General features: G+C 29.6%; 52 protein-coding genes and 2 riboswitches (2 of these 54 only partly in view). Of the genes, 51 read left to right on the top strand and 1 reads right to left on the bottom strand.

Going from position 1 to position 57,671, the window contains the following annotated elements; translation table 11 throughout:
• The 17 genes from glmS to fabZ all read left to right on the top strand — a co-directional run.
• Nucleotides 1-830 carry the final stretch of a glutamine--fructose-6-phosphate transaminase (isomerizing) gene (glmS, locus tag KGF45_RS12890; protein WP_227827892.1) on the top strand. 1,003 nt of this gene lie to the left of the window's left edge, so 830 of the gene's 1,833 nt are visible here — the last part of the coding sequence; the start codon falls outside the window, past its left edge; it ends in the stop codon at nt 828-830.
• Between the two features lie 105 nt (nt 831-935).
• A complete protein-coding gene (locus tag KGF45_RS12885; protein WP_413841048.1) occupies nt 936-2,093 on the top strand; it encodes a (Fe-S)-binding protein in 1,158 nt (385 codons plus the stop codon).
• 28 nt (nt 2,094-2,121) lie between these two features.
• Entirely contained in the window at nt 2,122-2,718 is a 597-nt protein-coding gene (locus tag KGF45_RS12880) for a CDP-alcohol phosphatidyltransferase family protein (RefSeq protein WP_227827891.1), read from the top strand.
• Between the two features lie 23 nt (nt 2,719-2,741).
• Nucleotides 2,742-3,959: an ABC transporter substrate-binding protein gene (locus KGF45_RS12875; RefSeq protein WP_227839392.1), complete on the top strand. Its 1,218-nt coding sequence runs from the start codon at nt 2,742-2,744 to the stop codon at nt 3,957-3,959.
• Nucleotides 3,949-4,824, top strand: a complete 876-nt coding sequence (locus KGF45_RS12870; protein ID WP_227842688.1) for an ABC transporter permease subunit — start codon at nt 3,949-3,951, stop codon at nt 4,822-4,824. The genes KGF45_RS12875 and KGF45_RS12870 overlap by 11 nt, the downstream gene beginning before the upstream one ends.
• Before the next feature lie 8 nt (nt 4,825-4,832).
• Nucleotides 4,833-5,627, top strand: a complete 795-nt coding sequence (locus KGF45_RS12865) for an ABC transporter permease subunit (protein ID WP_227842687.1) — start codon at nt 4,833-4,835, stop codon at nt 5,625-5,627.
• 20 nt (nt 5,628-5,647) lie between these two features.
• Nucleotides 5,648-6,685, top strand: a complete 1,038-nt coding sequence (locus tag KGF45_RS12860) for an ABC transporter ATP-binding protein (RefSeq protein ID WP_227842686.1) — start codon at nt 5,648-5,650, stop codon at nt 6,683-6,685.
• A 135-nt stretch (nt 6,686-6,820) separates the two neighbouring features.
• The gene (locus KGF45_RS12855; RefSeq protein WP_227842685.1) at nt 6,821-7,561 is read left to right on the top strand and encodes a rhodanese-like domain-containing protein; all 741 of its coding nucleotides are present in this window, start codon (nt 6,821-6,823) and stop codon (nt 7,559-7,561) included.
• Between the two features lie 42 nt (nt 7,562-7,603).
• A complete protein-coding gene (locus KGF45_RS12850) occupies nt 7,604-8,389 on the top strand; it encodes a rhodanese-like domain-containing protein (protein ID WP_227842684.1) in 786 nt (261 codons plus the stop codon).
• A 185-nt stretch (nt 8,390-8,574) separates the two neighbouring features.
• Nucleotides 8,575-9,444 carry a 4Fe-4S binding protein gene (locus KGF45_RS12845; RefSeq protein ID WP_227839398.1) on the top strand — a complete coding sequence of 290 codons (870 nt, stop codon included), beginning with the start codon at nt 8,575-8,577 and terminating at the stop codon, nt 9,442-9,444.
• Between the two features lie 85 nt (nt 9,445-9,529).
• Nucleotides 9,530-10,267, top strand: a complete 738-nt coding sequence (locus KGF45_RS12840; RefSeq protein ID WP_227827883.1) for a YwmB family TATA-box binding protein — start codon at nt 9,530-9,532, stop codon at nt 10,265-10,267.
• 20 nt (nt 10,268-10,287) lie between these two features.
• Complete coding sequence (gene murA / locus KGF45_RS12835) at nt 10,288-11,541, top strand: UDP-N-acetylglucosamine 1-carboxyvinyltransferase (RefSeq protein ID WP_227827882.1); 1,254 nt, start codon at nt 10,288-10,290, stop codon at nt 11,539-11,541.
• 86 nt (nt 11,542-11,627) lie between these two features.
• Nucleotides 11,628-12,692 (top strand): stage II sporulation protein D, encoded by a 1,065-nt coding sequence (spoIID, locus tag KGF45_RS12830; protein WP_227842683.1) that lies wholly within the window; start codon nt 11,628-11,630, stop codon nt 12,690-12,692.
• A gap of 65 nt (nt 12,693-12,757) precedes the next feature.
• A complete protein-coding gene (locus tag KGF45_RS12825; RefSeq protein WP_227434544.1) occupies nt 12,758-13,426 on the top strand; it encodes a M23 family metallopeptidase in 669 nt (222 codons plus the stop codon).
• Nucleotides 13,427-13,523: 97 nt separating this feature from the next.
• Nucleotides 13,524-13,784, top strand: coding sequence for a sporulation transcriptional regulator SpoIIID (spoIIID, locus tag KGF45_RS12820; protein WP_044212029.1), 261 nt, complete (start codon nt 13,524-13,526; stop codon nt 13,782-13,784).
• Nucleotides 13,785-13,981: 197 nt separating this feature from the next.
• Complete coding sequence (locus KGF45_RS12815) at nt 13,982-15,001, top strand: rod shape-determining protein (protein WP_003425449.1); 1,020 nt, start codon at nt 13,982-13,984, stop codon at nt 14,999-15,001.
• A 15-nt stretch (nt 15,002-15,016) separates the two neighbouring features.
• A complete protein-coding gene (fabZ, locus tag KGF45_RS12810) occupies nt 15,017-15,445 on the top strand; it encodes a 3-hydroxyacyl-ACP dehydratase FabZ (RefSeq protein ID WP_227483562.1) in 429 nt (142 codons plus the stop codon).
• Between the two features lie 135 nt (nt 15,446-15,580).
• On the opposite strand, the gene yyaC is transcribed toward fabZ, so the two are convergent.
• A complete protein-coding gene (gene yyaC, locus KGF45_RS12805; protein WP_021382545.1) occupies nt 15,581-16,090 on the bottom strand; it encodes a spore protease YyaC in 510 nt (169 codons plus the stop codon).
• Nucleotides 16,091-16,278: 188 nt separating this feature from the next.
• A riboswitch (SAM riboswitch) is annotated at nt 16,279-16,382 on the top strand.
• Nucleotides 16,383-16,518: 136 nt separating this feature from the next.
• Between yyaC and metK the strand changes: the two genes are divergently transcribed.
• The 34 genes from metK to orr form a co-directional block, all read left to right on the top strand.
• Complete coding sequence (gene metK, locus KGF45_RS12800; protein ID WP_227827880.1) at nt 16,519-17,712, top strand: methionine adenosyltransferase; 1,194 nt, start codon at nt 16,519-16,521, stop codon at nt 17,710-17,712.
• A gap of 334 nt (nt 17,713-18,046) precedes the next feature.
• The gene (locus KGF45_RS12795; protein WP_227842682.1) at nt 18,047-19,144 is read left to right on the top strand and encodes a hypothetical protein; all 1,098 of its coding nucleotides are present in this window, start codon (nt 18,047-18,049) and stop codon (nt 19,142-19,144) included.
• Between the two features lie 271 nt (nt 19,145-19,415).
• Nucleotides 19,416-21,635 carry an ATP-dependent RecD-like DNA helicase gene (locus KGF45_RS12790; RefSeq protein ID WP_227842681.1) on the top strand — a complete coding sequence of 740 codons (2,220 nt, stop codon included), beginning with the start codon at nt 19,416-19,418 and terminating at the stop codon, nt 21,633-21,635.
• A 2-nt stretch (nt 21,636-21,637) separates the two neighbouring features.
• The gene (locus KGF45_RS12785; RefSeq protein WP_227827877.1) at nt 21,638-22,420 is read left to right on the top strand and encodes a ComF family protein; all 783 of its coding nucleotides are present in this window, start codon (nt 21,638-21,640) and stop codon (nt 22,418-22,420) included.
• Nucleotides 22,421-22,763: 343 nt separating this feature from the next.
• Nucleotides 22,764-24,668 (top strand): BglG family transcription antiterminator, encoded by a 1,905-nt coding sequence (locus KGF45_RS12780; RefSeq protein WP_227842680.1) that lies wholly within the window; start codon nt 22,764-22,766, stop codon nt 24,666-24,668.
• 139 nt (nt 24,669-24,807) lie between these two features.
• On the top strand, nt 24,808-25,116 hold the full coding sequence (locus KGF45_RS12775; protein WP_227483559.1) for a PTS lactose/cellobiose transporter subunit IIA: 309 nt from the start codon (nt 24,808-24,810) through the stop codon (nt 25,114-25,116).
• Between the two features lie 26 nt (nt 25,117-25,142).
• Nucleotides 25,143-25,469 carry a PTS sugar transporter subunit IIB gene (locus KGF45_RS12770; protein WP_227434553.1) on the top strand — a complete coding sequence of 109 codons (327 nt, stop codon included), beginning with the start codon at nt 25,143-25,145 and terminating at the stop codon, nt 25,467-25,469.
• 46 nt (nt 25,470-25,515) lie between these two features.
• Nucleotides 25,516-26,850, top strand: a complete 1,335-nt coding sequence (gene celB, locus KGF45_RS12765) for a PTS cellobiose transporter subunit IIC (RefSeq protein ID WP_227842679.1) — start codon at nt 25,516-25,518, stop codon at nt 26,848-26,850.
• Nucleotides 26,851-26,860: 10 nt separating this feature from the next.
• Complete coding sequence (locus KGF45_RS12760; protein WP_227827874.1) at nt 26,861-27,379, top strand: GrdB-related putative oxidoreductase; 519 nt, start codon at nt 26,861-26,863, stop codon at nt 27,377-27,379.
• Nucleotides 27,380-27,474: 95 nt separating this feature from the next.
• Nucleotides 27,475-28,434 carry a N(4)-(beta-N-acetylglucosaminyl)-L-asparaginase gene (locus KGF45_RS12755; RefSeq protein ID WP_227840007.1) on the top strand — a complete coding sequence of 320 codons (960 nt, stop codon included), beginning with the start codon at nt 27,475-27,477 and terminating at the stop codon, nt 28,432-28,434.
• Nucleotides 28,435-28,488: 54 nt separating this feature from the next.
• Nucleotides 28,489-29,541: a Sapep family Mn(2+)-dependent dipeptidase gene (locus KGF45_RS12750; RefSeq protein WP_227840006.1), complete on the top strand. Its 1,053-nt coding sequence runs from the start codon at nt 28,489-28,491 to the stop codon at nt 29,539-29,541.
• A gap of 2 nt (nt 29,542-29,543) precedes the next feature.
• Entirely contained in the window at nt 29,544-30,218 is a 675-nt protein-coding gene (locus tag KGF45_RS12745; protein ID WP_227842678.1) for a copper homeostasis protein CutC, read from the top strand.
• 556 nt (nt 30,219-30,774) lie between these two features.
• Nucleotides 30,775-31,326, top strand: a complete 552-nt coding sequence (gene hpf, locus KGF45_RS12740) for a ribosome hibernation-promoting factor, HPF/YfiA family (RefSeq protein ID WP_227827870.1) — start codon at nt 30,775-30,777, stop codon at nt 31,324-31,326.
• 131 nt (nt 31,327-31,457) lie between these two features.
• Nucleotides 31,458-34,133, top strand: coding sequence for a preprotein translocase subunit SecA (secA, locus tag KGF45_RS12735; protein ID WP_227827869.1), 2,676 nt, complete (start codon nt 31,458-31,460; stop codon nt 34,131-34,133).
• A gap of 14 nt (nt 34,134-34,147) precedes the next feature.
• Nucleotides 34,148-35,255, top strand: a protein-coding gene (prfB, locus tag KGF45_RS12730; RefSeq protein WP_227842677.1) for a peptide chain release factor 2 whose coding sequence is annotated in 2 segments (ribosomal slippage) — nt 34,148-34,222 and nt 34,224-35,255 — 1,107 coding nt in all. Because the reading frame shifts where the segments join, the coding sequence is not laid out codon by codon here.
• A 146-nt stretch (nt 35,256-35,401) separates the two neighbouring features.
• The gene (locus KGF45_RS12725; RefSeq protein WP_227842676.1) at nt 35,402-37,543 is read left to right on the top strand and encodes a Tex family protein; all 2,142 of its coding nucleotides are present in this window, start codon (nt 35,402-35,404) and stop codon (nt 37,541-37,543) included.
• A 147-nt stretch (nt 37,544-37,690) separates the two neighbouring features.
• On the top strand, nt 37,691-38,857 hold the full coding sequence (locus KGF45_RS12720; RefSeq protein WP_227827866.1) for an amidohydrolase: 1,167 nt from the start codon (nt 37,691-37,693) through the stop codon (nt 38,855-38,857).
• Nucleotides 38,858-38,916: 59 nt separating this feature from the next.
• Nucleotides 38,917-39,034, top strand: a riboswitch (FMN riboswitch).
• A gap of 124 nt (nt 39,035-39,158) precedes the next feature.
• A complete protein-coding gene (locus KGF45_RS12715) occupies nt 39,159-39,764 on the top strand; it encodes an ECF transporter S component (RefSeq protein WP_227827865.1) in 606 nt (201 codons plus the stop codon).
• A gap of 336 nt (nt 39,765-40,100) precedes the next feature.
• Nucleotides 40,101-41,141 carry a DUF4116 domain-containing protein gene (locus KGF45_RS12710; protein ID WP_227827864.1) on the top strand — a complete coding sequence of 347 codons (1,041 nt, stop codon included), beginning with the start codon at nt 40,101-40,103 and terminating at the stop codon, nt 41,139-41,141.
• 187 nt (nt 41,142-41,328) lie between these two features.
• Nucleotides 41,329-41,781 carry a tRNA (adenosine(37)-N6)-threonylcarbamoyltransferase complex ATPase subunit type 1 TsaE gene (gene tsaE, locus KGF45_RS12705; RefSeq protein ID WP_227842675.1) on the top strand — a complete coding sequence of 151 codons (453 nt, stop codon included), beginning with the start codon at nt 41,329-41,331 and terminating at the stop codon, nt 41,779-41,781.
• The gene (gene tsaB / locus KGF45_RS12700) at nt 41,781-42,497 is read left to right on the top strand and encodes a tRNA (adenosine(37)-N6)-threonylcarbamoyltransferase complex dimerization subunit type 1 TsaB (protein WP_227827862.1); all 717 of its coding nucleotides are present in this window, start codon (nt 41,781-41,783) and stop codon (nt 42,495-42,497) included. The genes tsaE and tsaB overlap by 1 nt, the downstream gene beginning before the upstream one ends.
• On the top strand, nt 42,487-42,963 hold the full coding sequence (rimI, locus tag KGF45_RS12695) for a ribosomal protein S18-alanine N-acetyltransferase (protein WP_227827861.1): 477 nt from the start codon (nt 42,487-42,489) through the stop codon (nt 42,961-42,963). Before tsaB ends, rimI begins: the two co-directional genes overlap by 11 nt.
• Nucleotides 42,964-42,968: 5 nt before the next feature.
• Nucleotides 42,969-43,985 (top strand): tRNA (adenosine(37)-N6)-threonylcarbamoyltransferase complex transferase subunit TsaD, encoded by a 1,017-nt coding sequence (gene tsaD, locus KGF45_RS12690; RefSeq protein ID WP_227827860.1) that lies wholly within the window; start codon nt 42,969-42,971, stop codon nt 43,983-43,985.
• Nucleotides 43,986-44,258: 273 nt separating this feature from the next.
• Nucleotides 44,259-46,967 (top strand): 4-hydroxyphenylacetate decarboxylase large subunit, encoded by a 2,709-nt coding sequence (gene hpdB, locus KGF45_RS12685; RefSeq protein ID WP_227827859.1) that lies wholly within the window; start codon nt 44,259-44,261, stop codon nt 46,965-46,967.
• Nucleotides 46,968-46,970: 3 nt separating this feature from the next.
• A complete protein-coding gene (hpdC, locus tag KGF45_RS12680; RefSeq protein ID WP_227827858.1) occupies nt 46,971-47,228 on the top strand; it encodes a 4-hydroxyphenylacetate decarboxylase small subunit in 258 nt (85 codons plus the stop codon).
• Nucleotides 47,221-48,171, top strand: coding sequence for a 4-hydroxyphenylacetate decarboxylase activase (gene hpdA, locus KGF45_RS12675; protein ID WP_227827857.1), 951 nt, complete (start codon nt 47,221-47,223; stop codon nt 48,169-48,171). The genes hpdC and hpdA overlap by 8 nt, the downstream gene beginning before the upstream one ends.
• A gap of 264 nt (nt 48,172-48,435) precedes the next feature.
• A complete protein-coding gene (locus KGF45_RS12670) occupies nt 48,436-49,809 on the top strand; it encodes a sigma 54-interacting transcriptional regulator (protein ID WP_227827856.1) in 1,374 nt (457 codons plus the stop codon).
• Between the two features lie 217 nt (nt 49,810-50,026).
• Nucleotides 50,027-51,094: a 2,4-diaminopentanoate dehydrogenase gene (gene ord, locus KGF45_RS12665; RefSeq protein WP_227827855.1), complete on the top strand. Its 1,068-nt coding sequence runs from the start codon at nt 50,027-50,029 to the stop codon at nt 51,092-51,094.
• Nucleotides 51,095-51,126: 32 nt separating this feature from the next.
• Nucleotides 51,127-51,435, top strand: a complete 309-nt coding sequence (gene ortA / locus KGF45_RS12660) for a 2-amino-4-oxopentanoate thiolase subunit OrtA (protein WP_227827854.1) — start codon at nt 51,127-51,129, stop codon at nt 51,433-51,435.
• Nucleotides 51,428-52,858 (top strand): 2-amino-4-oxopentanoate thiolase subunit OrtB, encoded by a 1,431-nt coding sequence (gene ortB / locus KGF45_RS12655; protein WP_227839989.1) that lies wholly within the window; start codon nt 51,428-51,430, stop codon nt 52,856-52,858. Before ortA ends, ortB begins: the two co-directional genes overlap by 8 nt.
• Before the next feature lie 77 nt (nt 52,859-52,935).
• Complete coding sequence (locus KGF45_RS12650; RefSeq protein WP_227827852.1) at nt 52,936-53,310, top strand: ornithine aminomutase subunit alpha; 375 nt, start codon at nt 52,936-52,938, stop codon at nt 53,308-53,310.
• Complete coding sequence (gene oraE / locus KGF45_RS12645) at nt 53,304-55,508, top strand: D-ornithine 4,5-aminomutase subunit OraE (protein WP_227827851.1); 2,205 nt, start codon at nt 53,304-53,306, stop codon at nt 55,506-55,508. The genes KGF45_RS12650 and oraE overlap by 7 nt, the downstream gene beginning before the upstream one ends.
• Nucleotides 55,508-56,917: a GlmL-related ornithine degradation protein gene (locus KGF45_RS12640; RefSeq protein WP_227842674.1), complete on the top strand. Its 1,410-nt coding sequence runs from the start codon at nt 55,508-55,510 to the stop codon at nt 56,915-56,917. Before oraE ends, KGF45_RS12640 begins: the two co-directional genes overlap by 1 nt.
• Nucleotides 56,902-57,671, top strand: the 5' portion of a protein-coding gene (orr, locus tag KGF45_RS12635) for an ornithine racemase Orr (RefSeq protein WP_227842673.1). 295 nt of this gene lie beyond the right edge of the window; only the first 770 of its 1,065 coding nucleotides appear in the window; its start codon is at nt 56,902-56,904; its stop codon lies beyond the right edge, outside the window. The genes KGF45_RS12640 and orr overlap by 16 nt, the downstream gene beginning before the upstream one ends.

The raw sequence follows: 57,671 nt of genomic DNA, 5'->3' as shown, positions 1-57,671 counted from the left end.
GTGACCCATTTGTAGATGAAAACTCATTAGTAATATTAGTTAGCCAATCTGGTGAAACAGCAGACACTTTAGCAGTATTAAGAGATTCAAAAGCTAAAGGAGCAAGAATACTTTCAATAACTAATGTTGTAGGTTCATCTATAGCAAGAGAATCAGATGATGTTTTCTATACTTGGGCAGGACCTGAAGTAGCAGTTGCATCAACTAAGGCATATACAACTCAAATAACTTCTTTATATATGATAGCTTTAGATTTTGCTATTAAAAAAGGAACAATAACTAGAGAATTTTATGATAGTATGATTTCTAAGATGAAAGAAATACCATCAAAAATACAAGAAATATTAGACAATGAGGAATATATAAAAGAAGTTGCTAAAACAGTTGTTAGCTCTGACCATGCTTTCTATTTAGGAAGAGGTATAGATTATAGTTTAGCAATGGAAGGTTCATTGAAATTAAAAGAAATATCATATATACATGCAGAAGCTTTTGCAGCAGGAGAATTAAAACATGGAACAATAGCATTAATAGAAAAAGGAACTCCTGTAATTGCTATAGCTACTCAAGAAAAATTATTTGAAAAAATGGTTTCTAATATGGAAGAAGTAAGAGCAAGAGGAGCTTATGTCGTAGCAATTGCTCAAAGTCATAATAAAGACGTTGAAAAAGCTGCTGAAAAAATAATATATATACCAAACTCAGATGATATTTTATCACCAATATTAGCAGTTGTACCAATGCAATTACTTGCTTATCATGTTTCTGTACTAAGAGGTTGCGATGTAGATAAGCCAAGAAACTTAGCTAAATCAGTAACAGTTGAATAAAAATATATTAAAAATTGCATAGATAATATCTATTAGAAAAAACTCATTCTATTTGTTATAATTTTATAGAATGAGTTTTTTATTATAGAAAAAAACTATTAATCAATCTGGAGGTGTATTTGTATAAAAGAAGTAAAGCTAAAACTAGAGACATTAAAAAAAATCGAAAAAAATAACGATGATTGTATAAATTGCAAAAAATGTTTTAAAGTATGCCCTATGATGAAAGAATTTGGAGATTCACCAAGAGAACTTATGATAGATATTTTACAAAATAAATCAATAAATAAAAATATGCCATATTCCTGTATGTTATGTGGAATATGCAAGGTAGAGTGTCCAAAAGATATAGATTTAAAAGAAATATTTTTTGATGTAAGGAAAGAAATATTCCATGATAATCAAAAAGAATTAAATGATATAGGATATAGAACAATAAAATTTCATCAAACTAATAGTTTCTCTCCATTATTCTCAAAACAATTTATTAAAAAAAACACTAAAAAGATTTTTTTCCCAGGATGTAGCCTTTCTAGCTATAGTAGTGACTTAGTATTAGAAACATATAAATATTTAGAAAATCATATAGAAAATATATCCTTAGCTTTTGAATGTTGTGGCAAGCCAACTTTAGCTATGGGAGATACAAATAAATTTGATGAATATTATTCTAAAATAGACAAGCTATTTAGAGAAAATGATATAGATGAGGTAATCGTAGCTTGTCCCAATTGTTTTAATACTATAAGAAATAATAGTGATATAAAAGTGATTTCAATATGGGAGGTGATAAAAGAATATGGGCTTCCAGAAAATCTAAAAAATCATTATGATGATTTAAATCAGGAATTTTTATTACATGACCCATGCCCTATAAGAAATGAGAATAATATACATGAGTCAGTCAGAGATATACTGGGTTTTATGGGAATAAAAATAATTGAATTTGAAAAAAATAGAGAAAACACAGAATGTTGTGGCTCTGGAGGTATGGTAAGGGTTACTAATAATGAAGTTGCTATAAACCAGACCAAAAATAGAGCAAATAATAAAAAAACAGATTATGTAATCTCATACTGTCAATCTTGTTGTGAGTCTATGTTAATGGCAGATAAAAAAGCACTACATGTATTAGATTTTATTTTTGATGTTGATGTTATAAACAAAAATAAATTAACCCAGAAAAAAACATCATCTATTAAAAAATGGAGCACAAGGTATAAAGGAATAGCATTAGCAAAGAAGATGAATATAGAAACTTAATAAATGCACATAAAAAGTATATAAGCTAATGAAAGGAAATGATATGTTAGATACACATGCAAGAAAATATGTAGAGCCATTTATAAGCAAAGGAGCAGAGTTCTTTTTAAAACTTAAATTAACCCCAAATAACGTAACAATAATAGCGCTTATAGTTGGAATATCTACATCTTTATTTATATATCTCGATATGAAAGTGCTAGCAATAATTACATTATGGGTTTCAGGATACCTAGATGCTGTAGATGGTGATATGGCTAGAAGTAGTAATAAAACATCCTTATTTGGAACATTAATGGATATTACTTTTGATAGAATAGTAGAAATAAGTATGATTTTAGTATTTGGTTTGAAGATGATTGATGTAAGATTAAATCTAATGATTCTTTTAAGTAGTATTCTTATGTCAATGACTATATTTTTAACTGTTGGTGCTTTAACTGATAAAAAAGGTATGAAATCATTTTATTATCAAGCTGGCGTAGCTGAAAGGAGTGAGGGATTTATACTTTTTACTTTGATGATTTTATTTCAAAGTTATATTGGGATGATAGCAAATCTATTTTCTATAGTAGTTTTATTTACAGCAGTTCAAAGACTATTAGAAGCAAAAAAAATATTATAAATTAATTTTCGAGAGGGGAAAAAATGAAAAAAAGGATATTAACAATACTATTATGTTTAGGACTTATATTTGGATTGGTAGGGTGCTCAAATAACGATAAAAAAGAAGAGCCTCAAAAAGACATATTAGAAAGTAGCAATGAAGAGATTTTAAAATCTGCAAAAGGTACAACAGTTAACTTTTATGGATATGGTGGAAATGAAGTAATGAATAAATGGTTTGATAGTTATGTAATTCCAAAGATGAAAGAAGACTATGACATAACTGTAAAAAGAGTAGGAATGGATATAGAAAACATTCTTAATAAACTATTGTCAGAAAAACAAGCTGGAAGTGCTAAGGGTACTATAGATGTGGTTTGGATAAATGGAGAAAACTTTAAAACAGCAAAAGAGAATAAATTGCTATTTGGACCTTTTGTAGAGAAACTTTCTAATTATGAAAAGTATGTTGATTCATCTTCTGAAGATATTACTACAGATTTCGGAGTGAAGGTAGAGGGGATGGAAGCTCCTTGGGGTAAATCTCAATTTGCAGTTGTAACAGATACATCTAAGATTAATACAAAAATAACTGATGCAGAAACACTAAAAGAAGCAATTGTATCTAATCCTGGAAAATTTACTTATCCAGCTCCACCAGATTTTACAGGAAGTGCATTTGTTAGAAATATAATATATGATGTAGTAGGATATGATAAAGTAAAAAATTTACCAGAAGATGAAGCTAAAGTAAAACAAGCCATACAACCAGCTATGGATTATCTTAAAGAAATAAAACCATACTTATGGAATAAAGGTAAAACTTATCCTGCGACATCTTCCCAGTTAGACAATATGTATTCAGATAATGAAACTTATTTTACAATGACTTATGCTCCAAATGTATTATTAGGAAGAATAGAAAATGGAGAGTTTAGCAAATCTACAAAAGCAATAGAATTTGAAAAAGGAAATATAAGTAACACACACTTTGTTGCTATACCAGATAATTCTCAAAATAAAGAAGGTGCAATAGCGTTAATAGATTTCTTGATGAGTATAGATGCACAATCCTCTAAGACAGAAACTAAAAATTGGGGAGATACATCTGTTTTAGATATGAAAAAGATTCCAAGTGAAGATGTTAAGAAATTTAGTGAAACTATAGTATTAAAAAATTCAGTTCCAGAATTAAAAGCAGGAATAGTTCCAATAATAGAAAAAATATGGACTCAAGAGGTACTAGAAAGTGAAAAGTAAAATAATTAATGATAAAATAATTCCATATTTATTAATAGCACCTGTATCTATCATCTTGATACTTATAATGGGTGTAGGAATTATAAATTGCATCTCGCAAAGTCTAGGATTTTTTCCTCAGATTGGTCTTGAGCAAATTACATTAAGTTATTATAGAGAAATTTTTAGAGATTCTAATTTTTTAGAATCTCTTATCTTTAGTTTGAAGATTTCTTTAGTGTCATCGATTTTAGCTGTTATTATAGGTATACTTTTAGCATACATAATGTCTAAAAATAGATTTTCTAAAGTTAGATATATGATTCTAAATATTCCACTAGTAGTTCCACATATAATAGTTGTATTGTTGGTATTTATAATATTTTCTCAAACAGGTATAATTTCAAGAGTATTTTACTTTTTCAATATAATAAAGGATTCATCTGAATTTATACCAATGGTTTCTGATAAAAATGGAATAGGAATAATTTTAGTTTATCTGTGGAAAGGAATACCATATATAACACTAATGGTTTATAATATACTGAAAAATATAAATGATAATCTACAACAGGTATCTATAAATTTAGGTGCAAGCAAACTTCAAACTTTTAGATATATAGTGTTGCCACTTGCTATGCCCACAATAATTTCTTCATTTATAATAATTTTTGCCTTTTCGTTTGGTTCTTTTGAAGTTCCTTTTTTAATAGGAGCATCAACTCCAAAAGCATTACCAGTTCAAGCATATCTGAGTTATGCTAGCTCAGATTTAATGCAAAGACCAATCTCAATGTGTATCAATGTTTTATTATCTGGAGTAAGTTTTATACTATTAATAATCTATGATAGATTTTTTAATAAAATATCAAAATATAATGTATAGGAGTATCTATGAGTAAAAAATTTAATATAATTCTTAATATCATGTTTGTAGTTATTATAGCTCCTATAATATTATTGGCAATATGGGGAGTTGTAAATACATGGCCATTTCCAAATCTTTTACCTAATGAATTTTCATTAAGAGGATTTAGATATATTTTGGATATAAGTAATCTGAATATTATTTTGAGAAGTATTATAATATCAATAATTGTAGTCTTAGTCACTATTTTATTAAGCATACCAGCATCCAAAGCATTAGCATTATATAACTTTAAAGGAAAAAGGTTTTGTGAGTTACTGATATTGTCTCCAATTATAATTCCACTAATATCTGTTGCTATGGGCATACATATAGCATTTATAAGAATAGGTCTAGCCAATAATACTTTGGGAGTAATTATTATAAATATACTTCCATGCATACCATATTCAGTTCGAATAATAACAGATGTTTATAAATTAATAGGTGATAATTTAGAAATACAAGCGAAAGTACTTGGAGCAAGTAGATTTAATACATTTAGATATGTGACTTTCCCTTTGATTTTGCCAGGGATATTGGGTGCATCAAGTATGTCTTTTATAATATCCTTTAGTCAATATTTTTTGACTCTTCTTATAGGTGGAGGTAGTGTCATAACCTATCCAATGATTATGTTTCCATATATACAAAGTGGAGACAGGACAATAGCATCTTTGTATAGTATGCTATTTTTAATAATAAGTCTATTTATCTTGATAATAATAGAATACAGTGTAAAAAAGAAATATAAACATATCCAAAATACAAGGCTATTTTAGTACGATTGGAGGTGTAACAATTGTCATCAGTTAAACTTATAAATTTATGTAAGAGTTTTAACAAAATAAAAGTTTTAAACAATATGAATTTGGATATAAAAGAAGGAGAAATAGTTTCTCTTTTAGGCCCATCAGGTTGTGGAAAAAGTACTACTCTAAAATTAATTGCTGGTATTCTACCTCCTGATTACGGAGATATACTTTTAAATAATGAATCAGTCTTAGATATACCTATAGGAAAAAGAGATACTGTAATAGTTTTTCAAGATTATTTACTATTTCCACATATGACTTTATATGAAAATATAGAATTTGGCCTTAAAATGAAAAAAATAAACAAGAATATAAGAAAAAGTAAAGTAAGTGAACTTATAAATTTAGTTAAGCTAAAAGGATATGAAAATAAATATCCAAACGAACTCTCAGGAGGACAACAACAACGTGTTGCAATAGCAAGGTCTTTAGCAATAAATCCAAAGGTACTGTTATTAGATGAGCCATTTTCAAATTTAGATATTAATTTACGCAATGAAATGAGAGAATTTGTATTAGGATTACAAAAACATCTAAAGATAACAACGGTATTAGTAACACATGACAAAGAAGAAGCATTGATGATGAGTGATAGAATAGCAGTTATGTTAAATGGTGAGGTTAAACAATTCGACACGCCAGATAACCTTTATGAAAATCCCAAAAGTAAAGAAGTTGCAAATATATTTGGAGAAAAAAATTATTTAATAGGAAATATAAGAAACGGAGAATTTGTAAATGATATAATTTCTATTAAATTAGATAAATATAAAAATATAAATATAGATAATGTAGAATTAATGATACCAAAAGAAAGTATAATCCTAAAAGCGATTAATAATGATGTAGGAAGAGAAGGGATTATATTAAGAAAGAGATATGCAGGAGATAAAATTTACTATGATGTAGATATTGACGGAACTGTATTAAAAGCTAGTAGTAACAATAATTTATATGAAATAAATGAAAAGGTAGATGTATTTATAGAACAAAGAAAAATTCTATTCTTTCCTATTGAATTATAGAAAAAAACTATAACTGTAATCAAGTAAATAAGTATCAAATATATTTTAATTTTGTTATAATGAATTCGAATACTATAATAAAATAAGATTTTATATCAAAAAAGGGAATATTTTTAATATTTGGAGGGTAATTTTATGAAATTTAGTAAAAGATTTAAAGTTTTAGCTATTGGTTTAACTTTAGTATTAACATTAGGGAGTGTAGTTGGTTGTGATTCTAAAGAATCAGAAAAACCAAAAGAATCTTCTCAAAGTCAAGATAAGGCTAGTTATAAAGAAGCCACAGGAGAAGAGGCTGTAAAAATGATGAAGAAAAATAAAGAGTTATTGATATTAGATGTAAGAGGTGCAGACGACTATGCTAAAGGTCATATTATAAATGGTATAAATATATCAGTAGATGATTTAGAAGGTAAATTAAGTGATTTAGAAGGATATAAGGATAAAACTATATTAGCGTATTGTAACTCAGGTAAAAAAAGTGCAAAAGCTGCTGAAATATTAGTAAAAAATGGATTTAAAGATGTTTATAATGCAGAAGGTGTAAAAGATTTTGATTATGGATTAGTTAAATATAATGATATAACTGCGCCTGAAATGTTAAAGTTAATAAGCGAAAATAAAGATGCTATAGTGATAGATGCTAGAAAGGCAAAGGAATTTGAAACTGGACATTTAAAAGAAGCTATCAATATACCATTAGAAGACACAGAAAAGAAAATGGGAGAACTTGATAAAAATAAGGATATAATCTTATACTGTAGAACTGGAAATAGAAGTGGACAAGCAGCTAAAATACTTTCAGAGAATGGATTTACAAAAGTATATAATTCAATTGATGGTGTAGATGAATATGATTTTGATTTAGTTAAATAGATTAAAATAATAAAAGATTGCTTAGAAATCGGAGTACAAATTATGTCAAAGAAATTCAGAGAAGAAAAAGAATCTTATGCAAAAGGGCATATACCTACAAGTGTTCATATAAATACTGATATTATAGAACCTCCTCCAACATGGATGCTTACTAATGATGATAATTTGGCCAAATTTGCTTTAGACTATGGATTTACAAAAGATGATACTGTGATAGTTTCAAGTAGTGCATCTATGGCTTCTTATAGAATTGCTATTATATTACGATATATAGGAGTAAGAGATGTAAGAGTTTTGAATGGCGAAATAAACTCATGGTTATCAGAAGGATATGAGTTGGAGTTAACTAGCAATCCAAAGAGTTCATGTACTACTTTTGGGGCAAATATACCAGCTAATCCACAACTAATTGTTAGTATACCAGAATTAAAGCAAAAGCTAAGAGATAAAAATAAATTTACGTTAGTGGACAATCGTTCTTGGGATGAACATATAGGTAAAATATCTGGATATAGCTATTATGATAAAAAAGGGCGTATACCAGGAGCCTTATATGGTTATGCAGGTAGTGACAGTGTATCACTAGAAGAGTACCGTAATATAGATAACACAATGAGAAATCAATATGAGATCTTGGAAATGTGGGATAAAGAAAATATAGATACTAATAAACAACTTGCATTTATGTGTGGCAGTGGATGGCGTGCTGCAGAGGTATTAACATATGCAAATGCTATGGGATTTGAAAATACTTCTCTCTATAGTGATGGATGGATGGGATGGAGTCTTGATGATTCAAATCCAATTGAAATAGGAGATTTAAAATAGAATTTTGTAAAAAATACAATATAATTGTTTAAAATGAAGGTATATTCAGTTTATTAAGTTGAATATACCTTTGTTATGTTTTAAAATATAAACATAGTTAGAATATGCTTATATAGATGTACACTTATTTAAACATATTATTAGCAATATAGAATTAGAAATTTATATATTATGAGGTGTGAAATATGATTAGTAAAGATGAAAAAGCAAGGTTAAAAGCTGAAGGTATATTAGCTCAAAGCCAAGAAGGGTATTTCTCAATAAGAATATTGAGTAGAGCTGGAAACTTTACAGCAGAACAACTTATCAACTTATCAAAGCTATCTGAAAAATATGGTAGAGGTTATTTAGGTGTTACTACTAGATTAGCTGTTGAAATACCATGGATAAAGTATGAAGATATAGATTTAATGAAGGAAGATTTAAAAGCTGTAGGGTTAAAGCATGGTGGTACGGGTAAAAAAGTAAGACCATTAGTCGCATGTAAGGGTACTGTATGCCAACATGGAATATATGATACACAAGAATTATGTGGAAAGTTACATGATTCATATTTTGGATATGATTTACCATCTAAAACTAAAATTACATTAGTTGGATGTCCAAATAACTGTGCAAAGGCGAATACTAATGATGTGGGTATAGTAGGTCAAGTATATGTAAAATTTAATGAAGAGAAATGTAAAAATTGTGGGTTGTGTACATCATCCTGTAGACAAAAAGCAGTTTATATGGAAGATAAGAAATTAGTGTGGAATAAAGAAGAATGTGTAAATTGTGGAAAGTGTGCTCAAGCATGTCCATTTGGAGCTATGGAAGTTGATAAAAAAGGACTAGCTGTTTATCTTGGTGGTAGAATGGGAAGAGGCTATAGATTTGGAGATAGACTTAGTAATTTGTATACAGAAGATAATATAGAAGAATTAGTGCAAGATGTATTTTATACATATAAACAATTAGCAAGTCCAGGAGAAAGAATAAGTAAAGTATTAGAGAGAATTGGAATTGAAGAGTTTGAAAAACATTTATTGAATATAAAATTACAAAATGCATAAAAATACATAATGATGAAGTATATCTCTCTTAAATTTGTTAATAATTCTGTTATAGAGAAAAACAAATTTAAGGGGGATTTTTATTATGAAGATAATAAAATTAGTTGTAAGTTTTTTTATGTTAATGGCTATAGGCATGACAATATCTTATGCGGATACAAGCATAAATACTAGATATAATAAACTAATTAGTGCTCTTGAAACTTCAGAAGCTGATTTTAAATATTATAATATGAAAATTAATTCTGTTATAAATTATAATTTATCAAATAAAGAATTACATAATATTTTTCTAGAAATAATTAACAATCTAAAGCTAGATGAAAAAGGAATAAATTGGAATGAAAAAGGGTATGGCGATAAAATACAATTATGTGCTACTATAAAAGATAGCGATAAAGAAATTTCTATAAAAGGAATAAATAAAAATAATAAAGAAAGCTACATAATAGTTGACATATTGGACAACAAAGTATATAAACATAAAGAGGATATTTATAGTAGTGTAGAAAATGTGTTAAATAAATATTCATCTCAAGTAGATGTATCTGCTTGTGTTGTTGGAGAATACACAAAAAGGTTACAAAACCACAAATATGATGATATTTTACAAAAAATATTATATAATATGAGTGCTAAGCAAATAGATAAAGTGAAAGACGTAAACTTTTTATCTATGACAGCATATAGTAAAGTATTAAATGATGATGATTTAGAATATTTAGGGGAAAAAATCAATTTAAATATAGGAATTAAATATAATGAGGACGATGGAAAAACACTCATATATATTGCCACACCAATTATAAAATTAGATTATTAATTATGAGGAGATCAGAAAATATGGCTAAGATAATAGTAAAAAAGAGTAATCCACTTAAAGGTAGTGTTAAAATAGATGGTGCAAAAAATGCAGTTTTACCAATAATAGCAGCAACTTTATTAGCGAACGGGAAATCAACTTTAAATGGAGTCCCAAATTTGAGAGATGTTCATGTTATATCAGATTTATTGAGACATGTAGGAGCAGAAGTTGAATATAAAGAAAATATACTTACTGTTGATGCAAGTAATATAAAAACTTGTGAAGCTCCATATGAGCTTGTAAGAAAGATGAGAGCTTCTTTTTTGGTTATGGGACCATTACTTGCTAGATTTAATAGTACAAAAATTTCTATGCCAGGAGGATGTGCTATAGGAACGAGACCTATAGATTTACATTTAAAAGGATTTAAAGCTTTAGGTGCAAAAATAGAAATGGACCATGGTTTTGTTGAAGCTGCAACAGAAAAATTAGTAGGAAATAAATTGTATTTAGATTTCCCATCTGTTGGAGCTACTGAAAATATAATGATGGCAGCTTCTTTAGCAGAAGGAACTACAATAATAGAAAATGCAGCAGAAGAACCAGAAATAGTTGACTTAGCTAATTTCTTAAATGAAATGGGAGCAGATGTTAAAGGTGCAGGTACTAACACTATAAAGATAAAAGGTGTTAAGGAGTTAAAAGGAGCAGAACATAATGTAATTCCAGACAGAATAGAAGCAGCAACTTATATGGTTGCAGCAGCTATGACAAAAGGTGACATAACAGTTGAAAATGTTTTAATGGAGCATTTAAAGCCAGTTGTAGCTAAATTAAGAGAAGCAGGTTGTGAAATTACAGAGATGGACAATTCTGTTAGAGTAGTAGGTCCAAAGGTATTAAAGCCAATAGACATAAAGACTTTACCACATCCAGGGTTTCCTACAGATGTGCAAGCTCAGTTTATGGCTATGCTTACTGTAGCTAATGGAACTGGTGTAGTTATAGAAACTGTTTTTGAAAATAGATTTATGCATGTTGCTGAATTCAATAGAATGGGTGCTAATATAAAAATAGATGGAAGAAGTGCGGTTGTTAATGGAGTAGATGAATTACATGGTGCAGCAGTAAATGCTACTGATTTAAGAGCAGGAGCAGCGCTTATTTTATGCGGTCTTATAGCAGAAGGAGAAACTCAAATAGGAGAAATATACCATATTCAAAGAGGTTATGTTGATATAGATAAAAAGATAACAGCATTAGGTGGTCAAATCAAAATAGTAGAAGATTAATAATTGGTTTAGATAAGTAAGTTATAAATTGATAGGGTTGTTCATATACTTAAATACAAGGTTTTAAAAGCTAAGGAGGAGAGTATATGAAGAACCCATTGGTTGTTTTGTTAGGATTTGTAACTTGCTCTGTGTTAGTCCCTTCATTGATAACTTTAGTTTCTTACAAAAATGTGGAACTAACTGAAAAACCAGAGAAAGTAGTATCTATAAACAAAACCATTAAAAAAAATGATATTAAAGATGAAAGTAAGAAAGAAGAGAAAAAGGTAGTAAACTATGAAACTGTAGACAAAAAAACACCAGTTATAAATGTCTATAATCACATATCAAGTAAAGTTGAAAAAATGGACATGGAAAACTATCTATGTGGAGTACTAGCTGGTGAAATGTCCTCGGATTTTGATATAGAGGCTTTAAAAGCCCAAGCTGTAGCAGCTAGAACGTATGTAGTATATAAGCAAGAACATGGGAAATCAAGTAAACATAAAAATGCAGTGGTATGTACTGATTACAAACACTGTCAAGAGTACAAGAGTTATGCTACTCTTAAAAAGTTGAATGGCGAAGAATGGATTAAAAATAAGTATTCTAAAATTCAAAACGCAGTTAAAGGTACTAAGGGGCAGATAATAACTTATAATGATAAGGCTATACTTCCTCTTTATTTCTCTACCTCTTCAGGGAAAACAGAGAATAGTGAAGAAGTATTTGCATCAAAATATCCTTATTTAAAATCTGTAGAAAGCCCATATGATAAGTATTCTCCAAAATTTGCATCAACACTTAAAATAAGCAATACAGATTTTGTCAAGAGTCTTAGAAAGTCTTATAGTAGTATTGTAATAGATGTGAATAATTTGAGTAAACAAGTTGCAATAACTAAAAGAAGCGATGGTGGAACTGTAGAAAAAATAAAATTAGGAAACAAAGAAGTAACAGGTAAAGATGTAAGAACTGTTTTTAACTTGAATTCTGCAAACTTTGATATAAAATTTGGAGAAGGATACATAGACTTTGTAGTAAAAGGATATGGTCATGGTGTTGGTATGAGCCAATGGGGAGCTGAAGGTATGGCAGAAGAAGGCTATAAATACTATGATATATTATCACATTACTATACTGATACAAAAATAAAAGATATATACTAATAATTGTATAAAATACCAAAAACACGTCAATAATCCAAATGTAGAAATATATTTGGAGGTGCGAAATGAAGAAAAAACTGTTAGAAAAAGATGGTTTTTATTTATCTTTATTTGTATGTGTTTGTTTATTAGCAGTAGGTGGAGTTTGGTTTACAAATAATAATGTAGATAAATTAGCTTCTAATAAAGGCATGATAGAAAAATCTAATAAAGATAGCGAAGAGGAAATACATTTAATTGAAAAAGATAAGAAAGATGCTATCCCTACTGCGACAGATTCAAAACAAAACTTAGAAAAAGCTAAGGCAAAAGAAGAAAATAAGTCAAGTACAACAAAATTAAATTACATTGGTGATAAGATAATAAGAGAGTATTCAGAAAAAGAACCTAGTTATTCTAAAACATTGGATGTTTGGGAAACTCATAAAGGTATAGATGTTAGTTGTACTAAAGGTAAAGAAATAAAATCTCTATTAAACGGAATGGTAGTAGATGTATTTGATGATGAAGAATATGGAAAATCAGTAAAAATAAAAAGCGACAATAATACTGTAGTAGTATATTCAAATCTAGATGAAAATGTTAGTGTTAAGAAGAATCAGAAAGTAACAGAAGGACAATCACTAGGTACTGTAGGAAGTACTTCTCAGATAGAAAGTGAAGAAGGTATACATGTGCATTTAGAAGCATATAATGGAGAAAAATCTATAGACCCAATGAGTCTAATTAAGTAAAAGCATAACAAGTTTAATCATATTTGGTTAAGCTTGTTATATTTTTTGGTGTTTTTACATATATATCATTAAAGCTATTATGTGAGGGGGGTAATCTTTGAGATCTCATATAGAGGAAAGAGCCATAGTGGTAGCAAAATATATACTTGAAAAAAACACTACAGTAAGACAAACAGCCAAGACATTTGGAGTAAGTAAAAGTACAATTCACAAGGATGTTACAGAAAGATTGAAGGAAATAAATCCATCCCTTGCCAAAGAAGTTAAAAGTGTGCTAGACAAAAATAAATCAGAGAGACATATTAGAGGGGGATTAGCAACGAAATTAAAGTATGAGAAGGAACATAAAAAAATGTAGGTTAAAAACCTACTTTTTTTATTACATTAAATTATTATAAGAAATATATTAGATAATTATAAATAGTAAAAGAATAATACCCTCAAAACATTTATTTTCTCTTGATTAAAGCGAGATTTTTGTATATGCTTTATTATAGGAGTATTAATAAATAGGCTTATAATATAATCTAATATATAAATGAAGGAGTTGAAAAAATGGCTGGAGCTGATATAGGCATAGATTTAGGTACTGCAAATGTACTTGTTTATGTTAGTGGTAAGGGAATCGTTTTAGAAGAACCATCTGTTGTTGCAATAGACAACAGAACAGATTCTGTTTTAGCTGTAGGAGAAGAGGCTAAAAAAATGATAGGAAGAACACCAGGTAATATAGTTGCAATAAGACCTTTAAGAGATGGTGTAATTTCAGATTATGATGTAACTGAGAAGATGTTAAAATCTTTTATAGATAAGATAGTTGATAAAAAGGGATTTGGAAGATTTTTCATGCCTAGAATTATGGTATGTGTGCCAACAGGTGTTACAGAAGTAGAAAAGAGAGCAGTAGAGGATGCAACTAGACAAGCTGGGGCTAGAGAAGTATATATCATAGAAGAGCCAATAGCAGCAGCTATAGGAGCTGGTGTAGACATATCACAACCTAATGGTAATATGATTATAGATATTGGTGGAGGAACTGTAGATATAGCCGTAATATCACTAGGAGGAGCAGTTGTAAGTGAATCTATAAAAGTTGGTGGAGACCGATTTGATGATGCTATAGTTAAGTACATGAAAAAACAACATAATCTTCTTATTGGAGAAAGAACAGCAGAAAAAATTAAGTTTGAAATTGGTTCTGCATTTAAGAGAGAAGAAGAAAAGTATATGAAAATAACAGGAAGAAATCTGATTACAGGTCTTCCTAGTTCTATAACTATAAACTCAACAGAAATGTTAGAAGCCCTTAGAGAATGTGTTGAACAAATAGTTGTTGCAACTCATGCTGTTTTAGAAAAAACACCACCTGAATTAGCAGCAGACATAGGTGATGTTGGTATAATAATGACTGGCGGAGGCTCATTATTATATGGATTAGATAAAATAATAGAACAGAGAACAGGAATAACTGTTACAATAGCAGATGAACCACTATCTTGTGTTGCGAAAGGAACAGGGATTGCTTTGGGCTCAATAGATTTACTTGAAACAGGTGGGTCTTTCAAAAGAAAATAATTAGGAGAGTTTAAAATGTTAAATATAGATGAAATAAAAGAACTAATACCACATAGATATCCATTTTTATTAGTGGACAAGATTACAGAGTTAGAAGTTGGAAAAAGAGCTGTTGGTATAAAAAATGTAACAGTTAATGAACCATTTTTTCAAGGTCATTTTCCAAATTACCCATTGATGCCAGGCGTGTTGATAGTAGAAGCTCTAGCACAAGTGTGTGGAGTGGCAATGATGTCTTTGGAAGAAAATAAAGGGAAATTAGGTGTATTTGCTGGTATTGATAAAGTTAGAATCAAGAGAGAAGTAAGACCAGGAGATACATTGACTATGGAAGTTGAAATGACAACGCTTAGAAGAAATATAGCAAAAGCAGATGCTAAAGCTTATGTTGGTGAAGAACTTGTCTGTAAAGGTGAGTTAATGTTTGCTCTAGTAGAGAAATAAAATTTTTAAGAATGAAAACAGAAGAATAAATATCAAAATAAAAAGGTAGATAATTTGGAGTATTTATTAAATTAAATACTCTATAGTATCTACCCTTTTAATACAAAAAATTTTATCAGTTACCTTATATAAGATTTAAGTAGATACCAATAGTGCTAAGGCTATTGTTTCAGCTAAGTCTAGTATAAAGCTAAGACGTATATTATTAAATGAAAGTCTGTTATTTTCATCAATTTTATCTACAATTCCTACTATAGAATAATTTCCTATTTGAGGTAGTTTTTTTCCCACACCTTTTCCAGGCAGGATAGGTCCTTCTCTAATCTGTATATTACCTATGTTACTCTGTGACCCCAAGCAAGCATCTATAGCCAAGAAGTTACCTTGCATATGTGTATTTTTTATAGTATCTAAAGACTCATATATATTTAAGGCGTGAATAGGGTTATCTAGTGTACCGTAAACGGGGTATTTAAATTTACTGTTTTTAAGTATTGTTCCAACTAAAGGGCCTAAAGTATCACCTATAGCCCTGTCTGTTCCTATGCAAACAACAATCGTATTTTCATTAATTATGGTTTTGAGAACTGAACTTAGCATCTGTATAACATCATCATCGCTGTAATTTACTTTAGCTAAATACAATAGGAACACCCCCTTCAAAAAAATATATGAATAAAAAACATTAAAAAGACCTAACTTTAAATTTCAGATAGAGATAATATTTTATTTGTCTCACAAAAAAAGTAATGGCAAAAATATGGCTAAAAATCTTGACAAAATTTTAAAAAAATAGTAAGCTAATAAGGTAAAATAAAACTTAAATCTTGATTACCTTATCAAGAGAGGCTGAGGGATAGGCCCTGTGAAGCCCAGCAACCACCCAAATGGGAAAAGGTGCTAATTCCTGCAAGACAAAAGTCTTGAAAGATGAGGTCAGTTAATTAGTATGCGATTACGATTATTAACCTCTTCTTATAAGGAGAGGTTTTTTATTTTGAGTAAAATTTCTAAGAATTGAAGATAAGGTAAAACCTATAATAAAAATTAAGAATGAATAAGGAGGAACAAAAATGGCAAGACATTTATTTACGTCAGAATCAGTTACAGAAGGACATCCTGATAAGATATGTGACCAAATATCAGATTCAATATTAGATGCATTGTTAGAAAAAGACCCACAATCTAGAGTAGCTTGTGAAACTACAGTAACAACAGGCTTAGTTTTAGTAGCTGGAGAAATAAGTACATCTGCTTATGTAGATATACCTAAATTAGTAAGAGAAACAGTAAAAGAAATTGGATATACAAGAGCAAAATATGGATTTGACTGTGACACTTGTGCAGTTATAACTTCTATAGATGAACAATCTGGAGATATAGCTATGGGAGTTGATGAAGGTCTAGAAAGTAAGACTGGAGAAGAAATAGAACAAGAAATAGAAAAAGTGGGAGCTGGAGACCAAGGTATAATGTTTGGATTTGCATGTAATGAAACTCCAGAATTAATGCCACTTCCAATATCATTAGCTCATAAATTATCAAGAAGACTTACAGAAGTTAGAAAGACAGGTTTAGTTGATTATTTAAGACCAGATGGAAAAACTCAAGTTACTGTTGAATATGAAGGAAATAAAGCTATAAGAGTACATACAGTTCTTATATCAGCTCAACATTGTGAAACAGTATCAAATGATAAGATAAGACAAGATTTAATTGAGCATGTTATAAAATCAGTTATACCAGCTGAATTACTTGATGAAGATACTAAAATTTATATAAACCCAACAGGAAGATTCGTTATAGGAGGACCTCAAGGAGATACAGGTCTTACAGGAAGAAAAATAATAATAGACACTTATGGTGGATATTCTAGACATGGTGGAGGAGCTTTTTCAGGAAAAGACCCTACAAAAGTTGATAGATCTGCTGCTTATGCTGCTAGATATGTGGCTAAAAATATTGTTGCAGCTGGACTTGCAGATAAATGTGAGATAGAACTTGCATATGCCATAGGTATAGCTAGACCATTATCTATATTTATAGATACTTTTGGGACAGGCAAAGTTTCAGAAGAAAAGCTTGTTGAACTAGTAAACAAACACTTTGATTTAAGACCAGGAGCAATAATAAGAGATTTAGATTTAAGAAAGCCTCTTTACAAAAAGGTTGCTGCTTATGGTCACTTTGGTAGAACGGATATAGATTTACCATGGGAAAGAACTGATAAAGTAGAACAATTAAGAAAAGACGCATTAGGTGAATAATGCTTAGATAAGGAGCTGCTAGAATGTAATTTTAAAATTACGTTTTAGCAGTTTTTTATTTTATGATTAAATATATTTAATAAATACTAATTTTCAATCATATAATAAAGAAACGTTATTTAGTGAGATTAATATATTTCATTATATAATATTGCATTAAATTAATACATATTAGGAGACATATGTTAAAAACTGGTTAAGATTTCGTTAAATAATGTTAAATAATTCAAAAAATATTGAAAAGCATCAATAATACAACTAATATAGTCTTAATAAACTTACATTAAATTTTACTTATTAAAAAATTTATTTTATTTAGGAGGGAGTAGTGTGTATGTCGAGTAAAATGAACATCAAAATGGTTATAAGTTTTGCTGGAGCATATGTAGCGACTGTAATAGGTTCTGGATTTGCAACTGGTCAAGAGATATTACAATTCTTTACGTTTTATGGGTATGCTGGTATTATAGGAGGAATAATATCTATGGTATTATTCTCATGGTTTGGAGCAGAAGTTATAGAAAAAGGGAGAGAACTAAAGCTTAAAGAGCCAATAAAGATTTATCAAGTATATTGTGGAAAATATCTTGGTACATTTTTTGAATGGTTTGGACCATTGTTTTTGTTTGGTACATTAGTAATAATGATTGCAGGAGCAGGAGCTACATTGTCAGAGTATTATGGGCTAAATCCATATGTAGGTAGAATTGGCATGGCAATCGTTTCCCTAATAACTGTATCTCTAGGTTTGACAAGACTTTCAAAGATACTAGGTAATATAGGTCCTATAATAATAATATTTACACTTTTAGTGGGAGCAATTAGTTTATTTAGTAATATTGGTGCTTTATCAAATGCAGGAGCTATAGTTGATAGTCTAAACGTTAAAACTGCTACATCAAATGGATATTTCTCAGGTGTACTTTATACTTGCTATAATGTAATAATAGTAATAACATTCTTGACAGGAATGGGAGCTTCAGCAGTAAATAAGAAAGATGCTGTATGGGGAGGTATAATAGGTGGAGTAGCACTTATGGCAGCAGCTATAATGATGAATCTAGCACTACTTTCAGATGTAGGAAATATATACACAAAAGAAATACCAGCTCTTTATTTAGCTGACAAGATATCTCCAATTATAGGTATTTTATTCTCAGTAGTACTTTTATTAGGAATATATACTACAGCTGTACCATTATTATGGTCAGTAACTAATAGATTTGTGGAAGATGACCATCCTAAATTTAAAATAATAACAGTAGTAGTAAGCATATTAGCATGTATAGGAGGATTATTACCATTTGATAAACTTGTAGGGACATTATATCCATACACAGGTTATATGGGAATTTTAATTTTACTATGTATGCTTTATCGAAGAATTACCAAAACTGAAGGATATAAGGAAAATAAATCTGAAGTAAATTAATATCAAAATAAATTTGTGAAATTTAATCTATGTTTTAGAAGCAAGCTGGTTGAAATAAAATAATTATTTATATATGGTGCCTTTATTTTAAGGTACCATATTTTTAGGATGCAGATTTTTTTTGTTTCTGATAAAATGTATAATAGTTGGAAATTAAGTTAAGTATAAAAATATAGAAAAATTTTCTGATAGAATCCTATCATAGAACTTAATATATTTAAGTATACTAACATGCAAACGGAACAATTATTAGTATTTTTAGGAGATAAAAATGGAAAAATTAGAAGGAATGATAAGTGAAATAGTCTTTAAAAATGAAGATAATGGCTATACAATAGCTCATCTGGTAAATGAAAATGATGAAATTGTTGTTGTAGGATGTATGCCTACCTTAGCAATGGGAGAGAGTATAGAAGTTGAAGGTAAATGGGTAAACCACAAAATTTATGGAACTCAATTTGAAGTGAATAGTTTTATGCCAGTGACACCATCATCTTTAGAAGGAATTTATGTTTACTTATCTTCTGGTATGATACATGGAATTGGCGAAAAAATGGCTAAGAGAATAATTGACAAGTTTGGTGTTGATACACTAGATGTAATACAAAATTACCCAGAAAAATTACAAGAAGTAGAGGGTATAGGCAGTAAAAAGGTAAAGCAAATAGTAAAGAGTTATGAAGAAGATAGAGAATTAAGAAACATAATAATAGAACTATCTCCTTTTGGAATAACACCCAATTATTGTTTAAAAATATATAAAAAATATAAAAGTAGTGCAATAGAAATTATAAATAAAAATCCATATCAGCTTGCTGAAGACATAAGAGGAGTAGGGTTTAAAGTAGCTGATAGTATAGCTAATAAAATTGGCATAGATAAAAATTCTAAAGATAGAGTATGCCAAGGAATATTATATACCTTAAATAAATCCCTAAGTAATGGACATACATATTTACCAGAATACATTCTAATACAAGATTCGGAAAAATTGTTGGAGTTAAGTGGAGACATAGTAAAAGAATGTGTAATGATGTTGGTATATAATCAAAAAATACATATAGAAAAAGTGAATAATGAAAATCTCATATATCTTATGCCATACTACCTATCTGAAAATGGAGTATGTAGTCAAATAGTCAAATTGTCGCAGTATGAATTTGAAGATTTGAATATAGATATAGAAAATGAAATTAAAATTTTAGAAGATGATAAGAAAATTAAGTTAGCAGAGAAACAAGTTTTAGCAGTTAAAGAATCTATGAACAGTGGAGTATTAATTATAACTGGTGGTCCAGGTACTGGAAAGACTACTACTATTAATGCAATTATAGATATATTTGAAAATAATGGTAAAAGCGTAACTTTAGCTGCTCCAACGGGAAGAGCAGCTAAGAGAATGAGTGAAACTTCTAATAAAGAAGCAAAGACTATACATAGATTATTAGAAATGGGATTTTCAACAGATGATGATTTAACATTTTTTAAAGATGAAGAAGAGCCGATAAACTCAGATGTAATAATAGTCGATGAAGTATCAATGGTAGATATTATCTTAATGTATAATTTACTTAGAGCAATAAAATTAGGAACAAGAGTAATATTAGTTGGGGATAGTGACCAATTACCTTCTGTAGGTGCGGGTAATGTACTTAAGGACATGATAGACTCAAATATTATAAATGTGGTCAAATTAAATGAAATATTTAGACAAGCTCAAGAAAGTATGATAATTGTGAATGCGCATAAGATAAATAATGGCGAACCACTTCATTTAAATACAAAGGGAAAAGACTTCTTTTTTATAAGAAAATCAACGAATGAAGAGATATTGAATGAAATAATAGGTTTGGTAAATGAAAGACTACCTAAATTTTATAATGTTGATAAACTAAAAGATATACAGGTTTTATCTTCAATGAGAAAAGGAGAGCTAGGAGTTACCAATCTGAATATAGAGTTACAAAAGTATCTTAACAAAAAGGAGAAGTTTAAAGTAGAAGAAAGTTTTTCTAAAAGGTTGTTTAGAGTTGGTGACAAGGTAATGCAAGTAAAAAATAATTATACAAAAAAATGGGAGACAGAAGACCAAAAGGAAAGTGGGGAAGGTATATATAATGGAGATATAGGCTATGTATATTATATAGATAAAGATAAGAAAACTATTTACGTGCTATTTGACCAAACTAAAATTGTATCATATTTATATGATGAGTTAGATGAGATTGACCATAGTTTTTGTACAACTATACATAAAAGTCAAGGAAGTGAATTTCCAGTTGTAGTGATACCAATAACTTGGGCTCCTCCTATGTTATTAAGCCGTAATTTATTATATACAGCAGTGACAAGAGCAAAAAAATTAGTTGTGTTAGTTGGAGATGTGAAATATTTGGAATATATGATAAAAAATAATAGAGTAAATCAAAGATATTCAAACTTAGGATATAAGCTAAATAAATTCAAACAAGAAGGGCTGTTGATAGAGTAAATATGAAAATATGCAATGATAATTTTATTAAGAGTCTTAGAAATCTGATTAATAAATGTCTGGATTTTATTTATCCTGAAAATATAAATTGCATAATTTGTGATAAATCAATAAAAAAAACTAATACCTATTCAGTCTGTAAAAGTTGTTTTGATGAAATGAATTTTATACTAAATGGGTGCATAAAATGTGGAAAGCCAATCATACATCATTCGCTTGAAAAAGAATTTATTGAAGGATGTAGCTATTGTTTTGATAAAAGTTTTTATTTTGATAAGTCAATCTCCTGTATTGAATACAATGATATAACTAAAAAAATAATATTAGGATTAAAGTACAATCAAAAAACATTTATGGCTAAATACATAGCTCAAATAATGAAAGAAAAGTTGGATTTAGAAAATGTGAAATTTGATTATATATTATTTGTTCCACTTCATAGGAAAAGACTTAATAAAAGAGGATTTAATCAAGCACGAAAAATAGCTTTGAGTTTGAGTAAAATAATCAATGTTCCAATATTAGATTGTATATCTAGAGAAAAAAATACAAGGATGCTCTATAAGTTAAGTAAACAAGAGCGAAAAAAGGAATTAAAAAATGTATTTGCTGTTAACGAAAATATTAAATTAATAAATAATAAAAATGTACTTTTGATAGATGATATATTTACAACTGGCTTGACAACAAATGAAATATCTAAGATTTTAAAGTTATCTGGTGTTAATAAGGTTTTTGTAATGACTTTGCTTACAAGAGCAAATGACAACTATGTTATGGAATAATCTTATATATTGACAATTTTACTTTAAAATATTAAAATGAATAAGTGATATTTAGGTCTGTGGTTGAAAGTCCAAGCCAGTCGCAGGCAAAAGGATCCACGTAAGTTAACACTAAAAGTTGAGTTAATGAGCATGGTGCGGCTTAGAAGTAAGACCTACCGATAATAAAATCGAGAGAGAGTAGTAGTGCGGCGAACCCAAGCGAACCCTCCAGTAGGCGAGTGTGGGGTCAAAGACCAGGTCAGCTAAATATCATATTAAAAGAGAGCTAACATAATGTTTTTATGTGTAGCTCTTTTTTATATATAATAAATTTAGAATGAGTCATAAAGAGGTGATATATATGAACAAAAGACAAGAGAACTTGTTGACAGTATTGCTATTAAAAGAAGAATTTATAAATATCAATGAGATTGCTAACGATTTTGAGTGCTCAGAGAGAACAATAAGAAATGATTGTAAGTACATTGATGAATGGTTATCTACTTTTTGTAGTGCTTATATTAAAAGAAAGCCTAACATAGGGATTAAGTTTAGTGGAGATGATACGGATAAAATAGTAGTAAATCAGAAGTTAAGAGGTGAAGTTAAAAGAGTAAATAGTGAACTTCATAAACAAGTTGAGATATTGAATCTATTACTTTGCAATAATAAGAAAATTACCTTAAATGATTTATCCAATAAATTGTATATAAATAAAAATATTGTTAGAGAAGAAATAAATAAATTATCAGTAGAATTAAGTAATTATAATTTAAAAATTTCAACTAAAACAGGTAGTGGTATATGTATTGAGGGAAATGAGAAAGACATAAGGATAATGTTAGTGGCGTTCTTATTTAAATATATAGATAAATACAGACTAAACATGGATGAAATAGAATATTTCCATATGGTAGACATAATAGTTGTCAAAAATATAATGTCTATGATAGAAGATAAAATGGATATAAGACTTACAGATGTCTCATTCAGGCAATTGATGTTATTTTTACTTATAAATATCATACGAATAAGGTTAGGGAATTTTTTTGAAATATTAAATACTAAAAAAGAACTAAAATTAGAAATTCTTATATTAGATATAGAAAATGAGTTGAAATCCAGTCTGTCTATAGTGTTAAACCATGAAGAAAAATTATTTATAGAGTCACTAATACTTGGTATGAATAAACAAATAAATAGTAAAGATACTAAAAAATCACTATACCTTAATGAAGAATTATCAGAGTACACAAAAAGAATTATAAATCTAGTATCAGAAGAATCAGGTATAAACTTTAATAATGATATATTGCTTTATGACCAATTAATATGTCACTTAAATGTTACAATGCACCAAATGCAAAGTAATGTTTATTTGGAAAATCCACTTTTAGATAATATAAAAAATAAATTTTGTTTTTTATTTACAGTAATTTCAAATTCAATAGGAATTGAGCAAAAAGAAAAACAAATAACTGAAGATGAAATAGGTTATCTTACTCTTCACTTTCAAACATCTTTAGAAAGAAAAAGTAATAAGAGAGAATCAACTAAAAAAGCAAGTATCGTATGCCCATTTAGCTTTGGAGTAAGTATGTTACTAAAAGTAAAGATAGAAAAGAGATTTAATAATATAGAAATAGTTGAAACACTAAGGGAAGAAGATTTAAGAAGAGATAACTTCAATAAAATGATAGATTTTATAATTGCATTTCAAGAATATGAAAATGTACAAAAGCCAATTTTTATAACAACACCACTATTTACTGATGAAGATGAAAATAAACTCAAAGAATTTACCAACAAAATAAAAGAAAAAGATACATCATATAAACTTATGAATAGATTAATGATGTCTGATTATTTAATAAGAGAGCTAGAACATAATGATATTTATGAGGCTATAGCATACTTAACTAATTTATTAATCGAAAAGCATTATGCAGATAAGGAGTATTTAAATTCTATTATAGAAAGAGAAAAGGCATATCCAACTAATGTCGGGAAAGGAATATTGTTTCCTCATGGAGATATGAAATATATAAAACAATCTGTCCTATGTTTTGCAAGATTGAAAACACCAATAAAAATTAGAAATGGAAAATACATAAAGATTATACTTTTGTTAGCTTATAAAAAAGATGATGATAGAAAAGTATTTAGAGAATTATTCAAAGAAATATCTAAATTGACAGAAGATGAAAATATGCTTGATGTGCTAAGTAAATGTGATATTAAAAATATAAAAAATATTCTTATATAAATTTATATCAAAATGTGAATAAGCACAAAATTTTCCATGTAATGGAAAAAGTTGTGCATGTTTTTTTGTTTTTATAAGATATTATATATCTATCAGATAGAAATCAGTTAAAAGTAGACAAGTAATTTAGGAGGAAGAAATGGAAGAAATAGTATTAAAGATTATAATTCATGCTGGAAATGCAAAATCTATGCTTTACGAAGCTCTTGATTGTGCAAAGGAAAACGATTTTGAAAAGGCTGATGAATTAATCGAAAGTGCAAATGAAGAAATATTAAAAGCACATAAAGTACAAACAGAACTTATACAAAAGGAAGCAGGAGGAAATAAGTCAGATATATCTATCTTACTAATTCACTCTCAAGACCATTTAATGACTTGTATGAGTGAAAGAAACCTTATAAAAGAAATGATAGTGCTAAGAAAAGAAATTCAAAAACTAAAATAAAAAGTAGTTAAGGGGGATTTAAGATAATGAAGAGAAAAGTATATTTATTTTGTAGTTTTGGGATGTCAACAAGCTTACTTGCAGGAAAGATGCAGAAAGTAGCAGATGAACACAATTTACCAATAGAAGTAGAAGCATTTCCAATAGCAGAAATTGATAAGATAGTTGCAGAAAAGAATCCAGATTGTATATTGTTAGGGCCTCAAGTTAAATACATGCTAAAGGAGTTAAAGCCAAAGTTTGAAGCTCAAGGAAAACCTGTGGATATAATAAACGAAACTGATTATGGAACTATGAATGGAGAAAAAGTACTAAAGCTTGCTATAAAATTAATAAAATCTAAACAAGCTTAAAGGCTTAAAATATAGTAAAAAGATACTGAGAAATGAGGGTGGATAGATGAATAAATTGGAAAGAATACTTATGCCATTGGCTGAAAAAATAGGTAAAAATAAATTATTAATTGCAATTAGAGATGGTTTTTTAGTATCATCACCATTATTGATAATAGGGTCGTTATTTTTATTAGTAGCAAACTTCCCAATAAAAGGATGGGACGAATTCGTAGGTCAAATTTTTGGTCCAGATTGGGCAGTAAAATTACAACAACCAACTATAGCGACCTTTGAAGTAATGACTTTACTTGCAGTTTTAGGAATTGGTTACTCTTATGCTAAACAAATAGATGTAGACCCAATTGCATCAGCAGCAGTTGCAATAGTCGCTTTTTTTATAGTGACACCATTTGTAATACCATATACACCAGAAGGAACAAAGGCAGTCTATATGGTAACAGGTATCCCATTAGGTTGGATGGGTTCTAAGGGAATGTTTGTAGGAATGATAACCGCAATAACATCTGTTAAATTATTTGCAGTAGTTGTCAAAAAAGGGTGGACATTGAAGATGCCAGATGGAGTTCCTCCAACTGTTTCAAAATCATTTGCTGCATTAATACCAAGTGCAATAGTTATGATAGTTTTCTTTTTAGTTAAGATTGCTTTTGAAGCTACACCATATGGAAGTATACATGAATTTATATTTAAGTTTTTACAAATGCCATTATTAAAATTAGGAAATAGTTTAGGTGCTATGGCAATAGCTTATATATTCTTACATTTATTCTGGTTCTTTGGAATAAATGGTAGTAGTGTTGTTGGAGCTGTCTATAATCCAATATTAAAAATTTTATCAGCTGAAAATTTAGCTGCTTTTCAAGCTGGTTCAAAAATACCAAACATAATAACTGGTCAATTCCAGGATATGTTTGCAACATTTGGTGGAGCAGGTAGTACACTATCCTTAATTATAGCTATGTTACTTATATGCAAAAGTAAACGTATAAAATCAATGGGTAAATTATCAATTCTACCAGGGATATTTGGAATAAATGAGCCATTAATATTTGGTCTACCAATAATGCTTAACCCAATATTATTGATACCATTTGCAATAGTTCCAACAATAAACATAATAATAGCTTATTTCTGTATGTCAGCAGGATTAGTACCACTTACAAATGGAGTTCAATTGCCATGGACAACTCCAATTATATTCTCTGGATTTCTAACAACAGGATGGCAAGGTGCTTTACTACAAATAATACTTCTTGTACTAGGAATATTTATGTACATGCCATTTATAAAAATGTTAGATAAACAATATTTAAAAGAAGAAAAAACAAATGTTGAAGAGGAAGATGATGATATATCTTTTGATGATTTAGTATTATAGGAGGAAAATTATGAAGAAAATAGTTATGATATTGGATCAAATACAAGCAGGTGCAGGTGGGAAAGAAAAAAGCAATATACCTCCTGCTGGAAAATCAAGCCCATTAGGTCCAGGTATAATGATGGAACCATTTTTAAAAGAATCTAAAGTGATAGCGACACTTTTTTGTGGGGATGAATTTTTTATAAACAATGAAGAAGAAGTAACAAATAAGATGATAGCTATGGTTAAAAAGTTAAATCCTGATGTAGTAATTTGCGGACCAAGTTTTAACTATGAAAATTTTTCTAAGATGTCAGCAATATTATCTAAAAGTATAAACAATAAAACGGATATACCAGCTTTTGCGGCTATGTCAGAAGAAAATACAGATATAATAAACGAATACAAAAATGATATATGTATAGTTAAGACACCTAAAAAAGGTGGAATTGGTCTTAACGATTCACTAAACAATATATGTAAATTAGCAAAATCAATAGCAAATAAAGAAGATATAACTTCAATGAGAGAAGAATTTTGTTATTAATTAATACTCCACCAATTGTCAAGTTTAAGTACCATACTATATTATGATTAAAGTATATGGATAGAGTTTATATAATTAAGGAGGGATTTTCTGATATGTGGGGAATGATAGCAACATGGAGAATGGCCATAGAAGGAATCACTGAAGCATCAGAACATTTAGAAAAAGGAATGGAAGCAGGAGATGCTGTAGAACTTGCTGTAAGAAAAGTTGAAGATTATCCATTCTATAAATCGGTTGGATATGGAGGACTTCCAAATGAAAACTGTGAAGTAGAACTTGATGCTGCATTTATGGATGGAAACACACTAGATATAGGAGCAGTTGCAGGTATAAGAGATTATTCTAATCCTGTCAGTATAGCTAGAAAACTAAGTTATGAGAAAGTGAATAATTTCTTAGTTGGAATAGGAGCTGAAGAGTATGCTCATAAAAATGGATTTGAAAGAAAAAATATGTTAACAGATAGAGCTAAGCTCCATTATAAGAAAAGGAAAAAAGAAACTTTAGATAAAGGATTAAGCCCATATGCTGGTCATGATACTGTTGGGATGATATCTTTAGATAAAAATGGAAAGATGTGTGCAGCAACCTCAACAAGTGGTCTATTTATGAAGAAAAGAGGTAGAATAGGAGATTCTGCACTATCTGGTTCGGGGTTCTTCGTTGATAGTAGCATAGGAGGGGCTACAGCTACTGGTCTTGGAGAAGATTTGATGAAAGGATGTATATCATATGAGATAGTTAGACTTATGAAAGAAGGAAAACATCCACAAGAGGCATGTGATATAGCAGTAAATGAGTTAGATGAACAGCTTATCAAAAGACGAGGAAAAGCTGGAGATTTATCATTAGTTGCTATGAATAATAAAGGAGAGTGGGGAGTAGCTACAAATATAGCTGACTTTACATTCTCAGTAGCTACTAAAGCAGAAACTCCTACAGTGTATATATCAAATAGAATAGATGGTAAAACTATACATAAGGTTGTTTCAAACGAGTGGATGGAAGCATATGAAGCTAGAATAAAGGCACCAATAGAAGTGAGTGAATAAAGTTTGTATTTATACAGTAAAGTAGAGTTCTTTAATATTTAAAAGGAGATTTTTATGAATATCATAAACAATAAAGTAGATGAGATAAAAGAAGATTTATTAAGTGATATTGTAGATATTGTAAAAATACCTAGCGTTGAAGGGGAGCCAGAAAATGGCTTCCCTTTTGGCGAAAAGGTAGGAAAAGCACTTAATAAAGCACTAGAAATTTCAAGAAAATTAGGATTTAAAGTTAGAAACTTAGACAATTATATTGGTTATGCAGAATATGGAGATAGTAAAGATTATATCTGTGTAATTGGCCATGTAGATGTAGTACATGAAGGTGAAAATTGGATATATCAACCTTATGGAGGAGATATATATAATGGAAGAATCTATGGTAGAGGGGTATTAGATAATAAAGGTCCTATAATGTGTGCTTTATATGGACTATATGTTATTAAAGAATTAAGTTTAAAGTTAGATAAAAAAGTTAGGATAATTTTTGGTACAAATGAAGAAAGTGGATTTAAAGATATACCATATTATTTAAAAAAAGAAAAACCTCCTATAATGGGGTTCACACCAGATTGCAAATATCCTGTTGTATATGGTGAAAAAGGTATGGCGAAAATTATAATCAAAAATAACTGTAACTATAAGGAAGATATATTTTTAAGCTTTATAGAAAATATGTCTGAAAAAGTGATTGTTACAAATCAAGAGTTACATAAAGAGAATAGTTACATAATGCTGGAGATAAAAGTAAAATATGACTTTAGTTATAAACTAGAAGATGTACTACATGAAATAAAATCTAATTTTCCTAATGGTACAGAGATAGAAGTAATTTGTAATTTTAATCCTGTATATTTTGATAAGGATAGTAAGCTTGTTAAAAAACTTCAAATAGCTTATGAAAGAGTAACATCATTAGATGGTACTCCAGTAACAACTAATGGAGGTACATATGCAAAAGTAATGCCAAATATAGTTCCATTTGGACCTTCGTTTCCAGGACAAAAAGGAATAGCACATAATCACGACGAATATATGGATATAGATGATATAATTTTAAATGCAAAGATATTTGCAAATGCAATATATGAATTAGCAAAGGAGTAGTTATGTTAGAGATAATAGGAATGACAGTAGAAGACGCTAAGATTATAGAAGATTGTGGCGCAGATAGAATAGAATTAGTTAGTGCTTTAACTGAAGGAGGACTGACACCAAGCTTTGGCCTTATAGAAAGTGTTGTTAACAGTGTAAAGATACCTGTGAATGTAATGATAAGACCTCATGCCAAAAGTTTTGTGTATAGTAAAGAGGATATAAACATAATGTTAAAAGATATAAATACAGTCAAAGAGATTGGAGCTAATGGAGTTGTATTTGGAATGCTAGATAAGAATGATAATATAGACGAAGAAAATTTAGATTTTTTGTTGCAATACTGCGATAATCTTGATGTTACATTTCATAGAGCAATAGATGAATCAAATACAATAGAAAGTGTTAATATTCTAAAGAATTATGACAGAATTACAAATATACTAACATCAGGGGGCAAGGGAAATATAAAAGATAATATAAAAATTATAAAAGATATGATGCTTAACTCTAATAATATAAAAATTCTTTTAGGTGGAGGTCTTAATTTTAATAATATAGTTGAAATAAAGGGAGTAACTAAGGCAAGTAATTTTCATTTTGGTACAGCTGTTAGAATAGATAAGAGTCCATTTGAAGATATAGACAGACAAAAGCTTAAACAATTAGTAGATATAATTTCGAAATAATATAAACATATATGATTTATACAACTTATTAGATTAAATAAAGAGTGTTAGTCAATTGTAGTTTGGGTATATGAATATTGATTAAGAAATTATTGTTATGATGCTTTACTACTTTTAGGTAATCTTGAAGCTAAACTAAATAGTGAAAGAAAAAATGAAATATGGAGGTCTTAGAAGGTGGATAACTATGAAAAATTTATAAAAGTTAAGTGGCATAGAATACATATAATTTCCTAAAATTACCACTTTATGACATGAATTCACATATTAATAAACAATTATTGGAGATATTTGTGGATAGAAAGGGCAATAAAAATAGCTTTAAATACACAGGAACAAGAGTTATTAACAGTTTTATCCACATTATCCACAGGGTATTGTTATAATATTAATCCACATAAGCGTTAAGGTGATTAAAAATGAAAAATAATTCTATCAATTGAATAGAAAAAATCACAAAAGTTAATAATAAAAGAAGGATTATGAGAGTTCGTGTAGAATATATTATTAAAGTATAAATTTTCTTATACTGGCATAATTGAAGGGAGATGTACTTATGAACATAATTATATCTGGAAAACAAATCGAATTGACTGATGCAATAAAAAATAAAATCGAAAGCAAATTAAGTAAGTTAGATAATTACATTCATCCAGACACTGATGTAAAGGTTACAGTAAGTGCTAGAAAAACAAGACAAAAAATAGAAGTAACAATAGCTACTGTAAATGGTCCTATAATTAGAGCAGAAGATATGCAGGAAAATTTATACACAGCTATAGATGTTGTATATGATAAATTAAGTAGACAATTAAAAAAATATAAAAAGAGACTACAAGATAAGCATCAAGACAATAAGAGTATAAGATTCCAAGATGCAGAGATAAATCTAGCAGATGAACAAGAAGATTACGAAGATGAAAATCAAGATATAGTAATTCAAAGACGTAAGAAGTTTAGTGTTAAGCCAATGAGCGAAGAAGAAGCTGTATTACAAATGGAATTAGTAGGACATGATTTCTATATGTTCAAGAATATAGATTCAGATGAAATAGCCGTAGTTTATAAACGTCATAATGGCGGATATGGTATAATAGAACATGAATAAAGCAATTTAGATTTAATCATATTAGCTATCGATAAATTATTTATCGATAGCTTTTTAAATTAATATTAAAAGTATAGTTTTTATGGTAAAATGAATAATAGTACAATAAAGAACGAGGAGAGATGTAAAATATGAGCTTTATGGATAGTTTATTCAACATGGCAGATAAAAAAGAATTGAAAAAGTTCAGTAAGACTGTTGATATAATAGATTCATTAGAACCTAAATTTGAATCTATGGCAGACTCGGAACTTAAAAATATGACAAATACATTTAAAGAAAGATTAGAAAATGGAGAAAGTATAGATGATATACTTCCAGAAGCATTTGCAGTAGTCAGAGAGACTTCTAAAAGAGTATTAGGTCTTAGACACTACAGAGTTCAAATGATTGGAGGTATAGTATTACATCAAGGAAGAATAGCTGAGATGAAAACAGGTGAAGGTAAAACTTTGGTTGCAACTGCTCCTGTTTATTTGAATGCTCTTACTGGAAAAGGTGTACATGTTGTAACAGTAAATGACTACCTTGCAAAACGTGATAGAGACCAAATGGCAAAAGTTTATGAGTTTTTAGGAATGAGTGTAGGTGTTATTGTACATGGTCAAAATCCAAAAGTTAGAAAAGAACAATATGATTGTGATATAACTTATGGTACAAATAATGAATACGGATTTGACTACTTAAAAGACAATATGGTAATACACAAAGAGCAAAGAGTTCAAAGAGGATTAAATTATGCGATAGTGGATGAGGTCGACTCTATACTTATAGATGAAGCTAGAACACCACTTATTATATCTGGTCCTGGAGATAAATCAACTCACTTATATTCAGATGCAAATACATTTGTGTTAACTTTAAAACCAGATGACTATGAATTAGAAGAAAAAGATAAGGCTGTATCTCTAACAGCATCAGGTATACAAAAAGCAGAGGTATATTTTAATGTTGATAATATAACAGATATATCTCATACAGAGTTATACCACCATATAAATCAGGCTCTAAGAGCACATGTAATAATGAAAAAAGATGTTGATTATGTTGCTAAAGATGGAGAAATAGTAATAGTTGATGAGTTTACTGGTAGACTTATGTTTGGTAGAAGATATTCAGAAGGCTTACATCAAGCAATAGAAGCAAAAGAAGGTCTTAAAATACAGAGAGAATCTAAAACACTAGCTACTGTAACATTCCAAAATTACTTTAGAATGTATAAAAAACTTTCAGGTATGACTGGTACAGCAAAAACAGAAGAAGAAGAGTTTAAAGCAATATATAAAATGGATGTTTTTCAAGTGCCTACTAATAAGCTTATGGTAAGAGAAGATTTACCAGATTGTGTATATAAAAGTGAGATAGGTAAATTTAACGCTGTAGCTGAAGAAATAATTGAAAGACACAAAGTTAATCAACCAATACTTGTAGGTACAGTTTCGATAGAAAAGTCAGAACTACTATCACAAATATTAAAGAAAAAAGGTATTAAACATGAAGTGTTAAACGCTAAACACCATGATAAAGAAGCAGAAATAATAGCACAAGCAGGTAGACTTGGAGCTGTTACAATAGCTACTAACATGGCTGGTCGTGGTACTGATATAGTTTTAGGTGGGAATCCAGATTTCTTAACTAAGAGAGAAATGAGAAGAAATGGATTTAAAGAAGATGTAGTAAATAGAGTTGATACTCCAATAGAAGGAATACCTGTGGCAGGAAATGAAATTTTATTTGAAGCTAGAGCAGAGTACGAAAGATTATATAAACAATTTAAGCAACAAACAGAAGAAGAACAAAAACAAGTGATAGAAGCAGGTGGACTTGCTATAATTGGTACAGAAAGACATGAATCTCGAAGAATAGATAACCAGTTAAGAGGTCGTGCTGGTCGTCAAGGTGACCCAGGTAGCTCAAGATTTTATATAGGGCTTGATGATGACCTTATGAGATTGTTTGGAAGTGATAGAATATCTGGAATCGTAAATAAAATAGGTCTTGAAGAAGACATGCCTATAGAACATAGAATATTATCTAAATCTATTGAAGGTGCACAAAAGAAAGTCGAAGGTAAAAACTTTGGAATAAGAAAACATGTACTTCAATATGATGATGTTATGAATAAGCAAAGAGAAATAATATATGCAGAGAGAAAACGTGTATTAGAAGGTGAAGATTTACAAGAGCAAGTACAGTCAATGACTCATTCTATAATAGAAGAATCAGTGACTCTTTATACAAAAGATAAAGGATTTGATGAAGACGGATTTAAGGAACATATGTATAATCTGTTTTTACCAAAAGGTAGTATAGAAATCCCAGAGATAGAAAAGCTTAATCCAGTTGAAATAACAGAAAAAGTTTATGAAATAGCTATGAAGATATATACTGCAAAAGAAGAACAAATAGGTTATGAAAGAATGAGAGAAGTTGAGAGAGTTATCTTACTTCAAGCTGTTGATAATCATTGGATAGACCATATAGATGCAATGGATCAATTACGTCAAGGTATAGGGCTTCGTGCTGTAGGTCAACAAGACCCAGTTATTGCTTATAAAATGGAAGGTTTTGATATGTTTGATGAGATGAATAAACATATCAAAGAAGATACTGTAAGATATTTATTTAATATAACAATAGAGGCTCCAGTGGAAAGAAAAGCAGTTGTAGATGTTGAAAATCTAACTTCTCCATCAGATGGAACTCTTCCAACAAGTAAAACTATTAAAAAAGATGAAAAGGTTGGAAGAAATGATTTATGTCCTTGTGGAAGTGGCAAGAAATATAAAAACTGTTGTGGAAGATAGTCTTGGAGGATTAAATGTTAAGGATACAAGAGTATAGACATAGTGTGGAGCAAATAGCTTCAAATTTAGAAGAATTGAGGGTTTCTCTTTGACGTAGCTTCATTGATGGAAAAGATAAAAATTAATGAAGAGAAGATAAACAAACAAGATTTTTGGAATGATAATGAAGTAGCACAAAAAGTACTTCAAGAAAATAAAGCTTTAAAAGAAACTCTAGATGAATATGAAAGTCTAAACAGCTTATTAGAAGATGTAGAAGTATTAATTGAAATAGGTCTAGAAGAAGAGGATGATTCTGTTGAAAAGGATATAGAAAAGTCTATAGAATCAATAGAAGAAAAATTATCTGAGATGAAAATAAAAACTCTTCTAAATGGTGAGTATGATAAAAATAATGCTATATTATCTATAAATGCTGGAACTGGAGGTCTAGACGCTCAAGATTGGGCTCAGATGCTTCTAAGAATGTATATAAGATGGGCAGAAGGTAAGTGTTATAGAGTTAAGCTTTTAGATATAATATCAGACCCTGAAGCGGGAATAAAGACAGCTACAATTCTTGTAGAGGGAACCAACACTTATGGATATTTAAAAAGTGAAAAAGGGGTTCATAGATTGGTAAGAATATCTCCATTTGACCCATCAGGAAAGAGACATACTTCATTTGCTTCTATAGATGTAACACCAGAGTTAGATGAAAATATAGAAGTGGAAATTAATCCATCAGATTTAAAGATAGACACATATAGAGCGTCTGGTGCTGGAGGACAGCATGTAAATACAACTGACTCAGCCGTTAGAATAACACATATTCCTACTGGTGTAGTGGTTCAGTGTCAAAATGAAAGGTCTCAACATTTAAATAAAGATAGAGCTATGAGACTTTTGATGGCAAAATTGATAGAGTTAAAAGAATTAGAGCAAAAGGAAAAAATAGAAGATATACAAGGCAAATACTCACAAATAACGTGGGGTAGCCAAATTAGGTCATATGTTTTCCAACCATATAAGTTAGTCAAAGACCATAGGACAAATGCTGAGTTTGGAAATGTAGATAGTGTGATGAATGGAAATATAGACTTGTTTATCAATGAATACTTAAAAATGAATAAGACAGTTTAATAAATAATGCACAGTAATTAAGATAGATATATAAGAAGGTTAGTGCTTACTATGCACTTTACAGCACTTAGGCTGAGGACTACAACCCTCAGCCTTCGTTCTGTTTGTTATACTTATGAAAAAACTAACATTAGGAGTGAAAAAAATTGGATATAAATCAAATCTTAAAAAATGAATTTAATCTCAGAGACGAACAAATAAATAATACACTAAAGCTTATTGATGAAGGAAATACAATACCCTTTATAGCTAGATACAGAAAAGAAATGACTGGTGAGATGAGTGATGTCACATTAAGAGAATTCTATGAAAAATTGATGTATCTAAGAAACCTTCAAAGTAGAAAAGATGATGTAGTTAGGTTAATAGATGAACAAGGAAAATTAACAGATGAGATAACACAAAATATAGAAAAAGCAAAAACACTACAAGAAGTAGAAGATATATATGCGCCATATAAACAAAAGAAAAGGACTAGAGCAACAATAGCAAAAGAAAAAGGTCTAGAAAATCTAGCAGTATCAATACTAGAGAGGAATCTAGATAATATAGATTTAGAGGCAAAGAGTTATATAAATGAAGAAAAAGAAGTAATTTCTGTTGAGGATGCCCTAAAAGGCGCAAGAGATATAATTGCAGAAACAGTTTCAGATGATGCTAAGATTAGAAAATACATAAGAGAGCTTGCTTTAAGAGAAGGAATGATAGTTAGTAAAAGTTCTACTGATGAGAAATCAGTTTATGATATGTATTATGATTATAGTGAAGCAGTAAAAAGTATGGCTCCACATAGAGTTTTAGCAATAAATAGAGGAGAAAAAGAGAATTTTTTAAAAGTTAAATTAGAAATAAATAATGATAAAGTTTTAAATTATATAGTAAATGAATATGTAAATGATAAAAACTTTAAGAATAAAGATGAAATTGTAAATTCAATAGAAGATTCGTATAAAAGATTAATTTTCCCATCTATAGAAAGAGAAATAAGAAATCATCTGACAGAAATAGCTCAAGAAAGAGCTATAAGTGTATTTGGAAAAAATGTTAAAAGTTTATTACTTCAACCACCAGTTAAAGATAAAGTAGTTATGGGATTTGACCCTGCATTTAGAACTGGTTGCAAAATAGCAGTTGTAGATAAAAATGGTAAATTATTGGACTATACAACAGTATATCCAACAGACCCTCAAAATAATGTAGAAGGGGCAAAGAAGACTTTAAAAGAATTAATTGAGAAATATAATATAGAAATAATTTCAATAGGAAATGGGACAGCATCAAGAGAATCAGAAACATTTGTATCAGAAATGATAAAGGAGATAGATAGAGAAGTTCAATATGTTATAGTCAGTGAGGCTGGTGCATCAGTTTATTCAGCATCTGAACTTGCAAATGAAGAACATCCAGATATAAATGTATCAATAAGAGGAGCTATATCTATAGCGAGAAGACTACAAGACCCATTAGCAGAACTTGTAAAAATAGACCCTAAGAGTATAGGTGTAGGTCAATATCAACATGACTTAAACAAGAAGAGATTAGAAGAAGTATTAAATGGAGTTGTTGAGGATTCTGTAAATAGTGTTGGAGTAGATTTAAATACTGCATCATATTCTCTCTTAGAGCATATTGCAGGAATAAGTAAGGTTATCGCAAAAAATATAATAGCATATAGAGAAGAAAATGGAGACTTTACATCAAGAGTCCAATTGAAAAAAGTAAAAAGACTTGGACCTCAAGCATTTACTCAATGTGCTGGATTTATGAGAATTTTAGATGGAAAAAATCCTCTAGATAATACAGGTGTACATCCTGAAAGTTATGATATATGCAAAAAAATGATTGAAATAATAGGATATTCTTTGGATGATGTAAAAAATAAAAATATAGAAGAAATAGATGAAAAAGTTAAGGAAATTGGTTTGAGAGAATTAAGTGAAAAATTGGAAGTAGGTCAAGTTACTTTAAGAGATATAATAGCTGAAATCAAAAAACCAGGAAGAGACCCAAGAGAAGAAGGTATAAAGCCTATACTTAGAACTGATGTCTTAAAAATTGAAGATATACAAGAAGGAATGTCTTTAAAAGGTACTATAAGAAATGTTGTAGATTTTGGAGCATTTGTAGACATTGGAATAAAAAATGATGGATTAGTTCATAAATCAGAAATGAGTAATAGCTTTGTAAAAGACCCTATGAGTATTGTTACAGTAGGTGATATAGTAGATGTAAAAGTAATTGGAATTGACTTAAATAAAAAAAGAGTAGCATTGTCAATGAAAAAATAGGCTAATTTATGTTTAGTTATGCTACTTACATGTAACAATTATAAATGTAAGTAGCATAATAAAAAATTTAAGAAATTATGAAATGAGATTGTAAAAAAATAATATTTAAAATAATTAGTATAGTATTGAAAATCAGGAGGAAAATGAATGGTTTTTGTAAAAAATGGTAACATAAATACCATAACAAATGGAATAATTCAGGGAGATATACTTATAGACCAAGGAAAAATAATAGAAATAGGAAAAGATTTAATAGCACCTTTAGATGTAGAGGTGATAGATGCAAGTGGTAAATTTGTGTTTCCAGGGTTTATAGATGCCCATACTCATTTAGGATTATGGGAAGATGGTATAGGATTTGAAGGAGCAGATGGAAATGAAGAAACTGACCCAATAACACCACAATTAAATCCTATAGATGGGATTAATCCAATGGACAGAACATTTAAAGAAGCTTTTGAAGGTGGTATAACTTCTGTATGTACAACTCCTGGAAGTGCGAATGTTATGGGAGGTCAATGTATAGCTATAAAGACATATGGAAAAAGAATTGATAAAATGGTAATAAAAAATCCAGTAGCATCTAAAATAGCCTTTGGAGAAAATCCAAAAAGTTGTTATGGTCAAGATGATAAATCTCCACAAACTAGAATGGCAATAGCTTCATTACTTAGAGAAAATCTTAAAAAAGCAGAAGAATATTTAGAGGAAGTCGACCTGTATGAAAGTCATGATGATGAAGACTGTGAAAAACCTGAATATGATATAAAAATGGAAAGTTTGATACCTGTTTTAAGAGGAGAAATTCCTTTTAAAGCACATGCCCATAGAGCTGATGATATGTTCACAGCTATAAGGATTGCAAAAGAGTTTAATTTAAAGCTTACATTAGACCATTGTACAGAAGGTCATCTTATAGTGGATGAGCTATTGGAAGAAGGATTTCCTGTAATAGTAGGACCATCATTATCAGAAAGGTCTAAATTTGAACTTAGAAATTTAACGTTTAATACAGCTGGAATACTTTCAAATGCAGGGCTTGATGTGTGTATAATGACAGACCATCCAGTAATACCAGTTCAATATCTTCCAATATGTGCAGGGATAGCAGTTAAGCATGGTATGAAAAAAGAAAAAGCAATAGAATCCATTACAATAAATCCAGCTAAGACTCTAGGGATTGAAGATAGAGTAGGTTCTATAGAAGTTGGGAAAGATGCAGATATAGTAATTTGGGATAATTCTCCACTAGAGATTCAAAGTAAGGTGCTTTACACGATAATAAATGGTAAAGTAGTGTACGAAAAAAAATAACTTGACAATTATTAAAAAATTAACTAATATAAGAGTGTAAGGAAAATTAAAAAATCAAAGAAGATCTTCGGGGCAGGGTGAGATTCCCTACCGGCGGTATAGCCCGCGAACTACTTAGGTGGTTGATTTGGTGAAATTCCAAAGCCGACAGTAAAGTCTGGATGAGAGAAGATATTTATGGAATATAAATAAGTTTATTTTAGTTTGTTTAGACTATATCCATAAAAACTCGAAGATAGGGTCTTCGAGTTTTTTGTTTTTCCTAAAAAATATAAATATATTTATTAGGAGGATAATAATTATGCAAAGTACAGCAAAAAGAGGTAATATGATTTCAACAAGAACTTTAGTAGTAATGTCAATTTTATCAGCAATATCTTATTTACTAATGTTTATTCAAGCACCAATACCAGGTATATTTCCAGATTTCTTAAAAATTGACTTATCAGATATTCCAGCAATATTTGGTGGTATGTCTTTAGGGCCAGTGGTTGGGTTTGGAATAGTTGTAGTAAAAAATGTACTACAAGCAATTACAGCAACAACAACTGGAGGGATAGGAGAATTTGCAAATATATTAATTGGTGGTTCTTATGTAATGATACTTTGTTATTCATATAAGAGAAGTAAAGATTTAAAAGGTGTATTAATTGGTTTTGTATTAGGAACAATAGCAATGACTATAATTGGTTCATTAGTGAATTATTTTGTAATGTTACCACTTTATGGTCAAATGATGGGACTAGATGCTATAATAGGCTTAGGTTCAGCTCTAAATCCTAAAATTCACGACCTATTTACTTTTGTAATTTGGATGATAGCTCCATTTAATGTACTAAAAGCTGTGATAATATCTTTAGTAACATTACCACTTTATAAAAAAATGGGAAATGTAATAAAAAAATAATCAGACAAGAAAATATAAAATTTTAAAATTAAATATATTGGAAAGCCATAATTTATTTATAACTTCAGTCTCATGTTGTGATTGATGTATTAAATACATTATGGCTTTATTAATTTATCAAAAAATGTATTTAAAATAAGAAATATTTAGACAGATTTAATTTTTAAAATAAAGGAAGAATTAAAACGATTAACTATTAAAATACTAAAAAGGTATCTACAATATGCAGAGCGAATTCATAATAAACAAAAAATAAAGTTATTATTAAGAATAAATAATGTTTTGAACTGTAATTCTTAATAATAGCTAATTTAATAATGATAGGAGAGTAGATTTATGAAAGTATGTAAAAAAATGAAAAAAGTATTTTTAGACGATAAAGGGTATTATTTTAATAGTGATTGGGAAAATATTCATATAGGCATTGATAGTGAAATGTTAGGAGATTCTTTAAAGCATATTACGAATGAATATATTGAAAATATGGAAAGAGTGAAGTATGATTATCATGAATTAGAAAATATAAATAACCAAACAGATGGTATGTGTATTTTAGCGGTAAGGCAGAATTATAAAGCTTTGAAGTATGTAAAAGAGCAAACAGAAGAATTATGTTTAGAAGCTATAAGGTACAATTATAGAGCACTTGAATATGTAAAAGAACAAACTGAGTATATATGTCTTGAAGCAATAAAAAAGGATTGCAATGCACTTAAGTATGTAAGAAATCAAACAGAAGAACTTATTATAAAAGCAATAAGATGTTCTTCTAATATAGATGTTGTAAGTATATTAAAAGCTTTAGAGGTTCAAACAAGAAAAATATGTTTAGAATCAATTAAAAAAGATGGCAGGTGTCTTGCATATGTTAGAGAACAAAGTGAAGAATTATGTATAGAAGCAATAAAACGAAACTATAAAGCACTTCAATATGTACAAAACCAAACAGAAAAAATGTGTATAGAAGCTGTAAGTCAAAATGGTATGGCATTACAATATGTAAACCAGCAAACAGAAAAAATATGTTTAGAAGCAGTTAAACAAGATGGAAGGAGCCTACAATTTGTTAATAATAAGACAGAAGAAACATGTATAAGAGCTATAAGATATTTGGATAAAAAGTACAATATTAAAGATGTACTAAATTACATAGATAACTATACAGAAGAGATATGTACAGAGATTGTAAGACAAAATGGAAAGATGCTTATGTATATAAAAAATCAAACAGAAAAAATGTGCATTGAAGCAGTAAAAGAAAATTATAAATCTCTCAAGTACGTAAAAGAGCAATCAGAGGAAATATGTAAAGAAGCTCTAAAACAAAATTGTAAGGCAAAAGAATATGTAAAGATTGCTATTGATGATTATATATAAGTTTTGATTAAAAAATAGCTACGCACACTCATGACTTTAGCCATGGGAGGTTCAGAGAATCATCAATATTGAAAGATAAACAAAAAAGATAAATAGAAGTACTTTATAATAGTTGGGGCTTATACTATAATTAATTAAGCAGTGATATAAATTCACACGACGATTATATCAAGATGGAGATGAATTAATGGCAAAAATATATTTAGAAAATGAAAGTAAAACTAGAGAAATAGGACATAAATTAGGTGAATTATTAAAAGAAGGTAGTGTAATTTGTTTAGTGGGGGATTTAGGAGCTGGAAAGACCACAATGACACAAAGTTTAGCAGACTCATTAGGAATAAATGATTATATAACAAGTCCAACTTTTACTATAATAAACGAATATGAAGGAAAAATACCTTTGTATCATTTTGATGTTTATAGAATTGGTAGTAGTGATGAAATGTATGATATTGGATATGATGAATATATAAATTCAAATGGAATCTGTATAATTGAATGGGGTAATTTAATAGAAGATATACTTCCAAAAGAATATTTAAACATAGAATTAAGATACAAAGATGAAGGAAGAGAAATGATATTAACTCCAAAAGGAGATTATTATAAAGGTATAGTTGAGGAGTTGATTAAATAATGAAGATATTAGGTATAGATACATCTTCTATGGCAGCAAGTGTAGCAGTTGTCGAAGATGATAATTTAATCTGTGAGTTTACAGTAAATAACAAAAAAACTCATTCACAAAAGCTTATGCCAATGATAGAAAATATGTTGGATATGAGTGATTTAAACATAAAAGAGATGGATTTGTTAGCTATATGTATAGGGCCTGGTTCATTTACAGGTCTTAGAATAGGTATGGCTACAGTAAAAGCTATAGCCCATGTAAATAATCTACCAATAATAGCAGTAAATTCTTTAGAATCTTTAGCTGGTAATATGAATTTATGCGAAAGAAAAATATGCTCTATATTAGATGCACAAAAAAATCAGGTTTATTCAGCTAAATATAAGTTTGAAGATGGAGAGTTAATAGAGTTAGATAGTGTTGATGTTGTAGAGTTTGAAACTTTACTAAAAGAGATTAAATCAAGTGATGAAGAATTTATAATAGTTGGAGAAGCTGTTTATAAATATAAGGATGAGCTAGAAAACATAAAAAATATAAAGATACCTTCACCAGCTCATAATGTATCTAAAGCAGGAAGCTTATGTTCTGTAGCATTAAATAAATATAGTAAAAATATAGATGTACATACTTGTTATACAATAAACCCTATGTATATCAGAAAATCTCAGGCTGAAGTACAATATGACGAAAAAATGAAGAGGATAAATAATGAAAGATAATACAAAACAAATAGTAGATGATGTAAAAATAGAAGAAATGACTATTAAAGATATAGATGAAGTTTTTGAAGTAGAAAAAAATTGTTTTGAAGATTATTGGTCAAAAGAATCTTTTAGAAAAGAGTTATCTAATGAAGTTGCAAAGTATATAGTAGCAAAACTAGATGGAAAAGTAGTTGGATATGTTGGAATTTGGCTTATAATTGATGAAGGGCATATAAATAATGTAGCTGTTCATAGTGACTATAGAGGCAGAAAAATAGGAGATAAGTTAATAAAAAGATTAGTTGATTTATGTAAAGATAATAATATTGCGTCTATGACATTAGAAGTTAGAGCATCAAATAAAATAGCACAAAATCTATATAGAAAATATGGATTTAAAATGGGTGGAATCAGAAAAGAATACTACAGTGATAATAAAGAAGATGCAATTATAATGTGGAACCAATTAAAAGAGGTGTAGAGTTTATGGGTGATATAATAACATTAGCTATAGAGAGTAGCTGTGATGAGACAGCTGCATCAGTTTTAAAAAATGGTAGAGAAGTACTTTCAAACATAATCTCTACTCAAATAGAAACACATAAAAAGTTTGGCGGTGTAGTACCAGAGGTGGCTTCAAGAAAACATGTGGAAAATATTGATATAGTTGTTCAAGAAGCTTTAGACAAGGCAAATATAGGATTTAATGATATAGACCACATTGCAGTTACATATGGTCCAGGGCTAGTAGGGGCTTTATTAGTTGGATTATCCTATGCTAAAGCACTTGCATATACATTGGATATTCCTCTTGTAGGAGTAAATCATATTGAGGGACATCTAAGTGCAAACTATATAGAACATAAAGATTTAAAACCTCCTTTTATAACATTAATAGTATCGGGAGGTCATACTCATTTAGTAGAAGTTAAAGATTATGGTAAATATGAAATTTTAGGAAAGACGAGAGATGATGCGTCTGGAGAAGCCTTCGATAAGATTTCAAGAGCTATGAATTTGGGTTACCCAGGAGGTCCTATTATTGATAATTTAGCTAAAAAGGGAAATAAGCATGCTATAGAATTTCCAAGAGCTTATTTAGAAGAGGATAGCTATGACTTTAGTTTTAGTGGTCTAAAATCTTCTGTATTGAATTATTTAAATGTAAAAAGGATGAAAAATGAAGAAATAGTAGTTGAAGATGTTGCTGCATCTTTTCAAGAAGCTGTAGTTGAAGTTTTAGCTACTAAAGCATTAAAGGCAACAAAAGATAAAGGTTATGATGTTATAACTCTTTCTGGTGGAGTTGCTTCTAACTCTGGTCTTAGAGCTAAAATAACAGAACTTGCAAAAGAAAGTGGAATTATAGTTAAATATCCTCCTTTAATTTTATGTACAGATAATGCTGCTATGATAGGTTGTGCAGGATATTATAATTTCATAAACAATAAAACACATGATATGAGTCTGAATGCAGTTCCAAATCTTAAGATAAACCAGTAATATAAACTAGGTTTAAAAATATATTGAGTAAGTATTTTTATAAAATTAAATATGTTGTCTATTAAAGCTTAAAACAAGACCATGGAGAATCTTTATATTCTAATAAATCAGGAGGTTTTTTAGATATTTAGATATAAGGTAAATTTATGGTCTAAATTGTTTTAAGTTTTATTTTTTTGTAGAAAGATTATTTTAGAAAGTGGGTAATAGACTCTTTTTTTTCATTCTTAAAAAGTTTTATACTAAGTGTAGAAAGTTTAAGGAGGGGAAGAAATGAGTCAAAGTAAAGAAGATAAAATAAGAAGTATTTTAGAAGCAAAAAATATTAAAGCAAATTTTCAAAATCAAGAAAATTTAGATGAACTTAGTGAAAAAAAAGCAAGTAAAAGAGCAGATGATTTATTGAATGTATATTACAATACATTGTCTACAGCTGATATGGAATTTCCATATTGGTACAATAGAGAATATAGAAAATCAGATGGTGATATAGCAGTAGTTAGAAGAGCTAAAGCTCTTAAAGCTGCTTTTTCTCATATGACACCAAATATAATACCTGGTGAGAAGATAGTAATGCAAAAAACACGCCATTATAGAGGCTCTTTCCCAATGCCTTGGGTAAGTGAAAGTTTCTTTGTTGCTCAGGGAGAACAAATGAAAGAAGAAGCAAAGAAGTTAGCTAGCAATACAGCAGATGAGCTTACAAAATTTGGTTCTGGTGGAGGAAATGTAACTGAAAGTTTTGGAAATGTTGTTTCAATAGCTGGTAAATTTGGAATGAGAAAAGAAGAAGTTCCTGTTCTTGTAAAAATGGCAAAAGAATGGGTTGGAAAATCAGTTGAAGATTTAGGATTTCACTATGAAAAGATGATGCCAGATTATGATTTAAAAGAAAATTTAATGAGTACACTTATATGCATGTTTGATTCAGGATATACACTTCCTCAAGGTAGAGAAGTTATAAACTATTTTTATCCTTTAAATTATGGATTAGATGGAATTATAGAAATGGCAAAAGAATGTAAAAAAGCAGTCGCAGGAAATGCATCTGGAGATGGTCTTATCGGAATGGATCGTCTATATTTTTATGAAGCTGTTATTCAAGTTATTGAAGGGTTACAAGCTTGGATTTTAAACTATGCAAAACATGCAAAATATTTAGAGAGTATAGAAACAGATTTAGAAGCAAAAAAAGAATATTCAGATTTAGTAGAGATATTAGAACATATTGCACATAAACAACCTCGTACATTTAGAGAAGCTCTTCAATTGACTTATACAATCCATATAGCATCAGTAAACGAAGATGCGATATCTGGTATGTCTATAGGTCGCTTTGGTCAAATTTTATATCCTTGGTATGAACAGGATATGGAAAAAGGACTAATTACAAAAGAAGAAGTTATTGAATTATTAGAACTTTACAGAATAAAAATCACTTGTATTGACTGTTTTGCTTCAGCAGGTGTAAATGGAGGAGTATTATCAGGAAATACATTTAATACTTTATCTATAGGTGGTTTAAGAGAAGATGGTTCTACAGGAGCTAATGAATTAGAAGAATTATTATTAGAGGCAAGTATGAGATGTAGAACTCCTCAACCTAGCTTGACTATGTTATATGATGAAAAACTTCCAGAAGATTTTTTAATGAAAGCTGTTGAATGTACAAAACTTGGTTCTGGTTATCCAGCATGGGTAAACAATTCAAATGGGACAACATTTATGATGAAGCAATTTGCCGATGAAGGAATGACTGTTGAAGAAGCTAGAGCATTTGCATTAGGTGGATGTCTTGAAACATCTCCAGGATGCTGGAAACAACTGACTTTAAATGGAAAGACATATTCTATTGCAGGTGGAGCAGGACAATCTGCTGGTTCTGGAGTTCACTTTATTGCTAATCCCAAAATCTTAGAGCTTGTTCTTATGAATGGTAAAGACCATCGTATGAATATACAAGTATTTGAACCTCATAATAAGCCATTAGATACTTATGAAGAAGTTGTAGAAGTATTTAAAGACTATTATAAACAAGCGATAAATGTTCTTGAGAGAGCAAATAATATTGAGTTAGATATATGGAGAAAGTTTGATACTTCTATAATAAATTCTCTATTAAAACCAGACTGTTTAGATAAAGGTCAACATATAGGAAATATGGGCTATCGTTATAATGCAACATTAAATGTAGAAACTTGTGGAACTGTTACTATGGTTAATTCATTTGCTGCACTTAAAAAACTTGTATATGATGACAAAACTTTTACAGTTGAAGAAATGAAGGATGCTGTATTAAATAATTTTGGATTTAAAGACGCATTAGAAGTTGGTAATTATTCTATGGCAGACCAAGTAAAAGTAGATAAGACTGGCAAATATGATGCTATTTATAAGGCCTGTCTTGATGCACCTAAATATGGAAACAATGATTTGTATGCAGATACGATTCTTAAAAATTATGAAATATGGTTAGCAAAAGTGTGTGAAGAAGCACAATCTTTATATGCTAAAAAAATGTATCCTTGTCAAATTTCTGTATCTACACATGGGCCACAAGGAGCTGCCACTTTAGCTACTCCAGATGGTAGATTAAGTGGAACAACATATTCAGATGGTTCAGTTTCTGCATATGCAGGAACAGATAAAAATGGTGTGTATGCATTATTTGAATCTGCAACTATTTGGGACCAAGCAGTAGTTCAAAATTCTCAAATGAATTTAAAACTTCACCCAACAACTATTAGAGGACAACAAGGAACAAAAAAACTGTTAGATTTAACAAGAAGTTATTTAAGAAAAGGTGGATTCCATATTCAATACAATGTTGTGGACTCAGAAACTTTGAAAGATGCACAAAAAAATCCTGACAATTATCGTCAACTAATGGTACGTGTTGCTGGATTTACTCAATATTGGTGTGAGTTAGGTAAACCAATACAAGATGAAGTAATTGCTAGAACAGAGTATGAAGGGGTGTAAAATATGAGAAAACATAGTGATTGTATGAATTTTTGCGCAGTAGATGCCACTAAAGGGATTTGTAGATTATCAAAACAAATGATTAATCTAGATGATGAAGCATGTTCAGAAATAAAAGTAATGCCAAAATGTAAAAATTGTAAAAATTTTGTTGACGCTAATGATGAAGGTATAGGTAAATGTGTTGGGTTAGAAAATAAAGATTGGGTATACTCAACATTAAACGCAATTACTTGTGAAGGGCATGTGTTTAATGAATAGTCAAAGCCAATTAGAAGGAATGATTTTTGATATACAAAGCTTTTCAGTTCATGATGGGCCAGGTTGTAGAACAACTGTATTTTTAAATGGATGTCCACTTAGTTGTAAGTGGTGTGCAAATCCTGAAAGTTGGACTGTTAGACCACATATGATGTTTAGTGAGTTGTCTTGTCAATATGAAAATGGATGTACTGTATGTCATGGTAAATGTAAAAATGGTGCATTGAGTTTTGACCTTGACAATAAGCCCGTCATAGATTGGGATATATGTAAGAATTGTGAGAGTTTTGAATGTGTCAACTCATGTTATTATAATGCGTTTAAATTATGTGCAAAACCCTATACTGTAGATGAACTTGTAAAGGTGATTAAGCGTGATTCTAACAACTGGAGAAGTAATGGAGGAGTAACATTTAGTGGAGGAGAGCCACTACTTCAACATGAATTTTTACATGAAGTGCTATTAAAATGTCATGAAACAAATGTGCACACTGCTATTGAAACGAGTGCATGTGTTTCAAATGAAATTTTTAATAATATATTTAAGGATATAGACTTTGCGTTTATTGATATAAAGCATATGGATAGAGAAAAACACAAAGAACAAACAGGTGTGTATAATGATTTAATATTAGAAAACATATCAAATCTTGTAAACTCTGACTGGGGTGGAAGATTAGTACTTAGAGTACCAGTTATTTCAGGGTTTAATGATAGTATGGAAAATATAAATGATATTATATCTTTTATGCATAAAAATAATTTAGTAGAAATTAACCTATTACCATTTCATAGACTAGGAGAATCAAAGTGGATTCAATTAGGTAAAGAATATGAGTATTCTGATAAAGGAGATGTTGATGAAGAACATCTTGAAGAATTACAGGACATATTTTTAGATAATGGCATAGCCTGTTATGTTGGACATGAGACTGCTTTTTAGAAATAAATATCATAAAAATTAAATATTAGTTTGCAGAAGGGAGTTATCGCATGAGTAAATTAAATTTATTCTGTGATAGCTTCTTTTTGCTATTCATACTCTACTATATAGTTCATCCAGCGTTAATTAAAAATATAATGGACATAAAAAATATCATAAATATGTGATAAGATAAATATATAGAAATATTTTACTTATTTTGGGGTTGTTATATATTTAGGTACTGGGGTGATATAGTTGAACCAAGAAATATTTTTTAAAGTAATGAATGAAATATTGGAAAATATTGATGAAGGGGTACATTTTGTTAATAAAGAAGGGAAAACTATAATCTACAATGATTCTGTACAAAAAATGGAAAAAATGAATAGACATGATATTTTAACTAATTCATTTTTTGATATAGTCAGCAAAATGAAAATAAATAGAAGTACACTAGTAGAAGTTTTGGAAAAAAGGGAAATTATTAAAGACAATATTCAAAAATATCTAGATAAAAATGGAAAAGAAATAACAGCAATAAATACTACGATACCAATTGATATTAAAGGAGAATTTGTAGGGGCACTTGAAATATCAAAGAATATGACAACTATAGAAAATTTATTAAACAGAAGCTATAAAAAAAATTTAGTTAATAAAGTTAATAATAAACAAAAAAATGGCTATGAATTTGATGATATTTTAGGTGAAAGTGATTTGATTAAAGAGGCAATAGCAAAATCTAAGAAAGCTTGTAAGTCTGATGCCTCAGTATTTATATATGGTGAAACTGGGACAGGCAAAGAGTTATTTAGCCAGTCCATTCACTATGGAAGTAATAGAAAAAATTATCCGTTTATAGCACAAAATTGTGCAGCTTTACCAGAATCATTATTCGAAGGAATACTATTTGGAACTGCTAAGGGAGGATTTACAGGTGCAATAGACAGGCCAGGTTTATTTGAACAAGCTAACAAAGGAACATTATTATTAGATGAAATAAATTCCATGCCTATTATGTTACAGGCTAAATTACTAAGGGTTTTGCAAGAAGGTTATGTAAGAAGAGTTGGAGGGACCAAAGATATACCTGTTGATGTAAGAATTATTGCAACAACAAATGAAAGTCCAAGAGTTATTTTAAATGAGAATAAAATTAGAAAAGATTTATATTATAGGCTTAACATAATACATATAAAAATTCCTCCTCTTAGAGATAGAAAAGAGGATATATCTGTATTATGCAAAAAATTTATTTCAAAGTATAATAAAAAGTTAAATAAAAAAGTAGTAGGTATTTCAGATGAAGCTATCAGAATTTTAAAAAATTATGACTGGCAAGGTAACATAAGAGAACTGGAAAACATAATTTATTGTACTATGAGTATGATGGAAGACGAGATACAAATAGAAACAAGCATGATTAATCTAAATGACTATTACAATCTAAAAGAGAATAAAGAGGTTAACAATTATTCTTTAAATGATTTAGAGAATAAGACACTTAATAATATTATTGGTGAGATAGAAGAGAAGTATATATATGAATCATTAGAAAAGACCTCATATAATATAACTAAGGCTGCATCAATTTTAGGTATGAACAGGCAAAATTTACAGTATAAAATGAAAAAATATAATATCAAAATATTATAAAGGAGCAAAATAAAGGAGCAAAATTATTATGAAAGAGCAAAATTTTTTGCTCTTTTTTTATTTCTCAGAAAAAATATTATTTTTTATTTATGAAAATATATAACAAGATAATTATAGTTTCAACGTTCTCATAAATATTTAACTTCGTTTTGAAGTTGGCACGATTTATGCTTTAACTAATAATTAAGAATATATAAATTTTTAGGAGGGTGTATATATGAGAAAAGTAAGAGTTGGTATATGGGGATTTGGAGCTATGGGGATAGGAATGGCTAATATGATTTTAAAAAAAGAAGGTATAGAAATAGTATCTGTTTGCAGTAGAAGTACTTCAGGTAAAAGTATGTATGATGTCCTAGGAATTGAAAGAGGAGAAAGAGAAGAAGTTATTATCAATGGAAATTATGAAGAAGTTTTTAAAGAAAAAAGTGCAGATGTTGTTTTATTAGCAACTGATTCATTTACCAAAAAGGCTTTTGATAAAATAATGTTCTTATTAAATAGAAAAATAAATGTTATATCAACAGCAGAACAAATGGCATATCCACAAGCTGATGATGCAGATTTGGCTAAGCAAATGGATGAAGTTGCAAAAGAGAATGGAGTAAGTATTCTTGGAACAGGAATAAATCCAGGGTTTGTATTAGATTTACTAGTATTAGCACTTTCAGGTACTTGTGAAGAAGTTAATAGTATAAAAGCTAAGAGGGTAAATGATTTATCACCATTTGGAAAATCTGTTATGGTAGAACAAGGTGTTGGAGTAACAAAAGAAGAGTTCATAAAAGGTGTAGAAAATAATACTATAGCAGGTCATGTAGGATTTGTAGAATCAATAAATATGATAGCTGATGGATTAGGATGGAAACTAGATAAGATAGAACAAACAAAAGAACCAATAATGACTACAGTAGATAGAAAATCTAAGTACGGTGAGGCATTAGCTGGAAATGTTGCTGGTTGTAGACAATGTGGATATGGATATGTAAATGGAGACGTTTTAATTGAAATGGAGCATCCACAACAGATAATACCTGAAGCAGAAGGCATTAAAACAGGAGACTATGTATCAATAAAAGGGATACCAAACATTGATTTACAAATAAATCCTGAAATACCTGGAGGGGTAGGTACTTACGCAATGATAGTAAACTCTATTCCATTAATAATAAATGCTAGACCAGGTCTTAAAACTATGTTGGATATACCAGTACCTAGAGCAATAATGGGAGATATAAGAAATCAGATAGAAGTTGAATTAGAAGAAGAATCAAAAGCAAATTAATAAAATAACATAGTTAATAAGGGGATGAAAAAATGGATGCTAAAATTAATGATTGGGTTATTATACACAATATAGTGTTAACTCCAGAAGAAAGAGCTCCACAAGTTCCAGAGGATACTAAGAAAGTATCCTTAGAAATGTGGGTTAAAGGATTTATACAAAAAGATGCTTTTATAGGCGATTTAGTAGAAGTTAAAACAATTACAGGTAGACTTGTAAAAGGTAATTTACTTAAAGTAAATCCATACTATACTCATGATTATGGTAAATGTATACCAGAGTTACTCCAAATAGGAATACAGGCGAAAGAAATATTATTTGGAGGTGTATGTAATGAATAATGCAGCATCAATGAAAGATATGAGCTATCAAGCTGTTATGGGAAGAAACAATGAAATAATGAAAAATGCAATTGGACTGGATTACTCATCTTTTGAACAAGAAGGAATAGGATTTGATTATGAAAAAATGATGGGTGAAACAGGATATACATTACAAGATATTGAAGCAATTCAATCACAATATGCTGTTGGAAATACTCCTATAATAGAACTTAAAAATTTGACTAAGCTAGCTAGAAAATGCGCTCCAGAAGGTAAAGGTGCTAGAATATTTGTAAAAGATGAAGCAATGAATGCATCTGGTAGCTTTAAAGCGAGAAGAGCAGCTACTGCAGTATATCATGCCAAAAAAATGGGATATAAAGGTGTAATAGCAGCCACTAGTGGTAACTATGGGGCAGCTGTAGCATCTCAAGCAGCAATGCAGGGGTTAAAATGTATAATAGTCCAAGAATGCTATGATTCTAATGGTGTAGGTCAACCTGAAATTATAGAGAAAGCAAGAAAATGTGAAGCCTATGGAGCAGAAGTTGTTCAATTAACTGTTGGGCCAGAATTATTTTATACATTCTTAGTTTTATTAGAAGAAACAGGCTATTTTAATGCATCATTATATTCACCATTTGGCATTGCAGGTGTAGAAACTTTAGGGTATGAGTTAGCTATTCAATTTAGAGAAAAATATAAAAAAGACCCAGATATAGTTGTTTGTACAAATGCAGGTGGAGGTAATCTTACTGGAACTGCAAGGGGTCTAATAAAAGCTGGTTCCCTTAATACTAAAGTAGTAGGAGCAAGTGTTGATTTGAAAGGATTACACATGGCTAGTGATAATCAATTTAATAAAAAATCATTTACAACAGGACATACAGGTTTTGGTATACCATTCTGTACATGGCCTGATAGGTCAGATGTACCTAGATCTGCAGCTAGGCCACTTAGATATATGGACAGATATGTGTTAGTAAAACAAGGAGAAGTTTTCTATACAACTGAATTATTAGCACAGTTGGAAGGGATAGAGAGAGGTCCTGCTGGTAATACATCTTTAGCAGCAGCATTTTCTTTAGCACAAGAATTAGATGAAGATAAAGTTATAGTAGTACAAGAGACAGAGTATACAGGTGCAGGTAAACACATATGTCCACAACTTACTTTTGCAAGAGAAAATGGAATAGATATAAAATTTGGGAATCCAGAAGAAGAAATTGCAGGAGTAAACTTAATATTACCAGAAAGACCAGAATTATTAAAATGTGTTGATATTGATATGAATAAAATAAGAAAATCATTTATAAAAAATTGTATTTCTCACAACGATATTCATGATGTTGATAGTATAAGTAATCAAGATATAGAATTTTTAATGGAAGAAGTAAAAAGTTCAAGAGATTTTGTTATTGATACGTTAAATAATTTATAATAGTTACTGTTTTTTAATTTAACATGAAATAAATAGTTGGAAAATTCACTTAAATTGATATGAATGGGGGAATGTTCATGAAAAAAAGAGAGGATGATTTTGAGGTTAGAAGAAAACATCTTCAGAAATTGAGTGATGATGAGTTAAAAGAAAGATTTTGGAGTTTAGCTACCCAGATAGTAGAACCAATGATAGACCTTGGTAAAAAGAACACAACACCATCAATAGAAAGGTCTGTTTTGTTAAGAATGGGATTTTCTTCTCTTGAGGTAAAACCTATTTTAGAAGGTGTTATGGAAAGAGGTCTTATAGGTAAGGGGGCAGGGCATGTAGTTTATAAGTTTGCTAAATCTAAAAATATATCAGTTAGAGAAGCTGGTTTATTATTAGTTAATGGTGAATATTGGGATGAAGTTACATGTTTATTTAGAGAAGGGGTAGAATCATGTTAAAGGAAAATAAAAAATTAGATATAGACTATATATTAAAAGATTTGGATAAATATAAACCAAAAAGAAGAGGTTGGGTTTGGAGAGAACACTTGGAAAATCTTGAAATGGGACCTTTTGAATATAAAGACTGTACAAAACCTTTAAAGAAGAGTATAGGGTTACCATCATCTAAATATTTCAATAATATAGACCCTCAACCAAGCCCAGTTATTACTACTGAAATAGCTTCTGGAAGATTTGAAGATGATATAAGAAGAATGAGGATGGCAGCTCATCATGGTGCTGACCACTTAATGGTCATTAGAACAGCTGGACAATCGCATTTTGATGGACTTATAGAAGGTACTCCTCAAGGTATAGGTGGTGTTCCAATAACAAGAAAACAAGTAAGAGCTCAAAGAAAAGCTCTTGACTTTATAGAAGAAGAAGTTGGTAGACCTATTAATTACCATTCATATGTAAGCGGTGTTGCAGGTCCTGAAGTAGCAGTAATGTTTGCTGAAGAAGGGGTCAATGGAGCACATCAAGACCCACAATATAATGTTCTATATAGAAATATAAACATGGTAAGATCTTTTGTAGATGCTTGTGAAGCTAAACAAATAATGGCTTTTGCCAATATAGCTCAAATAGATGGAGCACATAATGCTAATGCTACTGCTAGAGAAGCATGGAAGGTAATGCCTGAACTTATGGTTCAACACGCTTTAAATTCTATATTCTCAGAAAAAATAGGAATAGATAAAAGTAATATATGTTTATCAACAGTTCCACCAACAGCACCTCCAGCACCATGTTTAAGAATAGACTTACCTTACGCTGTTGCACTTAGGGAATTATTTAGCGATTATAAGATGAGAGCTCAAATGAATACTAAATATATGGAATCATCAACTAGAGAAGCGACCGTCACTCATGTATTAAATTTATTAACATCAGTTTTAACTAGAGCTGACATACAATCAACTATAACACCTGACGAAGGTAGAAATGTACCTTGGCATATATACAACATAGAAGCATGTGATACAGCAAAGCAAGCTTTAGTTGGTATGGATGGTCTTATGGATATGATAGAACTTAAAGATGTTGGCGAATTAAGATACAAAGCAAGAGAGCTTAAAGAAAGAGCTGTATTATATATGGAAGAAATATTTGAAGTTGGCGGATATTTTGAATCTGTAGAACAAGGATTCTTCGTTGACTCAGGAAATTATCCAGAAAGAAATGGTGATGGAATATCTAGAAAAATAAAAGGCGGAGTTGGTGAAGGTACTGTTTATGAAAGAGATAAAGATTATTTAGCACCTGTAACTGCTCACTTTGGATACAATAATGTAGCTCAATACGATGAAAAAGCTATAGAGAATCCATCAATATTAATAGATGGATGTACATTTGAAAATCCAGACAAAATAATATACATCGATGAACTTGATGATTTTGATAACGTGGAAAACAGACTAAAAGAATCAGAGGAATACAGAAGTGGAACTAAAATCAAGCCTGAAATGGAATGGTGTGCAGATGGAATTGTAATGATAACAATGATGCTTCCTACCGATAAAAGAACAGCTGAGTTTGCAGCTTTGGAATTTGTCAAAAAAATGAATTTACAAGAAGTTGAGGTTATAAGTAGAGAAGTTATGCATGAATCTGAAGGCACTAGGATAGAAGTAAAGGGAAGAGTTCCATTTGATATAGATTTAAATGATTTAGTAATACCAGAAGAGCCTAAAGTACTAACTGATGAAGAAATAAGAGCAGATATAGAAGAAAAACCTATGAAAATAGTTTCAGCAACAGTTGGAGAAGATGAACATTCAGTTGGTTTAAGGGAAATAATAGATATAAAACATGGTGGTATTGAAAAATATGGTATAGAATGCCATTACTTGGGAACTTCTGTACCTGTAGAGAAATTAGTAGATGCAGCAATAGAGCTAAATGCAGATGCAATACTTGCATCTACAATAATAAGTCATGATGATATTCATTATAAAAATATGAAGAAATTACACGATTATTGTGTAGAAAAAGGTATAAGAGATAAAGTAATGATTGCTTGTGGAGGAACACAAGTAACACCTGAAATAGCCGTTGAACAAGGAATAGATGCTGGATTTGGAAGAAATAGTAAAGGTATACATGTAGCCACTTTCTTAGTTGAAAAAAGAAGAGAAATGAATAATAAATAATGAAGAATAAAAAAGTTTCTCTAAAAATAGATGTGTTGGTAGCTGAAATAGGAAGTACTACCACTGTGGTAAACGCTTTTCATGATATTGATACTGATAATCCTGTATTTTTAGGTCAAGGTCAGGCTCCAACAACAGTGTTTGAAGGTGGCGATGTAAGAAATGGCTTATCAGGTGCTATTAAAGATTTAGCTAATAAATTATCTGTAGATGATATAAAATATAATGATATGTTTGCAACTTCTAGTGCAGCTGGTGGATTAAAAATGACTGTTCATGGATTAGTATATGATATGACAGTAAAAGCAGCTAAAGAAGCTGCTCTAGGAGCTGGAGCTGTTATTCGTCAAGTAACATCAGGTAGAATTAAAAGAACTGATTTAAAGAAAATAAAAGAAATAAATCCCAATATAATTTTAATAGCTGGTGGAGTTGATTACGGAGAAAGAGATACAGCTATTTATAATGCCGAAATGATAGCTTCTATGAATTTAGGTATACCAGTTATATATGCTGGTAATGTTGAAAATCAAGAGGAAGTAAGATTAATATTTGAAGATACAAATTATAAGCTTTATATAACAGAAAATGTATACCCTAAAATAGATTTATTGAATATAGAACCTACAAGAAAAATCATTCAAGGTGTGTTTGAAGATCATATAACTACAGCACCAGGAATGAAGTATATTAAAGAAATGGTTAATGAAAATATTACTCCAACTCCAGGGGCTGTAATGGAAGCTTCTAAACTCCTATATAAAAATATTGGAGATTTATTAACTCTAGATGTAGGTGGAGCAACTACTGATGTACATTCTGTTACAGATGGAAGTGACTATATTAATAAAATATTAGTTAACCCTGAACCTGTAGCTAAGAGAAGTGTTGAGGGGGATTTAGGTGTATATGTAAATATGAAAAATATAGTAGAAGTTATAGGCAAAGAAAATTTACAAAATGAATTATCTATAGATATTGATAAAGTAATAGATAATTATCCGCCAATACCAAAATCAAAAGAAGAAATATTATTTGTCGAGAGATTGACAAAAGAAGCTGTTATTAAAGCTATGTTAAGACACTCAGGAAAAATAAGAAATATTTATGGAACAACTGGAAAAATCAAAATTGCAGAAGGAAAAGATTTAACAGAAGTAAGATATATAGTGGGTACAGGGGGAGCACTTACTAGGCTCCCTAGTAGAATTAAAATATTAGACAATATAACTAAATACAATAAAAATAAAGAATTACTATTTCCAAAGGAAAAAACAAAGATATTGATAGATAGTGACTATATTATGGCTTCTATGGGTGTTTTGTCTAAAAAATACGAAGAAGCATCTCTTAAGCTCCTACTAAAAAGTTTGAACTTCGAGGAGGAAAGATTATGTACCCTAGATTAGAAATAGATATAGAAAAATTAAGACATAATGCTAAAATAATTTTACAGAGTTGTCATGAAAGAAACATTAAAGTATCTTTTGTAACTAAATCATTTTGTGCACAAAAAGAAATAGTAGAAGCAGTATATAGTGAAGGAATAGACTATATAGCAGATTCAAGAATTCAAAACTTAAAAAAATTACAAGATATAAATTTACCCAAAATGCTTATTAGAATACCCATGATAAGTGAACTAGAAGAGGTTATCAATTATTGTGATATAAGTTTTAACTCAGAATTAGAAACTATAAAGAAATTAAATGAGTTATGTGAAAGTAAAAATATTATTCATAATATAGTTCTTATGTTTGACTTAGGAGATTTACGAGAAGGTTACTTTTATGAAGAAGACCTCTTTAATAGTATAAAAGAGATAGTAAGATTAAAAAATATTAAAATAGTTGGTATAGCTACAAACTTAACTTGTTATGGAGCTGTTATACCATCTAAAGAAAATATAGGTAGGCTAGTAAGTATAGCTCAAAAGATAGAAGGTAAATTTGGAATAAATCTAGAAATAGTATCAGGAGGTAACTCAAGCTCTATACATTTAATGACAAGTAATAATATGCCAGAAGGTGTTACTAATTTGAGAATAGGTGAATCTATTCTACTTGGTAGAGAAACCGCATATGGCAAAAATATAAATGGGACATATCAAGATGTATTCAAATTAATATGTCAAATAGTTGAATGTAAAGAAAAGCCATCAGT

It is taken from the genome of Clostridioides sp. ZZV14-6154, assembly GCF_020657785.1.
GTDB lineage: Bacteria > Bacillota > Clostridia > Peptostreptococcales > Peptostreptococcaceae > Clostridioides.
This window is presented reverse-complemented; position numbering and strand designations above follow the sequence as displayed.

What these genes read in the sequence shown, in the direction of transcription:
- KGF45_RS12880 (WP_227827891.1), top strand. Translation starts at nt 2,122, where the DNA reads ATGAAAGGAAATGATATGTTAGATACACATGCAAGAAAATATGTAGAG.
- KGF45_RS12875 (WP_227839392.1), top strand. Translation starts at nt 2,742, where the DNA reads ATGAAAAAAAGGATATTAACAATACTATTATGTTTAGGACTTATATTT.
- KGF45_RS12865 (WP_227842687.1), top strand. Translation starts at nt 4,833, where the DNA reads ATGAGTAAAAAATTTAATATAATTCTTAATATCATGTTTGTAGTTATT.
- KGF45_RS12855 (WP_227842685.1), top strand. Translation starts at nt 6,821, where the DNA reads ATGAAATTTAGTAAAAGATTTAAAGTTTTAGCTATTGGTTTAACTTTA.
- KGF45_RS12850 (WP_227842684.1), top strand. Translation starts at nt 7,604, where the DNA reads ATGTCAAAGAAATTCAGAGAAGAAAAAGAATCTTATGCAAAAGGGCAT.
- KGF45_RS12845 (WP_227839398.1), top strand. Translation starts at nt 8,575, where the DNA reads ATGATTAGTAAAGATGAAAAAGCAAGGTTAAAAGCTGAAGGTATATTA.
- KGF45_RS12840 (WP_227827883.1), top strand. Translation starts at nt 9,530, where the DNA reads ATGAAGATAATAAAATTAGTTGTAAGTTTTTTTATGTTAATGGCTATA.
- murA (WP_227827882.1), top strand. Translation starts at nt 10,288, where the DNA reads ATGGCTAAGATAATAGTAAAAAAGAGTAATCCACTTAAAGGTAGTGTT.
- spoIID (WP_227842683.1), top strand. Translation starts at nt 11,628, where the DNA reads ATGAAGAACCCATTGGTTGTTTTGTTAGGATTTGTAACTTGCTCTGTG.
- KGF45_RS12825 (WP_227434544.1), top strand. Translation starts at nt 12,758, where the DNA reads ATGAAGAAAAAACTGTTAGAAAAAGATGGTTTTTATTTATCTTTATTT.
- KGF45_RS12815 (WP_003425449.1), top strand. Translation starts at nt 13,982, where the DNA reads ATGGCTGGAGCTGATATAGGCATAGATTTAGGTACTGCAAATGTACTT.
- fabZ (WP_227483562.1), top strand. Translation starts at nt 15,017, where the DNA reads ATGTTAAATATAGATGAAATAAAAGAACTAATACCACATAGATATCCA.
- metK (WP_227827880.1), top strand. Translation starts at nt 16,519, where the DNA reads ATGGCAAGACATTTATTTACGTCAGAATCAGTTACAGAAGGACATCCT.
- KGF45_RS12795 (WP_227842682.1), top strand. Translation starts at nt 18,047, where the DNA reads ATGTCGAGTAAAATGAACATCAAAATGGTTATAAGTTTTGCTGGAGCA.
- KGF45_RS12790 (WP_227842681.1), top strand. Translation starts at nt 19,416, where the DNA reads ATGGAAAAATTAGAAGGAATGATAAGTGAAATAGTCTTTAAAAATGAA.
- KGF45_RS12785 (WP_227827877.1), top strand. Translation starts at nt 21,638, where the DNA reads ATGAAAATATGCAATGATAATTTTATTAAGAGTCTTAGAAATCTGATT.
- KGF45_RS12780 (WP_227842680.1), top strand. Translation starts at nt 22,764, where the DNA reads ATGAACAAAAGACAAGAGAACTTGTTGACAGTATTGCTATTAAAAGAA.
- KGF45_RS12775 (WP_227483559.1), top strand. Translation starts at nt 24,808, where the DNA reads ATGGAAGAAATAGTATTAAAGATTATAATTCATGCTGGAAATGCAAAA.
- KGF45_RS12770 (WP_227434553.1), top strand. Translation starts at nt 25,143, where the DNA reads ATGAAGAGAAAAGTATATTTATTTTGTAGTTTTGGGATGTCAACAAGC.
- celB (WP_227842679.1), top strand. Translation starts at nt 25,516, where the DNA reads ATGAATAAATTGGAAAGAATACTTATGCCATTGGCTGAAAAAATAGGT.
- KGF45_RS12760 (WP_227827874.1), top strand. Translation starts at nt 26,861, where the DNA reads ATGAAGAAAATAGTTATGATATTGGATCAAATACAAGCAGGTGCAGGT.
- KGF45_RS12755 (WP_227840007.1), top strand. Translation starts at nt 27,475, where the DNA reads ATGTGGGGAATGATAGCAACATGGAGAATGGCCATAGAAGGAATCACT.
- KGF45_RS12750 (WP_227840006.1), top strand. Translation starts at nt 28,489, where the DNA reads ATGAATATCATAAACAATAAAGTAGATGAGATAAAAGAAGATTTATTA.
- KGF45_RS12745 (WP_227842678.1), top strand. Translation starts at nt 29,544, where the DNA reads ATGTTAGAGATAATAGGAATGACAGTAGAAGACGCTAAGATTATAGAA.
- hpf (WP_227827870.1), top strand. Translation starts at nt 30,775, where the DNA reads ATGAACATAATTATATCTGGAAAACAAATCGAATTGACTGATGCAATA.
- secA (WP_227827869.1), top strand. Translation starts at nt 31,458, where the DNA reads ATGAGCTTTATGGATAGTTTATTCAACATGGCAGATAAAAAAGAATTG.
- KGF45_RS12720 (WP_227827866.1), top strand. Translation starts at nt 37,691, where the DNA reads ATGGTTTTTGTAAAAAATGGTAACATAAATACCATAACAAATGGAATA.
- KGF45_RS12715 (WP_227827865.1), top strand. Translation starts at nt 39,159, where the DNA reads ATGCAAAGTACAGCAAAAAGAGGTAATATGATTTCAACAAGAACTTTA.
- KGF45_RS12710 (WP_227827864.1), top strand. Translation starts at nt 40,101, where the DNA reads ATGAAAGTATGTAAAAAAATGAAAAAAGTATTTTTAGACGATAAAGGG.
- tsaE (WP_227842675.1), top strand. Translation starts at nt 41,329, where the DNA reads ATGGCAAAAATATATTTAGAAAATGAAAGTAAAACTAGAGAAATAGGA.
- tsaB (WP_227827862.1), top strand. Translation starts at nt 41,781, where the DNA reads ATGAAGATATTAGGTATAGATACATCTTCTATGGCAGCAAGTGTAGCA.
- rimI (WP_227827861.1), top strand. Translation starts at nt 42,487, where the DNA reads ATGAAAGATAATACAAAACAAATAGTAGATGATGTAAAAATAGAAGAA.
- tsaD (WP_227827860.1), top strand. Translation starts at nt 42,969, where the DNA reads ATGGGTGATATAATAACATTAGCTATAGAGAGTAGCTGTGATGAGACA.
- hpdB (WP_227827859.1), top strand. Translation starts at nt 44,259, where the DNA reads ATGAGTCAAAGTAAAGAAGATAAAATAAGAAGTATTTTAGAAGCAAAA.
- hpdC (WP_227827858.1), top strand. Translation starts at nt 46,971, where the DNA reads ATGAGAAAACATAGTGATTGTATGAATTTTTGCGCAGTAGATGCCACT.
- hpdA (WP_227827857.1), top strand. Translation starts at nt 47,221, where the DNA reads ATGAATAGTCAAAGCCAATTAGAAGGAATGATTTTTGATATACAAAGC.
- KGF45_RS12670 (WP_227827856.1), top strand. Translation starts at nt 48,436, where the DNA reads ATGAATGAAATATTGGAAAATATTGATGAAGGGGTACATTTTGTTAAT.
- ord (WP_227827855.1), top strand. Translation starts at nt 50,027, where the DNA reads ATGAGAAAAGTAAGAGTTGGTATATGGGGATTTGGAGCTATGGGGATA.
- ortA (WP_227827854.1), top strand. Translation starts at nt 51,127, where the DNA reads ATGGATGCTAAAATTAATGATTGGGTTATTATACACAATATAGTGTTA.
- ortB (WP_227839989.1), top strand. Translation starts at nt 51,428, where the DNA reads ATGAATAATGCAGCATCAATGAAAGATATGAGCTATCAAGCTGTTATG.
- KGF45_RS12650 (WP_227827852.1), top strand. Translation starts at nt 52,936, where the DNA reads ATGAAAAAAAGAGAGGATGATTTTGAGGTTAGAAGAAAACATCTTCAG.
- oraE (WP_227827851.1), top strand. Translation starts at nt 53,304, where the DNA reads ATGTTAAAGGAAAATAAAAAATTAGATATAGACTATATATTAAAAGAT.
- KGF45_RS12640 (WP_227842674.1), top strand. Translation starts at nt 55,508, where the DNA reads ATGAAGAATAAAAAAGTTTCTCTAAAAATAGATGTGTTGGTAGCTGAA.